Source organism: Chitinophaga pinensis (genome assembly GCF_007896845.1).
GTDB lineage: Bacteria > Bacteroidota > Bacteroidia > Chitinophagales > Chitinophagaceae > Chitinophaga > Chitinophaga pinensis_C.
Genome location: NZ_VOHS01000006.1, coordinates 230,686 through 288,356, shown reverse-complemented (window position 1 = coordinate 288,356; position 57,671 = coordinate 230,686). Strand labels below are relative to the sequence as shown.

General features: G+C 45.0%; 49 protein-coding genes and 1 other RNA gene (1 of these 50 running past the window's edge). 25 read left to right on the top strand and 25 right to left on the bottom strand.

The genetic code is table 11. The annotated features are described in order from the left end of the window. Positions 1–296 precede the first annotated feature (296 nt). The 4 genes from ssrA to FEF09_RS08980 all read right to left on the bottom strand — a co-directional run bounded on the left by ssrA (position 297) and on the right by FEF09_RS08980 (position 5,053). Positions 297–670: a transfer-messenger RNA gene (gene ssrA, locus FEF09_RS08995) on the bottom strand. Between the two features lie 182 nt (positions 671–852). Then, positions 853–2,187, bottom strand: a complete 1,335-nt coding sequence (rseP, locus tag FEF09_RS08990) for an RIP metalloprotease RseP (protein ID WP_146304790.1) — start codon at positions 2,185–2,187, stop codon at positions 853–855. Positions 2,188–2,282: 95 nt separating this feature from the next. Then, the gene (locus FEF09_RS08985; RefSeq protein ID WP_146304789.1) at positions 2,283–3,449 is read right to left on the bottom strand and encodes a 1-deoxy-D-xylulose-5-phosphate reductoisomerase; all 1,167 of its coding nucleotides are present in this window, start codon (positions 3,447–3,449) and stop codon (positions 2,283–2,285) included. A gap of 110 nt (positions 3,450–3,559) precedes the next feature. Beyond that, on the bottom strand, positions 3,560–5,053 hold the full coding sequence (locus FEF09_RS08980) for a GH3 auxin-responsive promoter family protein (protein ID WP_146304788.1): 1,494 nt from the start codon (positions 5,051–5,053) through the stop codon (positions 3,560–3,562). Between the two features lie 312 nt (positions 5,054–5,365). Between FEF09_RS08980 and rplU the strand changes: the two genes are divergently transcribed. From rplU to FEF09_RS08950, 6 genes are all read left to right on the top strand, one after another. Then, a complete protein-coding gene (rplU, locus tag FEF09_RS08975; protein WP_012789718.1) occupies positions 5,366–5,668 on the top strand; it encodes a 50S ribosomal protein L21 in 303 nt (100 codons plus the stop codon). Between the two features lie 37 nt (positions 5,669–5,705). Continuing rightward, positions 5,706–5,978, top strand: a complete 273-nt coding sequence (rpmA, locus tag FEF09_RS08970) for a 50S ribosomal protein L27 (RefSeq protein ID WP_146304787.1) — start codon at positions 5,706–5,708, stop codon at positions 5,976–5,978. Between the two features lie 73 nt (positions 5,979–6,051). Beyond that, entirely contained in the window at positions 6,052–6,510 is a 459-nt protein-coding gene (locus tag FEF09_RS08965) for a histone H1-like repetitive region-containing protein (RefSeq protein WP_146304786.1), read from the top strand. Positions 6,511–6,614: 104 nt separating this feature from the next. Then, the gene (locus FEF09_RS08960) at positions 6,615–8,288 is read left to right on the top strand and encodes a DNA polymerase/3'-5' exonuclease PolX (RefSeq protein WP_146304785.1); all 1,674 of its coding nucleotides are present in this window, start codon (positions 6,615–6,617) and stop codon (positions 8,286–8,288) included. Between the two features lie 35 nt (positions 8,289–8,323). After that, a complete protein-coding gene (locus FEF09_RS08955; protein WP_146304784.1) occupies positions 8,324–8,950 on the top strand; it encodes a DsbA family protein in 627 nt (208 codons plus the stop codon). Between the two features lie 10 nt (positions 8,951–8,960). Continuing rightward, complete coding sequence (locus FEF09_RS08950; RefSeq protein WP_146304783.1) at positions 8,961–9,455, top strand: GNAT family N-acetyltransferase; 495 nt, start codon at positions 8,961–8,963, stop codon at positions 9,453–9,455. Positions 9,456–9,749: 294 nt separating this feature from the next. Here the strand turns inward: FEF09_RS08950 and FEF09_RS08945 are convergent, their stop codons facing one another. Beyond that, positions 9,750–10,661 (bottom strand): type IX secretion system membrane protein PorP/SprF, encoded by a 912-nt coding sequence (locus FEF09_RS08945; RefSeq protein WP_146304782.1) that lies wholly within the window; start codon positions 10,659–10,661, stop codon positions 9,750–9,752. Between the two features lie 2 nt (positions 10,662–10,663). Continuing rightward, a complete protein-coding gene (locus tag FEF09_RS08940) occupies positions 10,664–16,732 on the bottom strand; it encodes a gliding motility-associated C-terminal domain-containing protein (protein ID WP_146304781.1) in 6,069 nt (2,022 codons plus the stop codon). Between the two features lie 492 nt (positions 16,733–17,224). Between FEF09_RS08940 and ahcY the strand changes: the two genes are divergently transcribed. Then, complete coding sequence (gene ahcY / locus FEF09_RS08935; protein WP_146304780.1) at positions 17,225–18,553, top strand: adenosylhomocysteinase; 1,329 nt, start codon at positions 17,225–17,227, stop codon at positions 18,551–18,553. Between the two features lie 122 nt (positions 18,554–18,675). Further along, complete coding sequence (locus FEF09_RS08930; RefSeq protein ID WP_146304779.1) at positions 18,676–19,413, top strand: pyridoxine 5'-phosphate synthase; 738 nt, start codon at positions 18,676–18,678, stop codon at positions 19,411–19,413. 67 nt (positions 19,414–19,480) lie between these two features. On the opposite strand, the gene porQ is transcribed toward FEF09_RS08930, so the two are convergent. The 5 genes from porQ to FEF09_RS08905 all read right to left on the bottom strand — a co-directional run bounded on the left by porQ (position 19,481) and on the right by FEF09_RS08905 (position 26,397). Further along, complete coding sequence (porQ, locus tag FEF09_RS08925; protein WP_186774248.1) at positions 19,481–20,533, bottom strand: type IX secretion system protein PorQ; 1,053 nt, start codon at positions 20,531–20,533, stop codon at positions 19,481–19,483. A gap of 134 nt (positions 20,534–20,667) precedes the next feature. Next, positions 20,668–23,070: an endopeptidase La gene (lon, locus tag FEF09_RS08920; protein ID WP_146304777.1), complete on the bottom strand. Its 2,403-nt coding sequence runs from the start codon at positions 23,068–23,070 to the stop codon at positions 20,668–20,670. A 174-nt stretch (positions 23,071–23,244) separates the two neighbouring features. Next, on the bottom strand, positions 23,245–23,862 hold the full coding sequence (locus FEF09_RS08915) for a porin family protein (RefSeq protein WP_146304776.1): 618 nt from the start codon (positions 23,860–23,862) through the stop codon (positions 23,245–23,247). A 191-nt stretch (positions 23,863–24,053) separates the two neighbouring features. Then, on the bottom strand, positions 24,054–24,941 hold the full coding sequence (locus FEF09_RS08910) for a hypothetical protein (protein ID WP_146304775.1): 888 nt from the start codon (positions 24,939–24,941) through the stop codon (positions 24,054–24,056). Positions 24,942–25,134: 193 nt separating this feature from the next. Further along, the gene (locus FEF09_RS08905) at positions 25,135–26,397 is read right to left on the bottom strand and encodes a metallophosphoesterase (RefSeq protein ID WP_146304774.1); all 1,263 of its coding nucleotides are present in this window, start codon (positions 26,395–26,397) and stop codon (positions 25,135–25,137) included. A gap of 293 nt (positions 26,398–26,690) precedes the next feature. Between FEF09_RS08905 and FEF09_RS08900 the strand changes: the two genes are divergently transcribed. The 9 genes from FEF09_RS08900 (at position 26,691) to FEF09_RS08860 (ending at position 34,551) form a co-directional block, all read left to right on the top strand. Next, positions 26,691–27,371, top strand: a complete 681-nt coding sequence (locus FEF09_RS08900; RefSeq protein WP_146304773.1) for a metal-dependent hydrolase — start codon at positions 26,691–26,693, stop codon at positions 27,369–27,371. Positions 27,372–27,470: 99 nt separating this feature from the next. Then, entirely contained in the window at positions 27,471–28,292 is an 822-nt protein-coding gene (locus FEF09_RS08895) for a ParA family protein (protein ID WP_089808678.1), read from the top strand. Next, positions 28,276–29,211 carry a ParB/RepB/Spo0J family partition protein gene (locus FEF09_RS08890; protein ID WP_146304772.1) on the top strand — a complete coding sequence of 312 codons (936 nt, stop codon included), beginning with the start codon at positions 28,276–28,278 and terminating at the stop codon, positions 29,209–29,211. Before FEF09_RS08895 ends, FEF09_RS08890 begins: the two co-directional genes overlap by 17 nt. After that, on the top strand, positions 29,204–29,902 hold the full coding sequence (locus FEF09_RS08885) for a DUF5683 domain-containing protein (RefSeq protein ID WP_146304771.1): 699 nt from the start codon (positions 29,204–29,206) through the stop codon (positions 29,900–29,902). Before FEF09_RS08890 ends, FEF09_RS08885 begins: the two co-directional genes overlap by 8 nt. Before the next feature lie 28 nt (positions 29,903–29,930). Then, entirely contained in the window at positions 29,931–30,647 is a 717-nt protein-coding gene (gene dapB / locus FEF09_RS08880; protein ID WP_146304770.1) for a 4-hydroxy-tetrahydrodipicolinate reductase, read from the top strand. A gap of 57 nt (positions 30,648–30,704) precedes the next feature. Continuing rightward, positions 30,705–31,133, top strand: a complete 429-nt coding sequence (locus FEF09_RS08875) for an RrF2 family transcriptional regulator (protein WP_012789698.1) — start codon at positions 30,705–30,707, stop codon at positions 31,131–31,133. 418 nt (positions 31,134–31,551) lie between these two features. Continuing rightward, positions 31,552–32,235 (top strand): phosphoadenylyl-sulfate reductase, encoded by a 684-nt coding sequence (locus FEF09_RS08870; RefSeq protein ID WP_146304769.1) that lies wholly within the window; start codon positions 31,552–31,554, stop codon positions 32,233–32,235. A gap of 75 nt (positions 32,236–32,310) precedes the next feature. Then, positions 32,311–33,219 carry a sulfate adenylyltransferase subunit CysD gene (gene cysD / locus FEF09_RS08865; RefSeq protein WP_146304768.1) on the top strand — a complete coding sequence of 303 codons (909 nt, stop codon included), beginning with the start codon at positions 32,311–32,313 and terminating at the stop codon, positions 33,217–33,219. An 84-nt stretch (positions 33,220–33,303) separates the two neighbouring features. Further along, a complete protein-coding gene (locus tag FEF09_RS08860; protein WP_146304767.1) occupies positions 33,304–34,551 on the top strand; it encodes a sulfate adenylyltransferase subunit 1 in 1,248 nt (415 codons plus the stop codon). A gap of 67 nt (positions 34,552–34,618) precedes the next feature. Here the strand turns inward: FEF09_RS08860 and FEF09_RS08855 are convergent, their stop codons facing one another. The 3 genes from FEF09_RS08855 to FEF09_RS08845 all read right to left on the bottom strand — a co-directional run bounded on the left by FEF09_RS08855 (position 34,619) and on the right by FEF09_RS08845 (position 37,548). Further along, positions 34,619–35,629 carry a S41 family peptidase gene (locus FEF09_RS08855; protein ID WP_146304766.1) on the bottom strand — a complete coding sequence of 337 codons (1,011 nt, stop codon included), beginning with the start codon at positions 35,627–35,629 and terminating at the stop codon, positions 34,619–34,621. Between the two features lie 77 nt (positions 35,630–35,706). After that, entirely contained in the window at positions 35,707–36,555 is an 849-nt protein-coding gene (locus FEF09_RS08850) for a helix-turn-helix transcriptional regulator (RefSeq protein WP_146304765.1), read from the bottom strand. A 48-nt stretch (positions 36,556–36,603) separates the two neighbouring features. Then, a complete protein-coding gene (locus FEF09_RS08845) occupies positions 36,604–37,548 on the bottom strand; it encodes an NAD-dependent epimerase/dehydratase family protein (protein WP_146304764.1) in 945 nt (314 codons plus the stop codon). 254 nt (positions 37,549–37,802) lie between these two features. Between FEF09_RS08845 and kdsA the strand changes: the two genes are divergently transcribed. Then, positions 37,803–38,627 (top strand): 3-deoxy-8-phosphooctulonate synthase, encoded by an 825-nt coding sequence (kdsA, locus tag FEF09_RS08840; protein ID WP_089808694.1) that lies wholly within the window; start codon positions 37,803–37,805, stop codon positions 38,625–38,627. Between the two features lie 181 nt (positions 38,628–38,808). Next, on the top strand, positions 38,809–39,213 hold the full coding sequence (locus tag FEF09_RS08835; protein ID WP_146304763.1) for a hypothetical protein: 405 nt from the start codon (positions 38,809–38,811) through the stop codon (positions 39,211–39,213). Positions 39,214–39,295: 82 nt separating this feature from the next. Here FEF09_RS08835 and FEF09_RS08830 read toward each other — a convergent pair whose 3' ends face one another. Both FEF09_RS08830 and FEF09_RS08825 read right to left on the bottom strand, forming a co-directional pair. Beyond that, positions 39,296–40,099 (bottom strand): DUF4382 domain-containing protein, encoded by an 804-nt coding sequence (locus FEF09_RS08830; protein ID WP_261387392.1) that lies wholly within the window; start codon positions 40,097–40,099, stop codon positions 39,296–39,298. A gap of 622 nt (positions 40,100–40,721) precedes the next feature. After that, the gene (locus FEF09_RS08825) at positions 40,722–40,943 is read right to left on the bottom strand and encodes a PspC domain-containing protein (RefSeq protein WP_012789688.1); all 222 of its coding nucleotides are present in this window, start codon (positions 40,941–40,943) and stop codon (positions 40,722–40,724) included. A gap of 228 nt (positions 40,944–41,171) precedes the next feature. Between FEF09_RS08825 and FEF09_RS08820 the strand changes: the two genes are divergently transcribed. Both FEF09_RS08820 and FEF09_RS08815 read left to right on the top strand, forming a co-directional pair. Next, the gene (locus FEF09_RS08820; RefSeq protein WP_146304762.1) at positions 41,172–43,445 is read left to right on the top strand and encodes an aconitate hydratase; all 2,274 of its coding nucleotides are present in this window, start codon (positions 41,172–41,174) and stop codon (positions 43,443–43,445) included. Positions 43,446–43,516: 71 nt separating this feature from the next. Then, complete coding sequence (locus FEF09_RS08815; RefSeq protein ID WP_146304761.1) at positions 43,517–44,146, top strand: hypothetical protein; 630 nt, start codon at positions 43,517–43,519, stop codon at positions 44,144–44,146. 6 nt (positions 44,147–44,152) lie between these two features. Here FEF09_RS08815 and FEF09_RS08810 read toward each other — a convergent pair whose 3' ends face one another. Both FEF09_RS08810 and FEF09_RS08805 read right to left on the bottom strand, forming a co-directional pair. Next, the gene (locus FEF09_RS08810; RefSeq protein WP_186774247.1) at positions 44,153–45,259 is read right to left on the bottom strand and encodes a DUF4421 domain-containing protein; all 1,107 of its coding nucleotides are present in this window, start codon (positions 45,257–45,259) and stop codon (positions 44,153–44,155) included. 39 nt (positions 45,260–45,298) lie between these two features. Beyond that, on the bottom strand, positions 45,299–45,790 hold the full coding sequence (locus tag FEF09_RS08805; protein WP_146304759.1) for a metallophosphoesterase family protein: 492 nt from the start codon (positions 45,788–45,790) through the stop codon (positions 45,299–45,301). 67 nt (positions 45,791–45,857) lie between these two features. Between FEF09_RS08805 and purU the strand changes: the two genes are divergently transcribed. Then, positions 45,858–46,721 (top strand): formyltetrahydrofolate deformylase, encoded by an 864-nt coding sequence (purU, locus tag FEF09_RS08800; protein ID WP_146304758.1) that lies wholly within the window; start codon positions 45,858–45,860, stop codon positions 46,719–46,721. A gap of 109 nt (positions 46,722–46,830) precedes the next feature. On the opposite strand, the gene FEF09_RS08795 is transcribed toward purU, so the two are convergent. Together FEF09_RS08795 and hutG are read right to left on the bottom strand one after the other, a co-directional pair. Further along, positions 46,831–47,430 carry a hypothetical protein gene (locus FEF09_RS08795; protein WP_146304757.1) on the bottom strand — a complete coding sequence of 200 codons (600 nt, stop codon included), beginning with the start codon at positions 47,428–47,430 and terminating at the stop codon, positions 46,831–46,833. A 137-nt stretch (positions 47,431–47,567) separates the two neighbouring features. Next, entirely contained in the window at positions 47,568–48,569 is a 1,002-nt protein-coding gene (gene hutG / locus FEF09_RS08790; protein ID WP_146304756.1) for a formimidoylglutamase, read from the bottom strand. Between the two features lie 202 nt (positions 48,570–48,771). Here hutG and FEF09_RS08785 point away from each other — a divergent pair, with 202 nt between their 5' ends. Next, on the top strand, positions 48,772–51,018 hold the full coding sequence (locus tag FEF09_RS08785; protein ID WP_146304755.1) for a cellulase family glycosylhydrolase: 2,247 nt from the start codon (positions 48,772–48,774) through the stop codon (positions 51,016–51,018). A 125-nt stretch (positions 51,019–51,143) separates the two neighbouring features. On the opposite strand, the gene hutI is transcribed toward FEF09_RS08785, so the two are convergent. From hutI to FEF09_RS08760, 5 genes are all read right to left on the bottom strand, one after another. Continuing rightward, entirely contained in the window at positions 51,144–52,382 is a 1,239-nt protein-coding gene (gene hutI / locus FEF09_RS08780) for an imidazolonepropionase (RefSeq protein ID WP_146304754.1), read from the bottom strand. Positions 52,383–52,385: 3 nt separating this feature from the next. Then, positions 52,386–54,050, bottom strand: coding sequence for a urocanate hydratase (gene hutU / locus FEF09_RS08775; protein WP_146304753.1), 1,665 nt, complete (start codon positions 54,048–54,050; stop codon positions 52,386–52,388). Next, positions 54,028–55,596 carry a histidine ammonia-lyase gene (hutH, locus tag FEF09_RS08770; RefSeq protein ID WP_146304752.1) on the bottom strand — a complete coding sequence of 523 codons (1,569 nt, stop codon included), beginning with the start codon at positions 55,594–55,596 and terminating at the stop codon, positions 54,028–54,030. The genes hutU and hutH overlap by 23 nt, the downstream gene beginning before the upstream one ends. A gap of 22 nt (positions 55,597–55,618) precedes the next feature. Further along, a complete protein-coding gene (locus tag FEF09_RS08765) occupies positions 55,619–56,104 on the bottom strand; it encodes a MarR family winged helix-turn-helix transcriptional regulator (protein ID WP_146304751.1) in 486 nt (161 codons plus the stop codon). 101 nt (positions 56,105–56,205) lie between these two features. Next, a complete protein-coding gene (locus tag FEF09_RS08760) occupies positions 56,206–56,595 on the bottom strand; it encodes an SET domain-containing protein (RefSeq protein ID WP_089808724.1) in 390 nt (129 codons plus the stop codon). 97 nt (positions 56,596–56,692) lie between these two features. On the opposite strand from FEF09_RS08760, the gene FEF09_RS08755 reads away from it, so the two are divergent. Both FEF09_RS08755 and mgtE read left to right on the top strand, forming a co-directional pair. After that, positions 56,693–57,562: a bestrophin family protein gene (locus tag FEF09_RS08755; protein ID WP_146304750.1), complete on the top strand. Its 870-nt coding sequence runs from the start codon at positions 56,693–56,695 to the stop codon at positions 57,560–57,562. A 49-nt stretch (positions 57,563–57,611) separates the two neighbouring features. Further along, positions 57,612–57,671 carry the beginning of a magnesium transporter gene (mgtE, locus tag FEF09_RS08750; RefSeq protein WP_146304749.1) on the top strand. It continues 1,317 nt past the right edge of the window, so only the first 60 of its 1,377 coding nucleotides appear in the window; the start codon lies at positions 57,612–57,614; its stop codon lies off the right edge, out of view.

Below are 57,671 nucleotides of genomic sequence, written 5' to 3'. Positions count from 1 at the left end.
TTCATGTATCTAACTAAAACAAAATAAAGTATATACAAATTACAGATTTAAATATTAATGTTCGACTCCCACCATCTTCCGCTAAAAATCCATAAAATCTGGCCCTTATTAAAGGAAAAATGTTAGGAAAGCCGATCAATTTTTGGCCTACTAGCAGTTTAGGTCTTTTATTAAAAATGAGCGTCTCAGACTTATTTAATCTGAAAATCAGTCAATTATGGACATAAAAAAAGACAACTTTTAAAAAGTTGTCTTTTTTTATTTTTTTCCCAGTTCTTCGACATGGGAAATCTGGCCAGTGGAGTCGGCGGGAATCGAACCCGCGTCCAAACATATCCGCCGAAAGCTTTCTACATGCTTATTTACGCATTAGTTTGTCGGGACCTTGCCAGGGGCGCAACTAACCAGCCTGGTCCGTATCCGTTTAGTTTCAGTACTCACTCACAGAAACCATGAGTACCTATTCCGCTAAAGTTTTGATTAGGCGGCGGCAGTTCTAGCAGACAGCAACTGCGGCGGCCAAAATGGGTGCGCTAATCGCTGATTAGGCAGCCATGGCGTAGTTAGATTCGCCAATTAAAGGTTGTATATTCAGATTTACGTGCTAATTATACAACGCACGACATGCTTACACTTTCAAAGATCTATGCTGTCAAAACCAGGCGACCCCAGTTTGCTTTCGCAGCTTACAAAGATATGACTATTTTATGAAATTTCAATAACATACTTATACTATACTCATCTTACGCTAATGCTACGTTCAAAACGTAGCATTAGCGTAAGATGAGTATAGTATAAGTACTAAAAAAGAGGCCATAAAGGCCTCTTTGATATAATCAAATGATTATCAGCTTATTTAAAAACACTTCGCCAGATATCCAGTCCGTTTGCATATAACAGCAGCCCGAACAGGATGATCATACCAACGATCTGTGCGTATTCAAGGAATTTCTCGCTTGGTTTACGGCCGGTAATGATCTCATACAGGAGGAACAGTACATGACCGCCATCCAGTGCCGGAATCGGCAGGATATTCATGAATGCCAGGATAATAGACAACAGTGCGGTCATTTCCCAGAAAGCGATCCAGTCCCAATGAGCAGGGAACAGGTTACCAATACTGATGAAACCACCCAGTGATTCATTGGCTTTTACTTCTTTGGAAACGAAGATCAGGCGCAGTTGCTGTACATATTTCACCAATGTATTGATACACTTGGAGAAACCTGCAGGAATGGCCTGTAATAAAGTATATTCTCTGGTAGCAAATTTGAAATCTTTCTCCGGATTTGCGGGAGCCATACCCACGGTACCATTTTCGGTCACATGTGGAAATAACTTAAGCGTATCGCCATTACGTAAAACCTCTACAGGAACGGTTTTATTCTTGTAATCCTGTAATACCTTTCTGAATTCGTGGAAATAGCTGGCAGGTACTCCATTCACAGCTAAGGTTTTATCACCTTTTCTGAAACCGGCTTTTTCCGCTGCAGATTTCGGTAATACCGTATCTACTACAAAAGGAATACGTACATCCATCAGGATGCCTTTTCTTTTGATCATTTCACGGATAAAACCAGCAGGGATCTTGATGTCAACAGGTTTACCATCACGCTCTACCTGAATGCTGGTCGCTTCGCGAAGGATGATCTCAGCAGGAATAGAACGGAAGACTTCAACCGGTTGGTTGTTCACAGATAATACCATGTCTCCGTCTTTCAGTCCAATGCTGCCAGCCAGAGAATCAACCGCGATACCATAAGTCAGGTTTTTGGTTGGCAGATAGCTTTCGCCCCAATGCCACAGCATCATCGCGTAGATCAAAAATCCGAGTATCAGGTTCACTGTCACACCGCCGATCATGATGATCAGGCGCTGCCAGGCTGGTTTGGAACGGAATTCCCATGGCTGTGGCGGTTTTGCCATCTGCTCACGGTCCATGCTCTCATCCACCATACCGGATATTTTTACATATCCGCCCAGTGGTAACCAGCCGATACCATATTCAGTATCTCCTTTTTTCTTTTTAAACAACGAAAACCAGGGGTCAAAGAACAGATAAAATTTTTCAACCCTTGCTTTAAAAAGCTTGGCGGGGATAAAGTGCCCAAGCTCGTGTAAAACGACCAGTATGGATAGTGACAGTATCAACTGCCCGGCCTTTACCAATATTTCTTGTGTGGTCATGTAGATGAATCTGACAGTAAATATATAATGTTATTAATCTATAGATAGTCCGGCAAATATAGGCGGTTCAACTGCAGTACAGCGTTAATGTAATATTAAATCACAATAGCATTGATCATGGAATTCGCGTATTCCCTGGCAGCCTGATCACTTTCGTAATAGTCGTGCAATGTAGGTTTTTCCACAAATGCCACCTTCGCCATTGTCTCTTCTATCACCTCTGTCATCTGCAGGAAACCGATTCTGTTCTTCAGGAAAGCGTGTACCACTTCTTCGTTCGCAGCGTTCATTACACAGGCAGCATTTCCTCCCTTATGCATTGCCTCAATAGCAATAGCGAGGTTGCGGAAAGTCTTGGTATCAGGCTGTTCGAATGTCAGTGTAGGATTATTCTTGAAAGAGAATTTCGGAAAATCGTTGGCTAATCTTTCCGGAAATCCTAATGCCAGTTGAATGGGTAATTTCATATCAGGTACGCCCAGCTGTGCTTTCAGCGAACCGTCTACAAATTCAACCATAGAGTGAATGATAGACTGCGGATGGATCACCACCTCGATCTTCTCAGGAGGCAGATTGAATAACCAGCGGGCTTCGATCATCTCCAGACCTTTATTCATCAGTGTTGCACAATCAATGGTGATCTTCGCCCCCATTCTCCAGTTAGGATGCTGCAACGCATGATCTTTTTTCACATTGATCAGAAAATTAGGTTTTTTACCGAGGAAAGGACCACCGGAAGCAGTCAGGATCACTTTATCCACTTTCCGCAGGTCTTCACCTAACAGACACTGAAAAATAGCTGAGTGTTCAGAATCTACTGGTACAACAGGTACGTTTCTCTTGTTGGCTGCTGCCATCACGATATCACCTGCAACCACGAGTGTTTCTTTATTGGCCAGGGCAATCGGGGTACCCTGTTCAATGGCAGCCAGTGTCGGCGCCAGACCGGCGAAGCCCATTACGGCCGCCAGCATCATATCAATCGTATTCCAGGCAGCTACTTCCACCATGGCTTTCGCACCCGCAAATACCTTAATACCTTTATCGAATAATGCGTCCTTTACCTTCTCGTACTGTGTTTCATCGGCTATTACCACCGCATTCGGACGAAATTTTAAAGCCTGTTCTATCAAAAGGTTGGCATTCTGCCCCCCTGTCAACACTTCCACGCTGAACTTGTCAGGATGTGCTTCAATCACCTCCAATGCCTGGATGCCAATAGATCCTGTGGAGCCAAAGATGGCTATGTTCTTCTTACTCATTGCTGCAATAATAAGGGAAATAAGACAATTAGGAATTAAGAATTAAGGATTAAGAATTATTCTCAGATATCACTGCAAATAATTCTTAACACCCAATTTTTATGTCCTAATTATAAAAGAAACTTACTCAGTTCATCTGCCAGTGTCCGGTCATTACTCAGACGCGGCACTTTGTTTTGTCCGCCGAGTTTACCAACCGACTTCATATAATCAATGAACCCATTCTTGCGTACCGGTCTGATTTTCAATGGCTGCAGGATAGCTCCGGTCAGCAGGTCATTATAATAAATGTTCTTCTCCTGCATATAAGCGTCTACCTTTTTCGCAAAGGCACTCAGATCGGCCGGCTGTTGTTCAAACTCTACAAACCACTCGTGGAAAGGCAATTCTCCATCCGGAGCAACCATCGGCGCCACAGTAAATTCAGTGATCTGCAGGTTTTCTTCTTTCGCCGCGCGCATCAGACTGTACTCCACTTCCTCTCCGATCACATGTTCTCCAAATGCGGAAATGAAATGTTTGATACGTCCGGTTACAAGCAGACGATATGGGTTAGTGGAAACAAATTTTACAGTATCTCCAATGTTGTAAGACCACAAACCGGCATTGGTGCTCACCACCAGTGCATAATTGACACCTACCTGCACATCACGCAGTGACAAACGGGTAGGGTTCGCGTCAAATATTTCATTGGCAGGAATGAATTCATAGAAAATGCCGGAATTGGTATTCAGCAGCAACCCTTTGTGCTCCTGCGTATCCTGAAAAGCAAAGAAACCTTCTGATGCAGGGAATGTTTCAATGGTGTTGATCGGACGACCAACAGCCGCCATCAGCTTCGCACGGTAAGGTTCAAAGTTTACACCACCATATACCAGTACATCCAGGTTTTTGAACAGCTCTCCGACAGATTTTCCACTTCTTTCAATCAGTCTGTCAAAATACATCTGCATCCATGGTGGAATACCACTGATCAGACGCATATCTTCATTGATAGTTTCATCAACGATCTTGTCCAGCTTGGTTTCCCAGTCTTCTATACAGTTTGTTTCATACGTTGGTAACTGATTCGTACGCAGATAACGGGGTACGTGGTGATTCACGATACCACTAAGACGACCATATGGAATACCACCTACCCTTTCCAGAATAGGAGAACCGGATAAGAATATGAGTTTACCATCTGCAAACTCCGTTCTGCCTGTTTCTGCCATATAGTTCAGCAGTGCATTACGGGCAGTATCTATATGATTGGAAATCGAGTCCTTTGTAATAGGAATATATTTCACACCACTGGTGGTGCCTGAAGTTTTGGCCAGGTAAATCGGCTGTCCTTTCCACAATACATTCTGTTTGCCATCCTTTATCTTATTGATATAGGGCTTGAACTGTTCATAATCCCTCACAGGCACCGCCTGCTTGTAATCATTGTAGTTATTGATATTTCCGAAATGATGATCGTTTCCGAACTCAGTTTTCCTGCCTGTTTTAATCAACTCCTCCAGGATGGCCTCCTGGTCTTCTACCGCCCGTTGCATTTCCTTCCTGATCTTGTTGGCAACAATGGAAGCAAATGGTTTGGCAAGCAGTGATTTAAGCTTCATGCCCTTTTATTTTAGGATAAGAGAAAGGACAAATGTATAAAATAAAAATTGTTATAATAGTTGATATTACAAGGGTTCAGCAAGGATTGAGTATTAAGCGGAACATCAATACTGACACGGATTACAGCGAAATCAGCCGTGTGCGCAAAGATTGTAATTATCTATATTAAAATAAAGTATGTATCTTTGAAAATATAAATTGTATTTCTCAGTGGAATCAGCCTGTTTTCAGGTCTGATGGCAAAAAGCTGAGAAAACTTTGTCAATTAGAAAACAATTCCTAATTTTGCAGGAAATTATTTTTGGATAACTATGTTTGCAGTTGTAAAAATCGCAGGTCAGCAATTCAAAGTACAAAAAGACCAGGAAATCTTTGTACAACAGTTGCAGGGAAATATTGGAGATAAAGTGCAGTTCTCTGAAGTGTTGTTAGTAGATAATGGTGGTAAGCCGACCGTAGGTACTGATGTAAAATCAGTGGTAAAAGCAGAGATCCTGAGCCATGTTCAGGGTGATAAGGTAATTGCTTTCAAAATGAAACGCAGAAAAGGTTTCAGAAAGAAAGTTGGTCACCGTACACACTTTACAAAGATCCGGATCAACGAGATTGCTTAATTTTTATTTGATAAAGTTCTAAAATCGTACATAAGAAATGGCACATAAAAAAGGTGAAGGTAGCGTTAAGAACGGCCGTGATTCCCAAAGCAAAAGGCTGGGAGTAAAAATTTTTGGTGGTCAGGCAGCCGTATCTGGTAACATCATTGTTCGCCAGCGTGGTACCGTTTATCACCCAGGAGCTAACGTAGGAATTGGTAGAGATTTTACCATTTTCGCAGTTGCTGATGGTGTAGTTGAGTTCAGAAAAGGACGTGAAAACAAAACCATCGTTTCCGTAAAGTCAATTGACACCACTGCTCAGGCGTAAGTCTGGAACAGTGTTTGCCATAAAGTTTTTTCTAATACCCAATTTTAATTACTAACCCAAAATTCAAAAAACAATGGCAACAATTAAAAAAGCGGCTAAGAAAGCTGCTCCTAAAAAGGCTGCTGCTAAGAAAGCCGCTCCTAAAAAAGCTGCTGCTAAGAAAGCCGCTCCTAAAAAAGCTGCTGCTAAGAAAGCTGCTCCTAAAAAAGCTGCTGCTAAGAAAGCCGCTCCTAAAAAAGCTGCTGCTAAGAAAGCTGCTCCTAAAAAGGCTGCTGCTAAGAAAGCTGCTCCTAAAAAGGCTGCTGCTAAGAAAGCTGCTCCTAAAAAGGCTGCTGCTAAGAAAGCTGCTCCTAAAAAAGCCGCTGCTAAGAAAGCTGCTCCTAAGAAAGCTGCTGCTAAGAAAGCCGCTCCTAAAAAAGCTGCTGCTAAGAAAGCTGCTCCTAAGAAGAAAGCTGCTGCAAGGAAAAAAGCTACTAAACCAGCTGAAAATCCAAACTCAACTCCAGCGACAACCATCGCTCCAGAGTTGTAAGCTCGACTTTACAAACTGTAAAATAAAAGGTCCTGGCTACCGCCAGGATCTTTTTTTATTTATATATACCCCACCCTCAGTAAATTCGCATTTCAATTCTACTTATGCTCGATAATTACACTATTGCCGATAATTTCTCCCTGATCTCCAAACTAATGGACATACAGGGTGATAATAGTTTTAAAGCCAAGTCTTTCGCCAGCGCCGCATTTACCGTGGAGAAACTCCCCATGCAATTGCAGGTAACACCGCCGGAAGAAATTGCTAAGATCAAAGGCATTGGTGACTCCATCAGCAAAGCGATTCAGGAAATGCTACAGACAGGCAAATTTGCCGCCCTCGAAACATATCTCCTGAAAACACCTCCAGGCATTCTGGAGATGATGAAAATAAAAGGACTCGGACCCAAAAAAATAGCCACCATCTGGAAAGAACTGGAAGTAGAAAGTCTCGGTGAACTATTATACGCCTGTAATGAAAACCGACTGACCTTACTAAAAGGCTTCGGACAAAAAACGCAGGACGCTGTTAAACAAAGCATCGAATTCTATTTCAGCAATCAGGGCCGCTATCTCTATGCACAAGCAGAGGCATTGGCACTCTCCCTCGAAAAAGAATTCAGTCAGCTGCTGGCACCTTCCGCCGTTTCATTGACCGGACAGTTCCGTCGCAACGAAAATATTATCGATGAGATAGAATTTGTAGCAGCACTCCCCACTCCTTCCATACAGGAAAAATTGTCCATACTGCCGGCATTAACTGCTGTTACTTCCAGTGAAGAAGCACTCGTTTGGCAACACGAACAACACATAAAAATCAAAGTCTATCCTGCCACAACAGAAGACTTCAATAAGACATTATTCACCACGACTGCTTCTGCTTCATTTCTGGAGCATTTCAAGGCATCACTTGACCTGAATAGCATTCCTGCCAATGCTACAGAAGAAGCGATCTTTACACAGGCAGGAATGGATTATATTGAGCCTTGTCTGCGTAACGGCGGATTAGCTATTGATCTCGCAAAAAAGAAACAACTGCCGGTACTGATCACACACAAAGACATCAAAGGCATCATTCATAGTCATAGCACCTGGAGCGATGGAGAACATACTCTGCAACAAATGGCTACAACAGCCAAAGAACAAGGCTTTGAATATCTGGTAATCAGTGATCACTCACGCTCTGCCTTCTATGCAAATGGACTCAGCATCGAGCGCATACAAGCGCAACATGCAGAGATCGATGAGCTGAACAAACAACTCGCACCATTCCGTATTTTCAAAAGCGTAGAAGCTGATATACTCAACGATGGTAGCCTCGACTACCCGGATGAAATACTCGCCTCATTCGATCTCGTTATTGCATCTGTACACTCCAATCTTAAAATGAGTGAAGAAAAAGCAATGGCGCGACTCCTGAAAGCAATAGAAAATCCTTACACCACTATACTCGGTCATATGACCGGACGTCTTCTACTCAGCCGCAACGGCTATCCTGTCAATCATCAGGAGATCATTGATGCATGCGCTACACACAATGTGGTTATTGAGATCAATGCACACCCACGTCGTCTTGATATCGACTGGGAATGGATTCCATACGCACTGGAAAAAAATGTATTGTTATCCATCGATCCGGATGCACACAGCACTGACGGCTTCCATGATATTTATTACGGTACACTCGCTGCACGTAAAGGCGGACTCACCGCTGCACATAACCTGAGCAGTTTCACCGCCGCCGAACTGGAAACATTCATCAGCAAAAAGAAAAAATAGCGCAGAACAGCCAACTAAAAACAAGAGAGCACATCATGAAACTGATCTATATATATGACGCATTATGCGGCTGGTGTTATGGATTTACACCTGTTATCGAGCAACTACTACAACAACTCGGACCTGAAACAGCAATAGAAGTACTCTCCGGAGGAATGCTGCTCAGCTCCAATCACAGACCCGCTTCTGCCATGTATAACTACATCAAAGAAGCACACAAACAAGTAGAAGCTACTACAGGCATACAATTCGGACAGGCATTCCTCGAACAATACCTGCGCACCGATGATATTATGGACTCAGAAAAGCCAAGTATTGCCCTCACTGTTTTCAAACAATATCTGCCACAGAAAGCATTGTCTTTTGCACACGATATGCAAATTGCACTGAACTATGAAGGCAAAAGTCTGAATGAAGAAGCCACCTACCGTGATCTGATTGCAAAATATCAGTTGCCGGTAGCCGAATTTTTGGAAAGAATGAAAGATGATGCCAACAGATATGATACGATACAGGAATTCAACCAGGTTGAACAATGGGGCATCACAGGGTTTCCTGCAGCAATCTTCGACGATGGGACGCAATATTATCTTATCGCAAAAGGATACACTCCGCTGGAGAGCCTGCTGGAAGTGATTGAAAAAATTAAACGCGGAAATTAAGGAACTGAACATGTATAAAATAACGTTAGCAAACGTAAACGACATACCCGTTATCCAACAACTCAGAGATGAAATCTGGCGTCCTACATATAAGGACCTGCTGACGCCTGAACAGATAGATTATATGTTGGAAATGATGTACAGCACCGCTGCATTGACCAGCCAGATAACAGAGAAAGCACACACGTTTCTGTTGTTATATGACGACCAGCGTCCTATCGGATTTGCATCTTATAGCACCACTGATGAAACAGGTGTTTTTAAATTGCAGAAAATATATCTGCACAGCGATTATCAGGGAAAGGGTGTAGGAAAACTATTGCTGGATAATGTAGTGGAAAGAGTACAGGCGGAGAATGGCAGCATTCTGGAACTGGATGTAAAAAGAGATAATAAAGCCAGATTCTTTTATGAAAAACAGGGTTTCACCATTTTTAAAGAGAAAGACACCGATATCGGTAATGGCTATTGGATGCTTGATTATGTAATGAGAAGACCGCTATAAAATAATCCAGCCTGGTAAAAATACCAGGCTGTTTCCCAAGTTAACCATTAAAAGACACAACTTTTCTAATTAAAATTCTTTAGGTGTATCCGGAAAAGAGTTTTCCTTCTTCACCTGTCTATAAATACTTACGATAAATGTTTAAACACGGATTTTAAGATTTTCTTTTTTTGAAAAAAAAACGATCTTGTTTTTCGTTCATTATCAACAAGATATACCGAGAAAAAAAATCCCGCATAGAAAATGCGGGAAATTGATAAATCAGTATGTGTTTTCGGTAATATTAACTTATCACTAGAATACGCGTGGGATGATCTCATGATCAACACTCCATCCGAAACGAAAGTTCAACATCAGCTCATGAGATACTGATTGTGCACCTTTCAGATTTGATGACATTGGCGTATCGTATGAATAACCTATCTGAAACTTCTCTCCCAGCCTCGCCTGCACTAATCCGGTCACTGTCTTTTCTGAACGCCAGGAAACACCCAACCAGATCACCTCTTTTAATAATACACTGGTATTGATATCGTATTGCAGACCACTTCCCTGAGCCTGTCTCAACAATATGGAAGGCTTCACAAGGAAATCATCATTTACTCTTGCAGCATATGCAGCCTGTAAATACATGTGTGAAATTGCCTTTACTTTATTTACACTGTTGCCAATATCAAAGCTTTTGAAAGCCGGTGCAGACAAACCGAGGTAAAAGTTTTCGGAGAATAATGCAAAACCGAAACCAACCTGTGTTTTCCAGTAGGCCAGATTCGTTGCAAAAGATGGATCTGTGGTTGTCAGCTGGCTGTTATTCTCCTTATACTGTGACATACCAGCCTGTAATCCCAATGCCAGCTTCACCGTTTCACTCAGGTTTACACTCTGTGCTGCCAGTACATTATAATCAGTACGTGATTGTACAGTGATTGATTCCTTCATGGCAGAGAAACCCAGATGAGTTCCTCTTTCATTCAGTGGTGAGTAGAAACTCATGGTTGCAGTTTTTGGTGCGCCATCCACTCCTACCCATTGGTTACGTCCCACTACGCTCAGACTCGCTGATTCGTCTGTACCTGCATATGCCGGATTGATCACAATTCCGTTTAACATGTACTGTGAGTAGATAGGGCTCTGCTGTGCCTTTACCGGTACATAACAGGCGGCAGCCATCAGCAAACCCAAAAGGAATTTCTTGTTAGCAATCATCACTATCGTTTTATTACAATGAATCCTGTGTAACGATCTTTGTTACCACTTGCATCTTTCGTATGAATAATAAAGAAGTAAGAACCATCCGGAACATCCTGGCCTTTGGTCGCACCTACGTTTCCTTTACCATTAAAGTTGTTCGTCTGGTTATGATAGTTCTTCGTTGTAAACACAGTACCACCCCAGCGGTTGAATATTGTTACTTCGTTATCAGGATACTTGTCAATGTTTTCAATCTCCAGTGTTTCGTTACCCAGTCCGTCATTGTTAGGAGACATAGCCGGATGTACGCGTAAGCCACCATTGTTGTTATCTCTCCATCTGCCATCTGTGATGAAACGCTCTACATAGTCAGGTACACCGTCGCCATCCACATCACAGTCCATACAGATCTTAATCAGACCAGTCGCTGTCATGATAGAATCAAGTGCCGGTACGTTCTGATTAGATGATACAGTCGCTCTCAACAAACGCATACCGAAGATCTTGTCTTTCTCCACACTATTCACTGGTACTGGTATATCGATCATTGTCTGACCCGGCAGCAATAATATAGGGAAGATAGTCGGATCGTAATCTTTCGGTGCAGCCGCCAGCAATGTATTCGCCGGGATTTCCGTTGGTGCCGGTGTATAGAATTCATAATACACAGTTACTATACGGGAACTTGCACGGTTGAATCGAACTGTAAATGGTAATGGTTGTCCGATCGTATCAAAAGCTACTTTCACTGCATATTGGCTTTCGGTAAAGGTCAGTTTCATGGAATCATTATCACTCACCGTATTTGATACCTCACTTGCCAGACCTGTATAGTAAGCAGGGTTACCGCTATTCAGATCGAAATCCCTTACCGCTGCTTTCACCCAACCATCATCATCATTCAGCTCATTCTCATTTACTTTCACTTTAAAGCTCTGCTCTTTGGATCCTTTTGGTACTATTACAGTTACCGCTTTACCGTTGACAATACCACCTGAAAGCGTCAGTGTGCGATAGATGTCGTTTGTAATGTCTATGGTGATCGGAATGTCTACTGTGATAGCACGGCTCAATCTTACAAAGAATTCAGCCTCATCTCCTTCTCTCAGCTGACTGGTTGCTGCAAACAGGTTCACAGTCGGCGTATCAATATTGTGGTTATAGATGATCAGTGTCGCAACAGGATTATCTACAAAGCTCCAGTTCACATTTGGCAACGCAGCAGATGCGTCCATCAGTGTAGCCTGTACTGTTAAATCTGGTCCTGCATAAGTAATACCAGCCGGATTCACATTCACCATTACTTCGCTCTCTCCTTTAGGGATGATCGCGTAGCCGGGCAGAATCACATAGTCAGTACCGGCAGTCGCTGTACCCGCCAGACTATATACCACTTTCACATTGTCAAAAGCAGTCAGTGCAGGATCCTGGAAACGGATCTTAAATGAACCCGCTGTAGCTGGTTGTGTAGCGTCAGCAATACGCTCGATCAACAGTTTACGTGCATCTGCTTTAGGACCGGTAGTAGCATTTTCATCATCAACTACAAGGATCTCAGCAGGTCCGATGTCTACTGTCAGATTAAGCGGATTACCACCGTTTTCAGCCACCGCACTGGTCAATGTTACTTTTAATGTTTCATCACCCTGTAGTATCAGGTCATCTTTGATACGTACAGGTACCGTGATCTCCTTCGAACCTGCAGGTATGATAACTGCGGAAGGAAGCGGTTCAATATTGGTACCGTTATAATCTACCCTGAAGCTTACTGTTACATCTGAAGTCGAAGCAACCGGCATCTTAATAATAAAGGCGCCATCTTTTGCAGGTTCAGCTGCATCGCTTACTTTCTCTACTGACAATGCCTGACCAGCGATTTCCAGAATCTGTAATGGCGGCACCGGCAGCACAGTATAACCAGCTGCACTTGCAGCAAACTGTAATGTCTTGTTACCTTCCACCACATGATTATCTGGTACGCTCAGGAAGAACGTTACTTTATTACTGTCCTTCGGTAAGTTTACTACCGTAGGCAGACCTACGTAATTAGTGATGTCAGCAGTAGAAGAAGGATCTGGTGTAATATTAATTGTGATTGGCAGTTCTGAAGTCACCAGTGGATCTGCAAAACCAACCGTTACTCTGGTAAACCCTAAACCTTTGTGTATACCGCTGGAGTCAAATGTGATCTTCAGCGCTGCAATAGAAGGATCAGATGCAGTCGCATCATCTATATACAGGTCGAAACTATCCACAACGATCATTGGCAGTAAGGTTACAGCACCGCTGAATCTTACCAGCTCAGGATTTTCAATCACTTTATCAGTCAGTGCAACGATATCGAAATCAGCATGATTCACACCCGGATTCATGGTGAAGGTCGTTGGCAGACCGGTATAATCAGCGCCCGTAGCTACGGATGCTGGTGTAGCAGCCACCTGTACGAACAATGATTTCGCCGCAGTTACTCCCGGAGGGAAACTTGCACGGACAGTGAATGTATTACCTTCTTTCACACGGTTACCCTGACTTACAGGTTCTGGTGTGAAGTGAATTTTAGTATTTGCCGGATCATTGATAGTCACATCAATGATGTTGAAGGTAATTGAGTCTGCAGGGTAGCCCTCTGTTTCTACTACCACTACCAGTTGATCATCATCAGCCAGTATGTTATCAGAACTTGCAGCTACAGGTACCGGAATGGTGACAGAGTTGCCACTCAATGTTATTGTCTGTGGTACGCCGGTGAAACCTGAAGTAGCCGGAGAGCTCAATCCTCTTGTTATTTTCACCGTCAGCGGTGTGGATGGAACAGCACCCAAAGGCATGGTTACAGTGATGAAAGCACCAGCACCACCCTCTATCAGGTCCGTTCTGTCAACAGTCACCTTTGGAGCGGACATCTGCGTTTTATCTTTTATGATCACTGACGCTGGTACGACCTGCACACCACTCAATGCTGTAGCAGCGGTACCACCCATTACCATAATCTCATCGCCTTCTATAACCAGATCTGAATTGATCGTAACACCAGTTGATACCGTACTACCACCATTATCGATGGTCAGCTGTGTGCTGTCCAGCAGATAGTCATCCGCAATGGTAGTTGAACCTGTCATCAGTGCCGGCGTAATGATAATTGGTATTTCAGTTGTATAACCTGCAGGCAGACTATACGTAAAGCTATACCCTGAACCACCTTCATCCATTTCCGGATGACTGGCAGTAACTGTAATCTTTTTATTATTTGGATCATCACCGGTTGCATCCAGTACTGTACCATTGAAACCTGTTACTGTGAGTCCGGCGATAGTAGTAGCAACACCTGTCACTTTCACTGCTTCGTCTGATTCGAGGATCTTATCAGCAGTCGCAGCGAATGCATCATCTACGGTATAGGTATTCAATCCTGCTGGTAATGTGATGGTTGCAGGAATGGAATAATCTGTTGTTGCAGCTGCGGAAGTAGCATCATGTGACAATGTGATAGAGATTGGCTCCTCAGCAGTCAGTGTGCTGTTTACGAAACTGATTTTGATACCGGTTGTATTACCTTCTTTCAGATCTGGTGTTACCATTTCGATCTTCATGTCTTTGTTACCCGGTATTTCACCTGTTACATCCTGAATTGTGATCAGGGATGAATCCACAGTAAATCCATTTGGAGTGGTAACAATCCAGAGACTTTCATCTGATTCCAGTACGTTATCTGTTTTCGCTTTCACATTGGCAGGGAATGTCACGGAGTTCTTACCTGCTTTAATGACTAAGTTGGTTGGTAACGGACTTTCCAGATCGAGATCAGTTGCTTTGGAACTGAGACCTCTTGAAATGGTTACCGGCACATCATATAAAGAAACGATATCGTCAGGGAAGGCAACAGTAACCGCGGCACCGGCATCTCCTTCTTTGATTGTATTTGGAGTGGCCGTTACTATCAGTTTCATACTGCTGTCGGCATCCACATCTTTGATAGTGATAGCAGGTCCTACATAATTATATACACGACCAGCACCCACATCATCAATAACAAGCATCAGCAGATCAAACTTTTCCGGTACCGGACCTTCCATCACTTTGTCTGGAAATACGTAGAAAGGAATTCTTGTTTCCGTCGTACCCGGTGTGATCTTGAATTCAAGACCGGAATAATAGTTCAGGTCAAAATCCACCTGATCTTCTGCTGTTGCATTATCCCAATCCACATACACATCCAGCATATTGATCGTTACCTCTGAGGTAACACCTGGCGGCAGGTGCAGGGAGAGATACCCGTTATATCCTTCAGGTACCGGCCTTGGTGCATCCGGAGATACGCAATCGGCCATGATCTGTGAATAATTGGGATTGAGGAAGGTACTATCCTTGATCTGAATATCTTTTTGGCTGGCAACACCGATACCGAGAATTGTACCCTGAAAGCGCAGGGACAGGTTTTCAGTGTTTTCCAGTACTTTATCTGCTTTTGCGCTGAAGTTAAAGATCGCTGTACCTGTCTGGTTAGCAGGGATCACGATATTGGGCGGCACTACGTAGTCAGTATCACCGGCAGTAGAAGTAGCTACACGGGAGAAGCTGATTACGATATCTTCCGGACAGGTAATACCAATTGGCAGTGTTATTCTGGCTTTGGAAGAATTACCTTCATACAGGGAAGTGCTGTCAATGTTCATAGTGAGCGTTCTCGGCTCATCATCAACGATGGTATAATCCACCTCTGAAGTACCGGAAATACTCAACAGGGAAGTACAGGTACTTACGAGTTTCAGACGTAAGGTACGGCTATACTGGAGCTGATCGTTTCCGACAACATGCAGGTTAGGGATGGTAACCGTCTTAGGAGTGGTATAGTCACCGGCAGGCACGAGGAATGCTTCCTGTGTGAGTGTAAAGTCAGTACCCGGAACGGCAGGATGTGCATAATTGGATGCATATGCTGCATCATATCTTACCAGTACATAGGCAGGAGCGTTCAGCTTACCACCAGATACAGTCAGAGTCAGCCCCTGTGCAGGCAGTTCACCGTCTACCGTATTTCCTTCATTACCAGATAATGTACCGTTGGAGAATTTGATGTTTACAGCAGCAAATCCCGGAACAGGGATTGTATCGATCATCGCCTTTACGGTATCGAACTCCGTCATGGTGGTACCATAACCGGAGAGGAGACGGTAAGTTTTGAAGTTCATCGGATCGGGATCCAGTGATCCATCACGGAAGATAGCGCCCAGAGATTTCATGATACCCATGGAACGCCCGTTACCATCGATACCGTCGGCAACAGTATTATAAGGGAAAGAACCCGCATCATTAATATAGAAACGGTGACCAGGCACAGAAACCTCCCATGAATCGAATTTACGCAGAGCACGGTATACGTGGCTACGTGGCGCCTCAGGAGTGGTGGCACAGCTGGCATCACGATATACGCCGACGGTTGTTCCGGCAGCGTTCATAAATCCATATGCACAAGGACTGGCCGCATCAGGATCATCTCCGGCAGCAGCACCCATCACAACCTGTTCTGACTGATATAGCATGGCTTTAGTGAAACCACTGACCTGCGGCATGTGCAGTACATAGTCCATGAAGAAGTAGTTGGTATTCTTCACGTAAGAGACGATGATGGTAACCGTACCGGTTTGTCCGGTAGGATAGTTTTTATACCTGTCTACGATAGTACCTACGATGTGTACTTTATAAGGATCCCAGTATTCACCGGTTCCGGATACGGGAGAGATATAGCAGACAGTCGGACTTTTCAGATTAGCACTGGCCAGATAGCCGCTATTCTTAAAATCTAAAAAAGCCCTCATACCCTGAGAGCTGTCTGTTCTGATATAACTTTCGAGTAAACCTTTGCGTGTGACCTTAATACCACCATCACTGAGCACTTCTATCTTCAGGTCATTGAATGCAGGTGTACCTCCGGTGGGATTTATCACAGCTTTAACAGTCTGTGCATTCACCTCACTGCAGATAAACAGTAATAATAATAATGGCAGCACTATCCTGCAAAGGGCATTCTGCGCTTTACTTAACGCAGCTGCAATGCTACGTCGCATAGGATCGGGAAGCTTCAACATAGTACGTGTTCAGTTGTATAATCCATCAAATACTTAATAGGTCATTGTTCAATAAAGATGGCTATCCTGGACACAGGTGATGGCGCCAGATTTTTTTGGCAGTTCATCAAACAATTTCACAATCAGGTCCTCCCCCAGGAACCACCTCGTATTATCTGATAAAATAAAAGACAATACATATATATTAAATACAAACATATTTGTTTTTTGATACTTACACAAACTTATTTATGTGTTTTGTGAATATATCGGGGTTCGAAATGTGGATAAGCCATCCTATGTATTAGTGCTCAGCTTTTTGCAAATCCACATTTTAGGTGGAAAAACCATTATTTTTTTGTTTAATAAGAGTGGTAACATGTAATTAAAGACCGGGAATGTCAAAAAAGAGGGGGCTAAAAGTACAGGTGTTCTGTTCGCAGAAAGAAAAAAAGAACAAATGCATAGTTTAAACCCATAAAATAACACTAGATTTGCAAAAAACAAGAATAAATGTCTACAGTAGCAAACTCTAACATCGACTTTAACCTTGCCTACAAGGTAAAAGATATGTCTCTGGCTGAATGGGGACGTAAGGAAATTGAACTTGCAGAAGCCGAGATGCCCGGTCTGATGTCTTTGAGAGAAGAATACGGTAACACCAAGCCTTTACAGGGGGCGCGTATTGCCGGTTGTCTGCACATGACTATCCAGACAGCTGTACTGATCGAAACCCTGGTACACCTCGGTGCTGAAGTACGCTGGAGCTCCTGCAATATCTTCTCCACTCAGGATCACGCTGCTGCTGCTGTTGCTGCTGCAGGTGTACCTGTATTCGCATGGAAAGGTCTGAACGAGCAGGATTTTGACTGGTGTATCGAGCAGACACTGTTCTTCGGTAGCCCTGATCGTCCACTGAACATGATTCTGGACGATGGTGGTGACCTGACCAACATGGTATTCGACAAATACACTGAGCTGATCCAGCACATAAAAGGTCTGAGTGAAGAAACCACTACTGGTGTTCACCGCCTGTACGAACGTATGGAGAAAGGTACCCTGCCTATCCCTGCGATCAATATCAACGACTCTGTTACCAAATCTAAATTTGATAACAAATACGGTTGCCGTGAATCCTGTGTAGATGCGATCCGTCGTGCTACTGACGTGATGATTGCCGGTAAAGTTGCTGTAGTTGCCGGTTTCGGTGACGTAGGTAAAGGTTCTGCTGAATCTCTGAGAGGTGCAGGTGCCCGTGTAATCGTTACTGAAATTGACCCAATCTGCGCACTGCAGGCTGCAATGGAAGGTTACGAAGTGAAAAAGATGAACGACGCTGTTAAAGAAGCTGACATCATCGTTACCACTACCGGTTGTCGCGACATCATCACTGGTGAGCACTTCAAACTGATGAAAGATAAATGTATCGTATCTAATATCGGTCACTTTGATATCGAGATCGACGTTGCATGGCTGAACAAAAACTACGGTAATACCAAAGTTGAAATCAAACCTCAGGTAGATAAATACACTATCGATGGTAAAGATATCATCCTGCTGGCTGAAGGCCGTCTGGTTAACCTGGGTTGTGCTACCGGTCACCCATCTTTCGTGATGAGTAACTCCTTCACCAATCAGGTACTGGCTCAACTGGAACTGTGGCTGCATGCAAACAACTACGAAAACAAAGTATACGTTCTGCCTAAGCACCTGGATGAGAAAGTTGCCCGTCTGCACCTGAAGAAAATCGGTGTAGAACTGGATATCCTGACTCCAACACAGTCTTCTTACCTGAACATCCCTGTTGAAGGTCCGTTCAAACCAGATTACTACAGATACTAATCTGATTAATCATTATATTAGCAATAGCCCGTAGCTGAACAGTTATGGGCTATTGCTTTTTAGTTGTATAACCCATTATCTGTCACTATGGAGTATCCACGTAATTCCACTAATTTTGCACTATGACCAAGCTAAGCGTAAACATCAACAAATTTGCTACTCTCCGCAATGCGCGGGGTGGCAATATGCCGGATATTCTGAAAGTGGCGCAGGATTGTGAGCGTTTCGGCGCAGACGGTATCACCGTACATCCAAGACCGGATGAAAGACATATCCGCTATCAGGATGTGATTGACCTGAAACCATTAGTAACTACAGAATTCAATATCGAAGGTTACCCTTCCAAAGAATTCATGGATCTCGTACTGTCCGTGAAACCACATCAGGCTACCCTTGTGCCGGATCCACCAGACGCCATTACTTCCAATACCGGTTGGGATACCATTCAACACCAGTCCTTCCTCCGTGAAGTGATCGGTACACTGAAAGCTGCCGGTATCCGCGTATCTATCTTCCTCAACGCAGAAGTCGATAAAGTAGAAGCAGCAAAAACTGCCGGTGCCGACCGTATCGAACTCTATACCGGCCCATATGCGGAAGAGTATGAACGTGCCCGTACCCAGCCACAGAACCTGCAGTTATTCAATGCCTATAAAGACACTGCCCGCGCAGCCACCGCTATCGGACTGGACCTGAATGCCGGACATGACCTGAATCTTGATAACCTGCGCTTCTTTAAACTGCATATTCCGCAGTTAAAAGAAGTTTCTATCGGACATGCACTGGTTTGTGACGCGCTTTACCTCGGTCTGGAAAATACCATCCAGCTGTACAAGAGACAACTCACAGAAATAGAATAGTCATTGATAATAATGATCTTATAAAAAATGGGATGACGTTACTGTCATCCCATTTTTCTTTTATGCTCTAGTATCGCCATTCTTTTAAGGGTAGATTGATACCCAGCTGATTGAGTGCCTCACTCCGCTGATACCACGAACGCGCATATCTTAACTGTAACCTTCTGGTTATAATCCCTACTCCTCCGGAAAAACCACTCATCCCTTTCTGCTGCGGCATCCCCAGCTCCTGCCGGCGAAGATGATTATATGCTGCTGTCAGCTCAATATACCGTCCTATCTCCCATTGCGCAGCCAGTACAAAATGCCGGAATATCTTATCAGCGGTTCCTCCCGTACTCGCCGTATCGCCATCGGAAATAACAGTTCCCTCCTGAAAGTCAGGATCTGCATAACGCACATCAAACTGATGCACATGGTGGATAGTCGCTGAAAACTGTAAAGGCGCGCTTTCCAGCTTCTTTGAAACACCTACCTGCAGATCAAATGGTAATGGCTCCTGATTTCCCTTGGTATAGGTCTTCAATTGTACTCCCATATTGCGGAACACCAGACCTGCCTGCCAGTGATGTGTTGTATCCTGATAATTCAATCCCACATGAAATGCCAGTCCGGAAGCCTTGTATTGCTGATAAGCAGAATGTACATACTGCATGGTAATACCATAATACCAACGTTCCAGATAACGGCGGGAGGCTGTTACCTGAATCGCCATATCCCGGGGCCAGAAAGTACCCTGTGCAGTGCCGGTAGCGTCTGTTTCCGTGATTCTTCCGTAATTGATATATTGTATACCACCCGCAAAAGTCGTCTGGTATTTCTCTGCATGGTAACCAAAAAGAGCATGAGCACACTGTACGCCCCCGAAATAGTTGGTATAGTTCACCTGCAGGTGCTGATCCATAGATGGACGGAGTAAAGCCGGATTGAGCGCCGATAAGGCAATATCGTTGTTCTGCAGACTCACATTCGCACTACCCAAAGCAGCAACGTGTGGCGCTACCGGAAGATCAAGGAATGAAAAGACATTTTTCCCGCCCAGCACCTGGGCTTTGGCAGATGATATCAGACAACATAGGTATGGTAATGCGAGCAATAGCGCAACAATGTTCTTCCTCATAGGAAGCATAAAGCTAAAAAAAATACCGAAGCCATTCCCGTCATCTGGAGAATGGCTTCGGTTTAAACCCTTAAAACAATCAACATTAGTATCCATTGCCGGTCACAACTGTTAAAAAGACCGACAGTGAAATGTTACTTCTTTAATAACGCTATATCGACAACTTGGTTCATTTCTTTTACAAAATGAAATTTCAGGCCTTTGATATAGTCGGGATTGATTTCTTTAATATCCTTTTCATTCTGCCAGCACAGGATGATTTCCTTGATACCCGCCCTTTTGGCAGCCAGGATCTTTTCCTTGATACCTCCAACCGGCAGTACCTGTCCACGCAGGGTGATTTCGCCCGTCATTGCCAGATAAGACTTCACCTTTCTACCAGTGAAAGCAGACGTCAAGGCCGTCAGCATGGTAATACCTGCACTCGGACCATCCTTTGGTACCGCACCTTCCGGTACGTGTACGTGAATAGTACGCTGTCCGAATAACTTCGGATCGATCTTGAATTCAGCCGCATGTGCCTGCAGATAGCTCAAAGCCGTACTTACAGACTCCTTCATCACATTACCCAGATTACCGGTCAGTTTCAGTTCACCTTTTCCTTCACTCAGACTGGTCTCGATAAACAGGATATCCCCACCTACATATGTCCATGCCAATCCTACGGCTACGCCGGGAGGATTACCTACTTTATAGATCTCATTGGAATAACGGCCTTTGCCCAGTATGCGTTCTACATGCTCTTCTGTCAGACTATCCGGAATCTCTTCTTCCAGCGCTACATCTTTGGCGATAGCACGCATGATAGAAGCCAGCTGTCTGTCCAGCTCACGCACCCCGCTTTCACGGGTATAATCCTGTACGATCCTTTCCAGCATACCATTGCTGATACGCATTTTCAGGGATTTCAGACCATGCGCTTCCTTCTGTTTAGGAACGAGGTGACGTTTTGCGATCTCCACTTTTTCTTCAATGGAGTAACCGCTCAGGTCTATGATTTCCAGCCTGTCCCGTAAAGCAGGGCTGATTGCATTGATATTATTCGCGGTAGCGATAAACAACACCTTGCTCAGGTCATATTCCAGCTCGAGGTAGTTGTCGTAGAAGGTACCATTCTGTTCAGGATCCAGTACTTCCAGCATGGCTGAACTTGGATCTCCACGGTGATCATTACCTATTTTGTCGATCTCATCCAGTATCATTACCGGATTGGATGTTTTCACCTTACGGATCGACTGTAACAGACGGCCCGGCATAGCACCGATATAAGTCTTACGGTGACCTCTGATCTCGCTTTCGTCATGCAGACCACCAAGGCTGAGTCTTACATATTTACGACCAATAGCGCTGGCTATGGAACGACCCAATGAGGTCTTACCAATACCCGGAGGACCTACGAAACACAGGATCGGCGACTTCATGTCTCCTTTCAACTTCAGTACAGCCAGATATTCAAGGATACGTTCCTTGATCTTATCCATACCATAATGGTCGTTATCCAGTATTTTTTTTGCTTTTTTCAGGTCGTAACTGTCTTCTGTATAGTGCTTCCATGGCAGATCCAGCATCAGATCAAGGTGATTATACACCACTGAGTAATCTGGTGTGCTGGGATGCATACGCTCCAGTTTCTCGATACCCTTACGGAACAGTTCAGCGGCAGCTTCTGTCCATTGCTTGGTCTCCGCCTTGCGCTGCAATTCCTTCACTTCACGGTCGTTGGAATCGCCACCCAGTTCTTCCTTGATGGATTTCAGCTGTTGCTGCAGGAAGTATTCACGTTGTTGTTTATCGAGATCTGCCTTGGTTTTGTTTGTGATCTTGTTTTTCAGCTCTGCTAATTGCAGTTCCACCTGTAACAGTTTCAATAATAACTCTGCACGGGTGCGCAGGTTATTGATTTCCAGCAGTTGCTGTTTATCTTTCAGATCACAGTTCAGGTTGGACGATACGAAGTGCACCAGAAAAGATTCATTTTCAATGTTCTTCAGGATGATGCTGGCTTCGGACGGCAGATTAGGTGACAACTGAATGATCTGACCTGCCAGATCTTTGATGGAAGAGATATATGCGTCAAATTCCGGATCATCTGTCACTATTTCGTCCTGCAGCAATTCGATGCGGGCTTTGAAATAAGGATCTTCCGATACTACTTCACTGATTTTGAAACGCTTACGGCCCTGAATAATGATGGTTGTGCCACCATCCGGCATTTTTATCAGTTTGACAATGCGGGCTACGGTGCCTACATTGGAAAGATCTACAAGGTTGGGATCCTCAACGGTACTATCCTTTTGTGCAACCACGCCGATCAGCTTATCTGCCTTATAGGCATCATTCACTGCCTTTATGGATTTATCTCTGCCAACCGTAATTGGCAACACTACGCCAGGAAAGAGTACTGTATTTCTAAGTGGCAATAACGCCAGTTCATCAGGTATTTTATCATCTTCCAGCCCATCAGTCTCCTCGTTCAGAGGGATAATCGGCATGAACTCCATCTCTTCTTCCGAGTTTGCAAAATAGAATTTATTCATCTGCGTAATTTAAATAGAAAAGCGGCCAATTTGTCAGCCTGCGACCCCTTTTCCTTTCTTTTTTATAAGCATAGGTATATTGTCAAGATTAATGCCACGAACAGAAAAAGCTAAAATTAAAAAAGTCACCCCGCTTTTTGACGAGGTGACTTGCAATATGAGCTGACCAATATCTTATAAAGTCACACCTACACCCAGCTGGATGCTCTGGTTTTTCCAGTTACCTCTGTCTGTTACAGTATTTACACCTTTAACGTCAGTGAAACCAACGATATAACGGGCACTGATGTTAATGATAGGCAGTTGCAACCACAGACCTGCTACGCCGGATACATCTCCACCTTTGAAGGCTTCGTCTGCACCTTTGATCACATTCTTGTCGCTAACCAATGCGCTGAACTGAGGACCAACCTGCAGTTTCACACGAGGGCTACCCAAAGAAATGTTCGCCAGCAATGGGATGCTCAGATAGTTCAGTTTAATTTTTTTGTCGTTGTTGGAAGGATCATTCAGGTTGTCTGGATTGATTACTTCGTTGAAATTGTCTGTAGTTTTTACAGTAGAAGAAGAGAAGATCAACTCACCCTGTACACCGAATCCTTTGGAAAGATTTACCTGTGCAAAACCACCCAGGTGATAACCGAGCTTGAAGCCATCTTTGTAACCCTGACCGTCCAGTTTACCCAGGTTTGCACCACCTTTAAGACCGAATCTTAAGAATTTTGTCTGAGCATTTACAGTAGAAACGGCAGTCACGCTGAGTACTGCGATCGCGAGAAACAGTTTTTTCATATAGTTGTTTTTTTTCGAAGAGGATGAAAATTGTATTGTTATTAAAGGTTTTTCCAGATCTGATTATATATAACGTTCCTCACAAAGCATACCCCTAAATAACACGTAGCAAATTACGTGCTATTTTTATTAACACGTGGCAACGTGTGGATAATAAAATAGGAAATTTAATAACGTGAGAAGTACAGGTATTATTTGAAGGTCAGTCCTAATCTAGCGGTAAAATACCCGATCAGGCTTTTATCCTCTCCCTGAAATGGCTTGAAAACGGTATAGGCCGGGGATATCGTTACTTTTCCGATAACATAGGATGCATTGAGGGTCAAGTCAACAGCCCTCATTTCAAAACCTGTTTTAGTAGAAGAACTCAGGAAACTCCTGACTGCATCGGCAGATGGTGGTCTGTCGCCTCCCGGTGGATTTCTGTTCCACTCAGAATGAAGTTTAGGCGAACGGGATATATATTGGAAAGCTTTGAGGTTACTGTAATAATTGGCGGTTCCTGCGGTTACACCGATCGATGGCGTCAGCAGCACTGCATCATCATGCTTCAATACATCGAGGAAAATGAAAGGGTGACGTACGGCACCTACGATATTAAAGTCTGTTCCAGACAGCGCTCTGCTTAAACGGCCACCGGCGAAAGTTTCTTCGGCACTGCCCCATCCGAGATCCAGACTGATACCCGGCTGTAACCACCAGTCGCGATAATAGAAATAAGCGAACAACTCATTGTTGATCGGTGTAACCGGAATATCAGAAGAGTCAGTGAAAATATAGCGGGTATAAGAAATACCAGTGAGGAATTTCTTGTTTTTTGAATAATCATACCCCACAGAAAGGTCCCATTCAAACCATGGTTTACCTATTGCCTCAAAAAGGTAATAAGAGCTGGCGCTTGCAAAGAGTCCTGATTTATGATAATAGGAAAGTGTGGGTGACAAAAATGGCTTCATGATGACAGGCGTCTCATAGGTCGTCGTTTTCTTGCCGTACGCCGGACTGTTTCCATAGCCAATCCCCACGATCAACTCACTTTTCTCCCGTTTTCTCAACAGGGAGTCCAGTTGTTTTTCCAACTCGGCTAGGGACTGACACATAGCGGCCTGACTACATAACAGAAATAAGATGATAAAGCAGCAGCGCATGCATGGAGCATTTTATACGCCTGCAAGATAACGCAAATAGTCGATAGCCCCTAGCTGATAGTCGATGGAAACCGGCTACCTGTCGGTGATTATGGTGTCCGGAGCGACCGGACACCATAATTAATTAAGCCAATTCGATAACAGTGATCTCCGGGAGGATACCCACGCGGCCGGGGTAACCAAGGAATCCAAAACCTCTGTTGACATACAGGCGCTGATTACCTTCTGTATACAGACCAGCCCATTCCTTATAGATAAAACGGGCGGGGCTCCATTTAAAACCGGGTATTTCCACACCGAACTGCATACCATGGGTATGACCCGCCAGCATCAGGTCAATATCAGGGTATTCTGTCCTGACCTGTGCATCCCAATGGGTCGGATCGTGTGACATCAATATTTTAAAGGGCAGATGTGAAGCGCCGGCATATGCTTTTTTCATGTCGCCGTATTTCGGAAAACGGCTCATAGCACTCCAGTTCTCAATCCCCAGTAAAGCAATTTCCTGTCCGCCACGCTCCAAAGTCACATGTTCATTCATCAGCAGCCGCCAGCCCAATTCACCATGCACCTGTTTCAGTCTTTCCAGATTCTGAGTACGTAATACGCTGTAACCATTGGCATCTTTATCCGGCCACGCGTAATAATCTCCATAGTCATGGTTACCCAGCGTAGAATAAACACCCATAGGAGCTTTCACCTGACTGAATACTTCCATGAGGCTATCCATCTCGGAGGCACGGTCATTTACCAGATCACCGGTAAAGAGTATGATGTCCCCTTTCTGGGCATTGATCATCTCCACCCCTTTGATCACGGCTTCCTTGTCGGTCAGACTACCAGAATGGATATCAGATATTTGTACAATCCGGAGCCCTTTGAAAGCGGGGGGCAGATTTTTAAACGAAAGTTTCAGTTTATGTACCCGGTAATTGTATTTGTTGGAGAGTCCGTAGATCAGGGTAGCAAACATACCTCCGCCCAGCAGCAGGGCTGCCTGAGAAAAGAAGCGGGAACGGGAGATACCACCCGGCAGGGAAGTTGCACGCTCGGATCTTTTGGTAAAATAACTGACAATCCATTGAATACCACGACGCAGATCGTCCAGCAGCATAAATACGGCTGCCAGTACTTTGGCAAAAACGATCCCGAAGAGGACGGTCAGGATATAGGACCGGGTATTGGCCGGCCAGTCCTGCCAGTTCAGGTAAGGTAAAAGAGCGATTGTAATGATAACCAGTGCGGAAATCGTCCAGTAGGCACCAAATGCAATATTGCGGACGCTTTTGGCAGAGCTCTTAAAAATGGCCCTGATGGCCATGAAAACATAAAGATCCAGTAATAAAAGTATGAATATCAGTACTATCGAATTCCATCCGGTGCGCATATGATTGATTTGTCCTTGCAAAAATAATCCCTTCGGTACAGCTTACATTTTTTTTGGTACCGAAGGCAGTATCCTGTTATGACGTATGGGCATTATGGATATTGTACGGAAACGCAGAATTTGGATTTACTTTAACAAATTTTATTAAGTGTTTCATTTTTAAGTAATTAACAAGTTATTTATATAAGTGCTGTGAATAAATAAATAGCGGCTTAGACCTTATTATAGGCTATTCGTTGTACTTTTGTACACTTGGTTAGTTATATACTATTGTTCATATAGATACCTGCAGGATGAAGTTTACCTATTACGGCCATTCGAGTTTCGGGATAGAGATTAAAGGAAAGAAGATTGTTTTTGACCCGTTCATTACACATAACGAGTTGGCAAAAACAGTGGATATCAATAAGATAGAAGCAGATTACATCTTTTGCTCTCATGGGCATGACGATCATGTAGCTGATCTGGTAGTGTTGGCAAAACGTACAAATGCAACTGTTGTTGGTGCGTTTGAACTGACAAGCTGGGCAGGCAGACAGGGTCTTGAGCGGGTACATCCGATGAACACCGGTGGCAAGTGGCAGTTTGACTTTGGAACAGTGAAATGTGTGGTTGCCCATCACTCCAGTGGTATGCCGGATGGTTCTTATGGAGGTAATCCGATGGGATTCGTATTTACAACTGACGAAGGAAATTTTTATTTTGCAGGAGATACGGCGCTGACTTTAGATATGCAACTCATACCAAAGTTTGCTAAACTGGATTTTGCAGTTTTACCAATAGGCGATAATTTCACAATGGGAGCTGACGATGCAATTGTGGCGGCAGGGTTTGTTGAGTGCAAACGTATTATCGGGGTTCATTATGACACCTTTGGGTACATCAAGATAAATAAGGAGAAAACGCAGCAACAATTTGCGGCCGCAGGCCTGGAACTGTTACTGCCGGCAATAGGAAGTAGCATTGATCTTTAGCAAAAGCATATTCTTTCACATGGTGAACGGGTCTTCGGGACATCCTCAGCCATGCCTATTTATTGTCCTATAGAAAACCTAAGAAATACCTAATCAACAATGGCAAGAGTAATTGCAATCGCTAATCAGAAAGGTGGGGTAGGAAAAACTACCAGTGCTATCAACCTGGCAAGCAGCCTGGCTGTACTGGAGTATAAAACATTGCTGGTAGATGCGGATCCGCAGGCTAACAGTACCACCGGTTTAGGTTTTGACCTGCGTAATATACAGCAGAGTTTATATGACTGTATGGTGAATGACGGGCAGGCCAAAGATGTGATCCTGGAATCGGATACACCGAACCTGAAAGTGCTGCCTTCCCATATTGATCTGGTAGGTGCAGAACTGGAGCTTATCAACCACCCGAACAGGGAACAGGTGATGAAGCAGGTGATCGATGCTGTAAAAGAGGACTATGATTTCGTAATAGTAGACTGCTCCCCTTCTCTGGGTCTGATCACTGTAAACGCACTCGTGGCGTCTGACTCCGTGATCATCCCCGTACAGTGTGAGTTCTTCGCACTGGAAGGTCTGGGTAAGTTGTTAAATACCATTAAGATCGTCCAGAGCCGTCTGAATACCAATCTGGCTATTGAGGGCATCCTGATGACCATGTACGATGGCCGTCTGCGTCTCAGCAATCAGGTAGTAGACGAAGTAAAACAACACTTCGAAGAAAGCGTATTCAACACGATCATTCACCGTAATACCAAACTGGGTGAAGCACCAAGCTTTGGTAAATCCGTTATCATGTATGATGCGGCCAGTACCGGTGCGATCAACTATCTCAACCTGGCAAAGGAAATTCTGCAAAAGAATAACTTTACACGTATTAACCTGGAAGATAAAATCTTAGCAATTAACAATGAGCAATCAGAGTAAGGGCAATCCTAATAAGAAAGAGGCGTTGGGTAAAGGTATCCGCTCGCTGCTGCAAAACATTGATACTGACCTGAAACAGACCACCAGTGCACTGGGCGAACAGGTCGTGGCACAGGCTACCGGTATGGAGCGCATCCCGCTCGATCAGGTAGAGATCAATCCGAAACAGCCGCGTAGGGATTTCGATGAGAAAGCTTTACAGGAGTTAAGTATGTCCATCTCGCTGCACGATGTAATACAACCTATTACCGTGTCCCGGATCGGGCCTAAGAAGTATCAGCTGATAGCAGGTGAAAGACGTTTGCGTGCGAGCAAAATGGCGGGTCTGAAAGACATCCCGGCATATATCCGTCAGGCAAATGATCAGGAACTGCTGGAACTGGCCCTGCTGGAAAACTTACAGCGCGAAAATCTGAACGCGATAGAAATCGGCCTTAGCTACAAACGTCTCATGGAAGAGTGTGTACTCACCCAGGAACAGGTAGCTGACCGTATGGGAAAAGAAAGAAGTACCGTTACCAACTATATACGCCTGCTGAAACTGCCACCTGATATTCAGGTTGCCGTACGCAATGGCCAGATCAGTATGGGTCACGCCAGAGCGCTGATCGCTGTGGAAAATGTAGAAAAACAACTCTTCGTTTTCAATGAGATCATGCGGGACGGACTGTCTGTACGCCAGACAGAAGAACTGGTACGTAAAGCTGCCAGTCTGGACAAAAACAATATTAAAAAGGCTGCCGGCAAAATCACTTTACCGCCTGCTTATCAGAAAATAGAAGACAATCTCGCGACCCATTTTGCAACAAAAGTGAAGCTGGACAGAAGTAAGAATGGAAAAGGCAGCGTGACCATCGAGTTCTACTCCGACGAAGAACTCGACAGCATCTTAGAAAAAATAGACTTATACGGTGGCTAGAACGTCCGGGAATATTTTCTCCTTTCATTTATCACGCATCTGTTTACTGGTAATTCCGGTTGTTATTATCTGTATGCCCATTTCCCTGTTCGCTCAGGACAGTCTGAAAGCCGCATACCTGCGTAAACAACAACCCGATAGCCGTGTGGATTCAACTGAACTGTACGTTAAAAGAGACTCAGTTCCACCAGCACCGGTACGCAGTCCGCACAATCCGCGAAAAGCAGCCTTTTACTCCGCTGTATTGCCAGGTCTGGGACAGATCTACAACCGCCAGTACTGGAAACTGCCGCTGGTATATGCTGCATTAGGTATCACTACCGGTACCTTCATTTTCAACATGGATAAATACCGTACCTACCGCGATGCTTACCGCATCCGTATGGACGGCAATGACGATACCAAAGACCAGTTTGAGAATCTGTACCGTAATCCCAATTCCCTCAAATCACTGAGGGACGCTTACCGGGAATACGTCGATTACTCCGTACTCGTATTCGTACTGGCCTACGGCCTCAATATCATAGATGCCACCGTATTCGCCCATCTGAGAGACTTCAATATGTCAGATGACCTCAGTATGAAGATCGTTCCCACTGTTATCAACAACCAGGCACTGGGACTCAGTCTGCGTGTGAATATCGGCAAGAAAAAAACTTACAGCCGGGGTTTAGCCCTTGGCGCAAGATGATCATCTCCCCTTCGACTAATAGAATATCATGAAAATAGCGCTTATCGGTTACGGAAAAATGGGAAAGGCAATTGAGGCAATCGCCGTTGCCAAAGGACATGAAATTGTTCATCGTATTGACCTGAGTAATCTGCACCTGCTCGAAAAGGAAGAACTGAGCAAGGCAGATGTGGCCATCGAATTTACCGGTCCGGAAACTGCCTATAGCAATATCCTGAAATGTTTTGCCGCTAATGTACCTGTCGTTTGTGGCAGTACCGGCTGGCTGGAACATCTCGCAACAGTTAAATCTTTATGTCTGGAACAACATCAGGCATTCCTATATGCCAGCAATTTCAGCGTAGGTGTGAATATCTTCTTTGAGATCAACAAACGCCTCGCAGAACTGATGGCTAACCAACCTCAATACGGTGTGAAAATGGAAGAGATCCATCACACACAGAAAAGAGATGCACCAAGCGGTACCGCTATCACACTGGCTGAACAGGTAATGGACAAGGTACATCGCAAAAAAGAATGGGTAAATACAGAAGAGGCACAGCCTGAACAACTGTCTATCGTCTCTAAACGTATCGACCCGGCTCCAGGTACACACAGCATTACCTATACGTCCACCATAGACGATATCAGTATCACACATACCGCTCATTCCCGTGAAGGTTTTGCCTCCGGCGCTGTTGTGGCTGCGGAATGGATACTGGGAAAACACGGTGTATTCGGTATGAAAGACGTACTGAGCCTGTAAGAGAGAAAAAGCTGTTATCTTTGCAGTATTATTCTTAGATCATCTGGGAGAATCGATATGTTGTCTAAAAAAACGCAATACGCTTTTCACGCGCTCATACACCTGGCAGAGAATGCAGATAAAGGACCTATTCTGATATCTGAAATAGCACAGGAAAAGAGCATTTCCATCAAATTCCTTGAGAATATCCTGCTGGAGCTGAAAAATGCCGGAATTCTCGGTAGTAAAAAAGGTAAAGGCGGTGGCTATTACCTGCTGAAAACACCAAAGGAAATTCCCCTCGCGAAGATCATCCGCCTGTTGGATGGTGCAATTGCGCTACTCCCCTGTGTAAGTCTCAACTATTATGAAAAATGTGAGAATTGCCGGGATGAAGCAGTGTGCGGCCTGAACGACGTAATGGGGAAAGTAAGAGATGCAACGCTGAAAATCCTTGAGACCAAAACACTGAAGGATATATTGACCAGAAATGTCTCAATATTATAGCTGAAAGGCCGGAGTTCACGCTCCGGCTTTTTTTATCCGCCTCCTATGCTTCCCATCCCCGCTAATCCTCTCACCAGTTCCCGATATACCTGCACATCTGTGATTTTCTGCCCCCCTCAGGAGGCTTTAAAACAAACCCGGCCTGTTAATTGTCTGCCTCCGCTAAAGTGCTTTCAATACCCTCGTGGCTTTTTTGATCTCCCTCCTCTCTACAGTGTCTTAAAAATATAAGTAAATAATAATCAACTCTTAACACACACTCCTTTATTGCCATAAATTGCATTTAAAAAAAGCCTATCTTTTTTATAGAGTTTATGTATTTTTGTATACAACACCAGTTGTCAATTATAATTAAAGGAAGTATCACTGGCATTCGCAGGCAACTACGGATGAATGTCAGTTTATTGAGATAGATCACATGGAGAATATCAGTACAGCACTGGAAGGGCTAGATCCAATTGCTGCCATGCAGTATCTGGCAGCAGAATTTCCCGGAGCGGTGGCCTTTTCCACCTCATTTGGACAGGAAGATCAGGTGATTGCAGACATGATTTGGCGTGCTAACCTGCCTGTCAGGGTCTTTACACTGGACACCGGCCGTTTGTTTCAGGAAACCTATGACCTGATGGACCTCACCCGCGCCCGCTACAAAAAGACATTTGAAGTTTATTTCCCGGAAACTGCTTCAGTAGAGAAATTACTGCAGGAAAAAGGTCCGAACAGTTTCTATGAATCTGTTGAAAACCGTAAAGAATGCTGTAATATCCGTAAAGTCGTGCCGCTGAACCGTGCACTCCAGGGCGTAAAAGTCTGGATCACCGGACTCCGTGCAGAACAGTCTGAAAACCGTCAGGCACTCCATGCGCTGGAATGGGACGAACAACGCCAGCTGTACAAATACAATCCACTGATCAACTGGAGCTATGACGAAATGATCGGCTACCTGAAAGAGAAGAATGTGCCCTATAACACGCTTCACGATAAAGGCTTCATTTCTATCGGGTGCGCTCCCTGTACCCGTGCCATCGAACCGGGCGAACATCCCCGTGCCGGCAGATGGTGGTGGGAATTGTCAAAAAAAGAATGCGGCTTACATGGCTGATCTGACATTCCCTTTATAACTTGTAACTGAATTTGATTCATCTGGTCCCCGAGGGACATTTAAATAAAAAGACTTATGACCAATAAAATACAGTGGGAGTTTCCGCAGGCACTGGAAGACGAGGCCATCTATATTTTACGTGAAACAGCTGCACAGTTCGAACGCCCTGCTATCCTGTTCTCAGGTGGTAAGGATTCTATCACCATCGTGCGCCTGGCACAAAAGGCATTTTATCCCGGTAAAGTTCCTTTTCCATTGTTACACGTAGATACCGGCCACAACTTCCCCGAAACTATTCAGTTCCGTGACTGGCTGGTGGAATCACTGGGTCTTGATCTTAGAGTAAGATATGTGCAGGATAGCATCAATCAGGGAAAAGTACAGGAAGAAACTGGTAAATACGCCAGCAGAAACGCCCTCCAGACTGTCACCCTCCTTGACGCTATCGAAGAACTGAAATTCGATGCCTGCATCGGCGGTGCCCGTCGTGATGAAGAAAAAGCACGTGCGAAAGAAAGAATATTCTCCGTAAGAGACGAATTCGGTCAGTGGAATGCTAAAATGCAACGCCCTGAACTGTTCGATATGCTCAACGGTAAAATAGGAATGGGTGAAAACGTACGCGTATTCCCTATCTCCAACTGGACAGAACTCGACGTCTGGAACTATATCCGCAGAGAAAAGCTGGAAATCCCATCCATCTACTTCTCCCACGAAAGAGATATCATCGAAAGAGATGGCATGTACTGGCCACACTCTCCATTCCTCAATACAACAGAAGAAGAAACACCTTTCCGGCAGAAAGTACGCTTCCGCACAGTAGGCGACATGACCTGTACCGCTGCTGTTATTTCTGAGGCAGATAAACTGGAAGATATCATCTCCGAAATACTCGAAGCCAAGATATCTGAAAGAGGCGCCCGTATTGACGATAAACGCTCTGAAGCTGCAATGGAAAAGAGAAAACAGGCGGGATACTTCTAGTCCTTCCGGCCCGACACGCACTTATTAACTTGTATAAAAATTATGGTAGTGCACCACCCTGCACTATCAGTCAAAAAATATAACATGGAGGTTTTACGTATAACCACTTCCGGCAGTGTAGATGATGGTAAAAGCACCCTGATAGGCAGACTGCTCTACGATACTAATTCTATCCCGCAGGATAAAATGGAAGCTTTACATGCTGCCAGCAAACGCAAAGGACTTGATTTTACCGACCTGTCATTGCTGACAGACGGCCTCGTGGCTGAACGTGAACAAGGTATCACCATTGACGTGGCACATATCTACTTCTCCACTCCTACCCGTAAATACATCATCGCCGATACGCCAGGCCACATCGAATATACCCGTAACATGGTAACCGGTGCCTCCAACGCACAGGTATCACTGATACTGATCGATGCACGTAAAGGTATCGTCGAACAAACCTACCGCCACTTCTTCATCGCCTGCCTGCTGCGTATTCCGTATCTGGTAGTATGTGTGAATAAAATGGATCTGGTAGAATATAGCGAAGCACGCTTTAATCAGATCGTGGAAGACTTCCAGCAACTGATCGCTAAAGCGCCTTTCAAAGCGCCTTCTATCAAATACATCCCGATCTCCTCCATCTACGGAGAAAATCTGGCTACTCGTTCAGAAAAGATCAGCTGGTACTCCGAAGAGTCCCTGCTGGAATATCTGGAACAGATCACTTTTGATCATGCAGACAGCAGTCACCCTGCCCGCTTCAAAGTGCAATCAGTGATCCGTCCGAAAACAGATGCCTATCACGATTTCCGCGGTTTCGCCGGTAAAGTGGTAAGCGGTCATTTCAACGTAGGTGATGAAATCATCTCCCTGCCCTCCCTGCAGAAAAGCCGTATCAAAACCATCGAACAGTTCGAAACAAAACTCACTACTGCGGAAGCACGTCAGAGCGTTGTTATCACACTGGAAGATGAAATTGATACCAGCCGTGGCAGCATGCTGTCCAGACCAGAAAATGCACCTTCCCTGCTGAAAGAAATTGACGCACAGGTGTGCTGGATGGATCAGACAAGACTGGTGCCCGGTAAAACTTATCTGCTGCAACATGGCGTAAACCGTGTGAAAGCGAAAGTACAGCAGATCCAGCATGTGATCGACGTCACCTCCAATACCATTCTGGAAGACAAAAAAGAACTGGGATTAAATGATATTGGAAAGATTACACTGAAAACTGCACAGCCGATATTTGCAGACAGCTATGATGCCAATCCTGCAAATGGTGCATTCATCCTGATCGATGAAATGAGTAATTCAACGGTTGCCGTTGGATTCGTAGCATAAAAATCTCAACTACTCAAAATAGAAAAGACGAATGCAAATTGCATTCGTCTTTTTTTATGTGGCTGTTTTAATGAACAGGTCTGAACTGTGGTCGCCCGATCTTCGCATGAATACATGCATCTATCTCTGCTTCCGTCTTAGCTGCACAATCAGGTTGTACGCCCCGCTGCTCCCAGCTGTCTGTCGTATCATGCCAGACCGGCGCCATTTCCGAGACAGAAATAAAAATGTCCTTATTCACCGGTAACCAGACATTCATATTCGCAGCACCGGCAGACGCTTCTCCGATCACAGTCGCTCTTTTCATTTTCTGCAATGCAAACGTAAATGCCTCTGCAGCGGATGCTGTCTTATGATTGATCAGTATAAAAACAGGATGCTCATAATGCGGCTCTTTTAGCCACGCCACCGTGCTATCTGAGGTATGTTCACCTGTACGGCTGGTAAAGGTCAGCAAAGGCGTTTTTGGTGGCAGAAAATAGCTTTCAAATACGGCTCCGGTATCACTTCCTCCTCCACCGTTATTCCGCAGGTCAATCACCAATGCCCTTGTATTTGCGACAAATGCCATGGCTGCATATAATGTAGCAAGACTCTTACGGGATATGTTGATCTCTGTCAGGTGCAGATAACCCACATTATCTCCGGATATACTTACACGCTCAAAACCGTAGTTATGATCCGCGGCCACCGGACTATAAAAGAAAGGATCTTCTCCGGGTATATCCCCAGCTGCGGAAGGCAATGTTGTTTTATCCACTGCTAATAACTCCTGACATCTCATCGGGTCATTTCTTACATACAGATGTCCGTCATGACTAAAGTGCTGCAGACTTTGCGTCGTCAATTCCGCAAACTCTTTCCAGCTTTTTGCAGCAGCAAATCTACCTGCCTTCCAATCGGCCTGTAACTGAGTGGCAATCGCTGATCCTTTCTCTGCTGAAACATATCGTTCTTTCAGCAGAACAGCCATTTTATCCACCGCATCGGCCATCTCCCTTTTAGCAGGAGTCTGTGCACCGGCGACGATACAAAAAACACTATAAATAACTGTTAACCAGATACCCCGGAAATACATATGCTTTCTTTTTCTGTAAAGTTCAATGATCCGGTGCGCTTAAAATTGGATGAATTTAGCGGGTCAGGGGAAGCTGACTATAATTTCCTGAATGCTTTGGGAAGAAAACCCGTCTGTGCTTTAAAAGCGCGTATAAAATGACTCTGATCAAAGAATCCACACTGATACGCTATTGCTGTTAATGATAATGCAGGCTGTCTGACCAGTAAAAGGGATTTTTCCACCCTGATCCTGCGCATGTATTCACCCAGTGAACAATCAAAATAAGCGGTAAAATGCCGGGATACAGTAACCGGGTGTAAGGCTGTGGCTATACTGAGATCCTGCAAAGAAATGTTTTCATTCCAGCGGTCATGCAGCAATTCGATGACTTTATCCACACGTCCGCCGAATAATTGTTTTGTTGTTTTTTCACTCGTTCCGGCTACCTGCAACAGCGATAACAGCTGTTGATGAACAGACAGTGTACTATGTTGATCTGGCGACTGACAATCATGATAAATGCGGAGTGCAGTAAGTTTTGCCCGGGTCTGGAAGGGCGTATTATGTATGGGAAAGAAGGACTGCTGCAGGTCCTGCATGGCCTTAAAAGCATTATGAGACCCGACAGTAAAGCAGGCCTCATAATGTTGTAAAAAATGATCTTCTATTTCAAGATTAATATTCTGCGAAGGATGTTGTGTATGGCTGTTGCGATGCCATTCACCAGCAGGATAAAACACCATATTACCGGGAAGCAGCACATGATCTGTCTGTTTGCGGTATTCACGGTTGCCTCCTTCGAGGATAAATGAAAGATGGTTGTTCTGATGAAAATGCCATCCTTCAAATACCTTTTCATGATAGGTGGTCTTATTGATGATAAGTCCGCCGGCATGAAAAGTACGGCTGTTTTTACCCAGATATTCCCCGTTCTCCAGCTTCATACGCGAAAATTTGAAGGTTTGCGTTGAGCCAAATGTAGGAATAAGCGCTTACTTTTTAAGGTTCTTCAGCATATCCACCGTCATATTCTCCAGATTGTATTCTGGTTTCCATCCCCAGTCCTGACGGGCCAGGTTATCGTCCATGCTCTGTGGCCAGCCATCAGCGATCTGCTGGCGGTAATCCGGTTCATAGCTGATCGTGAATTCAGGGATATGTTTTTTAATTTCAGCAGCGATCTCTTTCGGAGAGAAACTCATACCGCCGAGGTTATAGGAAGAACGTATTTTGACTTTATCTTTATCAGCTTCCATCAGTTCGATGGTAGCACGGATAGCATCCGGCATGTACATCATTGGCAGGTAGGTGCCTTCTGACAGGAAGCAGGTATATTTCTTTTCTTCGAGAGCTTCATGGAAGATCTCAATAGCGTAGTCGGTAGTACCACCACCCGGTGCTGATTTATAGCTGATCAGACCCGGATAACGCAGACTACGGACGTCTACATTATAACGGTGGCTGTAGTATTCGCACCAACGCTCACCGGCAAATTTGCTGATACCATAAATGGTCGTCGGCTCGATGATCGTGTGCTGAGGTGTATCCTGTTTTGGAGAATTAGGACCGAATACCGCAATGGAACTTGGCCAGTATACTTTATCGATATTTTCTTCTTTCGCAATATCCAGTACATTCAGCAGGCTCGCCATGTTGATGTGCCATGCCAGCAGCGGGTTCTTTTCACCGGTAGCAGAAAGGATCGCAGCCAGCAGATAGATCTGCGTGATATTATGACGGATAACCAGTACGTGGAGCATCTCCTTGTTCATGACATCGAGGGATACATAAGGTCCCGTACCCTTCAGCAGGTCGTGTTCTTCGCGAAGATCAGATGCGATCACGTTTGCATCTCCGTACATCTTCCTTAATGCGAGTGTAAGTTCAACACCAATCTGCCCGCAGGCACCGATTACCAGTATTTTATCTTTCTTCATGCTATCTCGAATGAATGGCTTTTTTAATTAAGACGTAATATTAACAGCTTCCGTAGTAATTCAGAGCAGCAGCCCTCAGCGCATGACAATGCGGTAACAATCCGGAAAATTACTTTGTAAGAGAAGCGCGCCCAGCGAACATTCCACTGTTTTACATTACAATATTATGACAATTACATAAAATGGCCTGCATACTTCAACTGAAAAGTAATCCCTTAGAATAGCGTAACTTTGCGATCTCAAATACAAAAATCATGTCAGCAACAACACATCTGAAATCCCTTTTTAAGGATCAATACAATCCTGACAACTTTTTTCTGATAGCCGGTCCTTGTGTAGTAGAGGATGAAGCGCTGCTGATGCATGTAGCTGAAAAAGTTTCAGGAATCTGCAAAAGACTGAACATCCCATATATTTTCAAAGCGTCTTATCGTAAAGCGAACCGTACAAGCATCAACTCCTTCGCGGGTGTTGGTGATGTGGAAGGACTGGACCTGCTGCAAAAGACCAAAGAAACATTTGATCTGCCTGTTACAACAGATATTCACTCTGCTGCGGAAGCGGCGATGGCTGCTGCGTATGTGGATATACTGCAGATCCCGGCATTCCTTTGCCGTCAGACTGATATTCTGATCGCAGCTGCGGAAACCGGCAAAGTGGTGAATGTGAAAAAAGGCCAGTTTGTAAGTGGCGAAGCCATGAAATTTGCTGTTGAAAAAGTAAAACAGGCAGGGAATGATAAAGTTTGGTTAACTGAGCGTGGTACCACCTTCGGTTATCAGGATCTGGTGGTAGACTACCGCAATATTCCGATCATGCGTGAACATGGTGTACCTGTTATCATGGATTGTACACACTCCCTGCAACAGCCTAACCAGACCAGCGGCGTTACCGGTGGTAATCCGAAACTGATCAGCACTATCGCCAAAGCAGCTATTGCTACCGGTGCAGATGGTCTGTTCATCGAAACACATCCTGATCCATCCAAAGCGAAATCAGACGGCGCCAATATGCTGCACCTTGATTTACTGGAAGGATTGCTGGAAGATCTGGTAAGAATCCGTGAAGTAGTAAGATAAGGGACCGTTCCCGGTATTATAGCTGATAGTCCATAGATGATAGCTGGCCTGTCTTTTGTATAAAAACAAGACAGGAAAAAAGCTATAGTCTATGGACTATTTCTTATCTTAGGATAAGACTACGACCAACTCTTTTTCAGACTATAACTATAATACTAAACACCCAAAAATTTTACTCACCATGATCAATTTACATGACGTAAAAGCAGGAGATACAGTTTTAGTGGAGTATGAAGGCAAAACGGTGGAAGGTCAGGTATTGGAAGTTAACCGCGAAGACAAACAGGTTTGTGTATTAACCGGAGAACAGGAATTCTGGTATGACCTGCAGGACCTCTATTCAATTCCACTAAATGAAGAACAGTTACTGAAACTTAAGTTCAAAAAGGACGAATCTCTCTCAGTGAACGGCGGCGGCGAAATTTATGTACGCGGGCCATTCTCCGTAAAACTGCACACCCTTGATGACGGTCATCCGGCTACCAGATTGGATTACCGGGATGAACACAGAGAAATTAAAGGTGCAATCACTGTGAATCAGTTGCAGAACCACTATCACGCAATGACAAATTTCCATCTGGATTAAGATAAACACGCAACAAAAAATCCATCCGCCAAAGCAGATGGATTTTTTGTTTATGCTTGTCTGTAACAGATATCCACTACTATTACCGAATTAACGTCAGTGTATCTATTTTCGTTATTTTACCTGTTTCTACGACAACACTTTGTCTGATGGCCGGTTGCAGCGTTGAATCAACAGAAATATAATGCAGTGAATAACTGCCTGCAGCGATTCCCTTGAGGAAATAAGCACCGCCAATACCGGAGTAAGTACTTGCTATCGTATCCTGTCCATTCAGGACCAATACTGCTGAAGGTAACACTGCCGGTAATACTACGCCCTGAATACTTCCACCTTGTGCTTCGAGTACAGTTCTGATAACAGGTTTCAGGATATATTTCCCTGAATTGCCCGCTTCGTGTATAGATTTTGCCACATCGAAATCTAATAACAATTTGTAAAGAATACCACCTGATACCGGCATATTGATCTTCAGTTTTATACCGGATGACTGTCCGCTGGGCGTCTGCAACTTAACAGAATCACCATTGTTGGTCACTACCCAGTTATTATCCCCCAATACCAGTCTGATTTCCTTGATAGTACCGGAAGTGATTTCCGCATCCGCCAATACAGTATCCTTATCATTGACAAGGGTCAGGAGGTTATACCGTCCTTTTTTCATGCCGGGTAAAGCCTGCCATCCATTATCATCACTGTCATTGTAGTTGACGTTCACTTCCTGCACATCGATGTAAACAGCTTTAAAATCTCCGGGATCATCGGTCAGTGCGACCTGAATACGGGCTTTGCCCTGATTGTCGTCTTTCGAACAGGCAGACATTAATAACGCGGTACTTAAAAGCAGCATACCACTTGCCACATGTTTCAGTGAAGGCATTTTCATCTTTATCGTGTATTTGGTTAAAATTTTATGGCAATTATAAAGGCAAGGTATACCCGGATTCTAAAGACATATTGAATTTAAAGAAGTCTCTGAGGCCTGAAGATTATAATCAATTGAAAATAAATAAGAAAAAATATAAAAAATCTCCTCTTTTAACGTTTTTTGTGTGTACAGCAGCTATTCACATGCACAAAGGGTATCATATAGTGTATAATAAGTTAACACCGTGGACATTATATACCTGCTACGTTCAAAACACCCTTAAATAATTAGTTTATAGTCGGTTACAACAAATCTCTCCGTATTACAATGAAGGTATACCGCGACTACGCCATTATCTATCCGTTCATAAACGAATAAATGACGGTGTAATAGCGGTGTAGTCAGCTTGTACTTCGAAACAACAGATAATAACAGCTATGGGCTGGATATCCTCCCTTGATTCCCTGCATGTATGAAAAAGGGATGGCCGTTTCCGGTGGAATGCGTGCAGCAACGCGCAACAGACATAACAATATATTGTACATATTATCGCATAAGATGCCAATAACATGTCCCTGAGCGGGATGCATCTGTCAATTATTTAAATTGCCCGAGGTTAACTGATAAGCCTAGATGGAAACTATAAGTACCTAAGGGGGTTTCTGCGGGCATTCAGGATATAATTTTTCATATTCACCCAGAAAGCCATGATCATATAGACGATAAGCGGAGAGCCCATCGTAACGAATGAGGTATAGATAAAAAACAAACGGATACGTGAGGTAGCTATCCCAAGCTTATTGCCGATAGCTGTACAGACTCCAAAGGCCTGCCATTCCACGAAATCTTTAAATCGGTTCATATATCAAATTTATTACAATCCCGGGTCAAAAACAAGTCCAGGTTTTGCCGCCGGAGTTGACTGATAGTGCGTTGGCAGTGAATTAGTGGCATTTACTTTGTGAACCGGTAGGGTAACCGGTTGTCTATGAGCTCAACTTGCAGACAGTCGCCTACATGTCTTTTATAAACTGGCTTAATTTAATTAATTTTGCGATGCATTTTCTAATAGGTCATAAATTTTTTTTCCATGGTGTTTGATATCGAAATGATTAAAAAAGTGTATGCGGCACTGCCGGGTAAGGTGGAAGCTACCCGTAAAATGCTAGGACGCCCGCTCACACTGTCTGAGAAGATTTTATATGCTCACTTATATGCTCCGACCACTACAGCGTTTGAGCGTGGAAAGTCTTATGTGGAGTTTGCACCCGATCGCGTAGCGATGCAGGATGCTACTGCACAGATGGCCCTGTTACAATTCATGACCTGTGGTCGTGATAAAGTAGCAGTCCCTTCTACTGTACACTGTGATCACCTCATTCAGGCAAAGACAGGCGCTGCAGAAGACCTGGCGACTGCTGTGGACACGAATAAGGAGGTATATGACTTTCTGGCTTCTATTTCAAACAAATATGGCATTGGTTTCTGGAAACCGGGTGCTGGTATCATTCACCAGGTTGTACTGGAAAATTATGCTTTCCCGGGCGGTCTGATGATCGGAACAGACTCACATACACCCAATGCAGGTGGTTTGGGTATGCTCGCTATCGGTGTGGGTGGTGCTGACGCAGTAGACGTGATGGCAGGCTTACCATGGGAGCTGAAAATGCCAAAACTGATCGGTGTTAAATTAACTGGTAAACTGAGCGGCTGGACGTCTCCAAAAGACGTTATCCTGAAAGTTGCAGGTGTACTGACCGTAAAAGGTGGTACAGGCTGCATCGTTGAATACTTCGGTGAAGGTGCTGATAGCCTGAGCGCTACCGGTAAAGGCACCATCTGTAACATGGGTGCTGAAATCGGTGCAACCTGCTCCGTATTCGCTTATGATACCAAAATTGCTGCATACCTGAATGCTACTGAGCGTCAGGAAATCGCTGCACTGGCTGATGGTGTAAAAGAACACCTGCGTCCTGATACAGAAGTATACGCAGATCCTTCCAAATATTACGATCAGGTTATTGAGATCAACCTCGACGAACTGGAGCCACATGTAAACGGTCCGTTCACGCCGGACTTAGCATGGCCTATCTCCAAATTCGCACAGGCTGTAAAGGAAAACAACTGGCCGGAAAAACTGGAAGTTGCCCTGATCGGATCCTGCACCAACTCTTCTTACGAAGATATCTCCCGTGCTGCTTCCCTCGCGAAACAGGCGGTTGATAAAAACCTCGACGTTAAAGCGGAATATACTATCACACCGGGTTCTGAACTGGTACGTTATACCATCGAAAGAGACGGTCTGTTAAATACATTCGACCAGATCGGCGGTATTGTACTGGCTAATGCCTGCGGTCCTTGTATCGGTCAGTGGGCTCGTCACATCGATGATCCTAACCGTAAGAACTCTATCATCACTTCCTTCAACCGTAACTTCGCGAAGAGAAATGATGGTCTGGCCGCAACACATGCTTTCGTTGCTTCTCCGGAAATCGTTACAGCTTTCGCCATCGCTGGTGACCTTACGTTCAACCCGCTGACGGATAAACTGAAAGCCAAAGATGGTCAGGAAGTAATGCTGGACGAACCTACCGGTTTCGAACTGCCCGCAAGAGGCTTCTCAGTAGATGATCCGGGTTATCAGGCACCTGCTGTTGATGGTAGCGGTGTACAGGTAATCGTATCCCCAACCAGCGATCGTCTGCAACTGCTGGCGCCATTCGCTGCATGGGAAGGTACTGATCTGAAAGGATTGAAACTGCTGATCAAAGCAAAAGGTAAATGTACTACTGACCACATCTCTATGGCCGGTCCGTGGTTAAAATACCGTGGTCACCTCGACAACATCTCTAACAACATGCTGATCGGTGCGGTGAACGCATACAACGATAAAACTGATACCGTTAAAAACCAGCTGACAGGCGAATACGCAGGCGTACCTGTTGTACAGCGTGCTTACAAAGCGGCGAACATCGGTTCAGTAGTAGTAGGTGATGAAAACTATGGTGAAGGATCCAGCCGCGAACACGCTGCTATGGAACCACGTCATCTGGGCGTTCGTGCTATTCTGGTGAAATCTTTCGCCCGTATCCACGAAACAAACCTGAAAAAACAGGGTATGCTGGGATTGACCTTCGCCAACAAAGAAGACTACGATAAGATCCTCGAAGATGATACCTTTGATATCAATGGTCTGACCACTTTCGCTCCCGGCAAACAGCTGACTGTCGTGGCTAACCACAAAGACGGCAGCAAAGACGAAATACTGGTAAACCACACCTACAATGAACAACAGATCGAGTGGTTCAAAGCGGGTGGTGCACTGAACGTAATCCGCGCACAGTTTGCTAAAAAAGCACAGTAGCCTACGGCTATAAATGATAAAGAATCCCGTCTGCTTCTGCAGGCGGGATTTTTATTTTTACCTTTACCCCTATGCAGATAGATACTTTAAACAACGTCTGGAATCAATTGCTGGAACCATATACCAAAAGCCAGGCACTGATAGATCAGGGCTTCGAACTGATTATCAGGCACTATTCAGCCACAGACCGTCATTATCATAACTTACACCATCTCTATGCCCTGTTGCAGTTACAACTGGAGCATAGCGACCTCATTGCAGACAATGAAAATTTTCTGCTGGCCATCTTCTTTCATGATCTCATTTATGATGTAAAACGGGCGGATAACGAGGAACAAAGCGCCATGGCTGCTGCTGAATACCTATGGCAGACCAGCTATCCTGCGGCTGATATCGAAGGTGTGATGCACTTCATCCGTGCCACCAAAACGCATGTCAACGCAAACGCTCATCCGGATCTGGACTATTTCCTCGATTTCGACCTTTCTATACTGGGCACAACAGCAGATGTATATGCAGGTTATGCAAAGCAGATACGTGAAGAGTATCATATCTATACTGATGATGTGTATAATGCAGGCAGAAAGAAAGTATTACAGCATTTTCTGGATCAGCCTTCCATCTATAAAACCGAAGGCTTCCGCGAACAACGCGAAACAATTGCCCGTCAGAACCTGCTGACAGAGCTACAATCGCTGTAATCGGTTTTAGAACAGCTGTTTCTTCAGTGTAAATCTTCTGGCAAGGCTGATACGGAAGTTGCCCGCCCCCATCGTCTGATAAGTATCAGGCACGGGCGACTGACTCCGTGTGGTCAGGTATACGTAATGAATACCTGCAAAGTAACGGCTGGAATTATATCCAAGGGAAACACGGATATTGTTGTTGAACTGGATACCTGCTTTTTTCAGATCAACCTGATTGATCCGGTTCATCACCGTATAATTCACCCCCAGACTGCCACTGAAAGACAGGGTGGTGAACCAGTGCTGTTTATATACAAAAGTATGTGCATAACCCGCATTGGCTGCGCCGCTGAAGATACGGGTCCTGTAGAAGTTCTCTCCGTTGAAGAAACCGGTTTTCTGAATATAGGAAGGAATCAGGCCTGAATCACCTTTCATTCTCACGCCGAAAACCTCTCCACCCACGAGGAAGGAACCGGCACTCTTTTTCTGGTAATCGTTTTGCAGATAAGCAGCACGGTAGGAAAAGCGTTTCGCATTAAAGACATACTGCACGTTCAGTCCGAGATTCACGTTTTTTGCATCCGGGCGGATCATTTCCACGTTGTTGGATCCGGCATTGGATCCGAAGCTATTGATCAGCCTTCGGGTATTGGCGATGTAGTACCCTTCATATATCTGACCATAAAAATCAACTACCAGTTTACGGGTGTAGATATGCGTCTGGAGGTCCAGCATTTTGGTCTTGCCGTATTCACCTTTGTCTTTGTTGATGGCGGGCAGGTTAAAGGCAATATTCACCGCAATAAAGCGGTAGTTGACACCTACACCCACGTTAAAGGGGGTATTGGGGCGATATAAGACTTCTTTTGAGTTTTTAGAGTTAACGAGGCCATTATCCGTAATACTGCCGTCTACGATGCCGTTATCCACGATATCGTAGTTATTGTATTTACGGGAGCCGAAAACGCGAAATGTGATATCCTTTGTATGCTCTTCGATATAATTGGAATCATTTTCCGCTTCCAGCCACCGGGTGGCCTTTTTAAACAGCGAGGTTTTCTGTTGTGCAGAAACAGCTACACAAAAAAGCAGGCACACCGGCAATAAAGTTAGCCATCTCAGCATCATTTGACAGTTCTGAATAATATTACACATTGCATTCCGCTACTTAGGCAGCTCAATAACTTCGAGCTGACTGATATTTCCTTCTGATAAATCGAACCGCACCAGGGTTTTGACTTTATGCCATCCCTGTATACCGCAGGCTCCCGGATTGATATGCACCAGCTGCATAGCGGGGTCGGGCATTACTTTTAGTATATGAGAATGCCCGCAAATAAATAATTTGGGTGTATGCTCTTTCAACAGATCTTTGACCCCGGGCGCATATTTGCCCGGATATCCGCCAATATGTGTCATAAAAACTTTCACCTGTTCCACTTCAAAGGGCAGATGCAGCGGATAGCGGACACGTAAATCAGCGCCATCAATATTCCCATATACCGCACGGAAGGGCTTAAAAGCCTCCAGTTTATCCGCCAGTTCCACGTTACCAATGTCTCCGGCGTGCCAGATCTCGTCAACTTTTTCGAAATATCTGTATACGTCCGGATGGAGATAACTGTGCGTATCTGACATCAATCCTATCTTCTTCATGCGTCAAAATTGGGCCAAAAGTAAAATAACATTTAGTATTTTACTGAGAATATATATACCTATTTTTATGCAAACCGATATTACCGGCAGGTTGCTCATCTGCTGTCCTGACCGGCCCGGTATAGTTGCCGGGGTGTCACAGTTCCTTTTTACCTGCGGTGCAAACATCCTCGATGCAAGCCAGCACAGCACCGATCCGAAGGAAGGCCTCTTCTTTATGCGTATGGTTTTTCATCTGGAAAATACCCTCGTTACCATGGAAGAACTGGAAAAACAATTCCAGGACAAAGTAGCCGCTCCCCTGAAAATGGAATGGCGTATAGATTACACTTCTCACCGTAAGAAAATGGCAATTATGGTGTCCCGCTACGACCATTGCCTCATGGAATTGCTATGGCGCTGGCGCAGCGGGGAATTACCCGTAGACATCCCACTGGTCATCTCCAACCATGAAGACCTGAGAAAATTGACAGAGGATTTCGGTATTCCCTTCCATTATCTGCCCGTAGATGCCGGTAATAAGGCCATAAGGGAAAAGGAAGCCATTCAGCTGATACAGGACGCAAAAGCCGATTTTACCGTGCTTGCGCGTTATATGCAGATACTTTCTCCTTCATTCGTCAGCACATTCCCCGGAAAGATCATCAATATCCATCATTCCTTCCTCCCTGCTTTTGCTGGCGCCAATCCCTATAAGAATGCCTATACACGCGGCGTGAAGCTGATCGGTGCCACAGCGCATTATGTCACCGACGATCTGGATGAAGGGCCGATCATTGATCAGGATGTAGCGCGTGTGAGTCACCGCCATGCCGTCAATGACCTCGTGATGCTGGGACGTGATATTGAAAGACAAGTACTGACAAGGGCTGTAGTGGCCCACGTGGAAGACAGGGTGATTGTACACGGTAACAAGACGATCGTATTCTAAAATTAAAAAAGCCGCTATATTAGTAAGGGTGCCGTTATTCAAGTCTGAATAACGGCACCCTTACTAATATAATTTCAATCAATCAGAGAACTCAATGCTTAATTCTCTTCTACTTCCGCACATAACGACCAAAGGTCCTTCCTGCCATCGCATATGACTCCGTAATACGTGCACCGGTGTCAAAGTCCATTCCGAAGGCAATTCTGCCGGGTGCTTTATCCACAGATACCTTTGCTACCACTTTACTTTTATCAGCCGTTTCAACGATCCAGATCTCTCCGTTGATATAAGAGTTTTTGCGCATCACCCCTACATTGAAGCCGGGTTCAATAAAAGTGGTCTTAAAGATCAGGGTATACTTCGCAGCAGGAAAATTACCTGCTTTGATACCATTGGAACCTTCAGTGAACATTTCATTAAATCTGGGAGCAAAACGGGACTCTCTGTCCGCTTTCCACGCAGTAGCCCATGTATCTCCCTTCCCAGCTTCTTTTTTGTTGTAATCGTCTTTTTTCTTCTGGATATAATCATCCTCATTATCGAACTCGCCCACTTTTACATTGTCATAAGTGAATTCGGTGTTAACCTCAGTCTGTTCTTTTAATACGGTGACATCGCCTTCCTGTACTTTAATTTTCTGGGCATCTGCCAACAGTGTGGAACATAACATGACCGCCGCTATCGCAGCTGTTTTGGGGATCAATTTCATGGCAATTTTGTTTTAATGTTCCAAATATAAAAAAGCCATGTAAGAAAAGACAATCCCCCGGAAAGAATTGCGGGAAATACGCAGCACTTTACGGGGGAAAACGACAAGATATTGCAGACAGCAATTATATGTTACTATTAGTGGTAATGCAGATTGCTGATCATTTCAAATAAGAAGGCAGCGCCCAGTTTTGCAGTACGGTTATCCACATCAAGAGAAGGGTTCAGTTCTGCGATATCAATACCTGCCAGTTTACCACTCTGAAGAATATTACGATAACATTCCAGAAACAAACCATCAGGTCTGATACCATTATAGGCAGTGGCACTCACCCCGGGGGCAAAAGCAGCCGAAAAAACGTCCAGATCTATTGTCAGGTATACATGGTCCACATCTCTCAGAAACTGACCGATAGCGGCATGTAAAAGCGCTTTATCCTGCAGATGAAAAGCGTCTGCATCCACATACTGTGCATCAAGGTCACCTGCGATACGAAACAGCTGCTGTGTATTACTGTTTGCCTGAATACCCAGTGCCAGATAATGAAATGGTACGCCTTCCAGATTACAGTCCTGTGCCAGTTGCCAGAAACCTGTACCGGAAGTACTTCCCTCCTCTCCTTTCATACGCAGATCAAAATGCGCATCGAAATTCAGCAGCCCTAATTTCTCTCCACGTTTACGCAGACGCAGGTGTTCATAAATACCATGTGCATGTCCATAAGTGATCTCATGGCCACCACCCAGTAATACCGGCAGATAACCGGCCTTGCGTATAGTCAGTACAGTATCTGATAATGTCTGTTGTGCTTCTTCCAGCAGCTGATTCTTACATATCACATCTCCTACATCTGCCAGTACCAGCTCACTGTCAAAATGAACAGGAAAATTGCTGGCTGCCTTTCTCAGTGCCGCCGGACCTTCAGCTGCGCCTACACGGCCCTTATTACGGCGTACACCCTCATCGCTTGCAAATCCAAGAAATGCAATACCCTGCTGATGCGCCTTTAATGATGGCAATGATCCTGTCAACAGGTTCACTGGTGTGATACGCTGGTGCCAACGCAGTAATTCTTCGTCTGTACCATCTATCCGTCCTGTCCATGCTACAGGCTGTCTGTAAAATTCTGGATTCATCATAGAATACAAAGTTACTAATTCCTTCCATGATCCATATTTTTTACTATATTGCGCAAACGATTGCATAAAGACCTGTAGCGACTGAACAGCCTATAACCTGTAGTAAAGACCTATGTAGTAACCATATCAATATCCACAGTATGTAACCATTACAATATCAACATAGTTTTTATTTTTTATCACCCTCAAAACAACTATCCAAATGAAAAAGAACGGATCTACCCATTCTTTCCGGCTGGCTGCATTATTACTATGCCTGCTGGGTTTCAGTTCACAAACACACGCACAGACGCCCGTTCAGAAAAACGGTCAGTTGCAGGTGATCGGCACCAAATTATGTAATCAGTATGGTAACCCGATCCAGCTCAGAGGCATGAGCACACACGGTATCCAATGGTATGGCTGGGGAAGCTGTCTGACAGCCGCTTCACTCGACGCGCTGGCATACGATTGGGGTGCTGACATCCTGCGTATTTCACTCTATGTACAGGAGGGTGGTTATGAAACCGATCCTACCGGCTTTACCAATCAGGTGAATCGCCTGATAGAAGAAGCTACCACACGTGGTATGTATGCACTCGTTGACTGGCATCAGCTCACTCCCGGCGATCCTAACTACAACCTGGCAAGGGCAAAGACCTTTTTCTCTGCTATCGCCAACACACACAAGAACAAAAACAACATCATCTACGACATCTGTAATGAACCTAACTCAGGCGCTACCTGGGCAAAGATCAAAACCTATGCTGATCAGATGATCCCATTCATACGCGCCATTGACAATGACGCTGTCATACTGGTCGGTACACACGGATGGTCTACGATGGGACTCTCCGGTGATGGTTCCCTGCAGGACATTTTCAACAATCCACTGACGCAGGGCAACGTGATGTACACCTTCCATTTCTATGCAAAAGATCACCGCACCGCTTATCTTAATCAGCTGAACACTGCTTCTGACAGACTCCCTGTTTTCGTGACAGAATTCGGTACACAGGAAGCCAGCGGAGACGGTGCCAATGACTTCACTATGGCGCAACAATACATCGATCTGATGGCGCGTAAGAAGATCAGCTGGACCAACTGGAACTACTCTGATGACTTCCGTTCGGGCGCTGTATGGATAACAGGTACCTGCTCCAACGGTCCGTGGACAACCGCCAGACTCAAACCTGCCGGTGCATGGATCCGTGAACGTATCCTGAATCCTGCGGATGATTTCCCGGGTGGTAATGTATGTGTACCTGTTTCTGCCAGTGCAAACGATGGTAACATACCGGCCAATGTACAGGACAATGATTATAATACCCGCTGGTCAGCAGAAGGTGATGGTCAATGGATACAATTCTGTCTGGACAATACCACTACTGTAAGCGGTGTCAATATTGCCTTCTACAGCGGTACAGTAAGACGTACTTTCTTCGACATCCTGACCAGCACAGATGGCAGCAACTGGACATCTGCAGCCAGTGGACTGCAAAGCAGCGGTACGTCCAATGCCCTCGAATCTTTCACATTCACACCACGCAGCGCAAAACATGTGCGGATCGTGGGTCATGGTAACAGCGCAAGTGCATGGAATAGTCTGACGGAAGTACGTATCATCACCTCTTCATCCACACAGCAATCCACACTTGCACCTTTACAGGATGCCTATGTAAGAAACGGCGACTACGCAGCTATTACACATGGTACTACTGATGCGTCAGTACTGGCGTCTAAAGTGAATGCCACTGCTACCGCAGGTTACGACAGACAAAGCTTCCTGCGTTTTGACCTTAGTGGTGTTAATAATATTTCTTCTGCCGTATTGAAAGTATATGGTAAAATCGAAGATACCCGTGTTACTAATCTGCCGATAGGTGTATACGCTGTAGCCAACACCAGCTGGACAGAATCTGCTATTACATGGAACAACAAACCGGCAACCGGTACAACAGCACTTCAGACAGCAGTTGTAACAGATTCTGTGGGCAGATACTATTCATGGGATATCACCAATTATGTGCAGACAGAAAAAGCAGCAGGACGTAATGGTATCTCATTGGCTTTATTAAGCAGCACCGGTGCAGATCCACGTGTCATCTGGAGATCTAAGGAAGCAGGGCTGACAGCACCTCAGCTGGTCATCTCATCTACCACAACTGCCGCTAAACTGGCAGCTAGTACACCAGAAAAAGCACCTGTAAAACTGGCTACCTCACTGACCAGTTATCCAAACCCGTTTGACGATAACAGTACAGTAAGTTTCTTCCTTGAAAAACCGGCAGATGTATTACTCGCAGTATATGACATCAATGGTAAACAGGTAGCCATACTGAAACGCGGTCGTCTGGATGCAGGTCAATACAATACCAGTCTTGCAGCCAGTCATCTGCCAAAAGGTATCTATACACTGAAGCTTACTTATGGAGAAAAAGCGATTACAAGAAAGGTAGTTAAGCAATAGGATTCATTAAGAATTGATGATAAGTGCCCTTCTATTATCTTAATTTACTTTCTTAATAAAAAACGAAATCGCCTGATCTGATTTTAGATCAGGCGATTTCATTTATTGTCAGCTGTAACAAACAGCTAATTCGTAATTCTATTGACCACCTCTCCTTCTTTCCAGACTTTGATCGGTTTCATCTTACCCTGATAGTATAAAATATCCCGGTAGTCTGCAGTCGGATATGCCTGCATATCTGCAATAAAACCAGCCGCCAGTTGCCCTACATTATTTAATTGCAAAGCTTTGGCCGCGCGGCTTGTCATTGCTGCGAATACTTCTGCTGCGGACAGTTTTTCTGCTGCACTTAATACAGCTGCCTGCATCAACAGATCTCCCATTGGAGCAGAACCCGGATTCCAGTCACTCGCAATAGCCAGTGAAGCGCCCGCATTCAGCAAACGTCTTGCAGGTGCATAATGCATGCCCAATCCTAAAGAAGCTCCGGGTAATACTACTGCTACAATATCTGCGGCAGCCAGTAAGGCAATCGCAGCATCATCACTTGCTTCCAGATGATCAGCAGACAAGGCGCCGGCAGCAACAGCGACAGCAGCACCGCCGGTTGAAAACTGGTCAGCATGTACCGTAGCTGCAAAACCCATTTCAGCAGCTTGCTGCAGGAAATGTTTTGATGCAGTTGTTGAAAACGCAGTTTCTTCTATGAAGATATCCACACGTTGCGCCAGTTGTTCTGATTGAATGATGGGCAGCAGGGAGTGTAATACCCATTCAAGGTAGGCTTCTTCTGTACCTTCGAAATCTTTCGGCCGCATATGTGCTGCCAGACAGGTAGGAACGAGTGTCGCTTTGGTATGACCTGCAGCAGATTGAATCGCACGCAGCATATTAAGTTCACCATCCATATTCAGTCCGTAGCCACTTTTCACTTCAATGGTTGTTACGCCCTCGTGCAGGTGTCTGTTGGCACGTGCGGCTGTATTCATCACCAATGTCTCATGATCTGCCATTCTTGTTTTGGTAACGGAATCCCATATACCACCACCTGCACGTGCAATATCGAGGTATGATTTTCCGGCTATACGCATGGCATAATCACGGTTGCGGGTACCATCAAAACAGATATGTGTATGGCAGTCAATGAAACCCGGCATCAATACAGCAGGGACAGTAATATGGGTTACATCACAGTCAGGATATTGATGCTGCAATGCTTTGAAATCGCCTGTTGCGATGATCTTGCCACTATCGATGACAACACCACCATGTGCTATAATGGTCAGTTGTTCATCCTGCAAAGCGCCTTTTAAAGGTAATGCAGTCAGCGGTAATATCTGTGAAAAAGGGCCTATCAGTTCCATAGATCAGATATTGAATTTTCTGGCAGTTGCTTTTGCTTCTTCATAACCTGCATCCGCATGACGGAAGATGCCCAATGCAGGATCATTGAATAATACTCTTTTCAGACAGGCTTCTGCACGTTCAGAACCATCCGCCAGCACAACCATGCCTGCGTGTTGTGAATAACCCATCCCTACACCACCACCATGATGGAAAGATACCCAGGTAGCACCGCCACCAGTATTGGCCATCAGGTTTAACAGGGTCCAGTCAGATACTGCGTCTGATCCGTCTTTCATCGCTTCTGTTTCTCTGTTGGGAGATGCGACAGAACCACAATCGAGGTGATCACGACCGATGACTATAGGTGCTTTCACCTTACCTGTTCTGACCAGTTCATTAAAAATAAGACCGGCTTTTTCTCTTTCACCCAGTCCCAGCCAGCAGATACGCGCCGGTAATCCCTGAAAGGCTACTTGTGCCTGCGCCTTTTTCAACCAGTTGATCAGGGCTGTATTCTCCGGAAAAGCTTCCATCAATGCCTTGTCGGTTGTATAAATATCTTCAGGATCGCCGGATAAGGCTACCCATCTGAAAGGGCCTTTTCCTTCGCAGAATAAAGGACGGATATAAGCAGGTGTAAATCCCGGGAAGTTAAATGCATCCGGTTCTCCGCCTTCACGTGCAAACTCGCGGAGGTTATTACCATAGTCAAAGGTAATTGCGCCTTTTTCCTGTAAAGCCAGCATAAAAGCGACGTGACGCGCCATGCTCTTCAAAGAGCGGACTTTATAATCTGCCGGATCCTTTTTACGTAATGCAGCAGCTTCTTCCAGAGAAAGACCATTCGGCACATATCCATTGATAGGATCATGTGCGGAGGTCTGATCTGTCAGTATATCAGGAATAATATTGTCTTTCAGTAAACGTTCCAGCATATCTCCCGCGTCACTTACCAGACCGATAGACAATGCTTCACCTTTGGCCTTAGCGTCCATAGCCCATGCAATTGCCTCTTCATAGGAGTGTGTAATACGATCGATATAACGGGTAGCGAGGCGTTTGCGGATACGTGATTCATCCACATCTGCGCCGAGGAATACGGCGCCTGCCATGGTTGCTGCCAGTGGCTGAGCACCACCCATACCGCCGATACCGGCAGTAACGAGTAGTTTTCCTTTCAGATCGCCATTGAAATGTTGACGACCACAGGCTACAAAGGTCTCATAGGTACCCTGCAGGATACCTTGTGTGCCGATATAGATCCAGCTGCCTGCTGTCATCTGACCGTACATCATGAGTCCTTTTGCACGCAGTTCATTGAAATGCTCCCATGTAGCCCATTTCGGCACCAGATTACTATTGGCCAGCATGACGCGGGGCGCCTGCGGGTGGGTACGTACGACACCTACCGGTTTACCTGATTGTACGAGTAAAGAATGATCTTCATCCAGTTCCAGCAGTATTTCGATGATTTTCTGCAATGCTTCTTTGTTACGGGCAGCCTGTCCGATACCACCATATACCACCAGTTCATCAGGATTCTCCGCTACTTCCGCATCCAGGTTATTCAACAGCATACGTAAAGGCGCTTCTGTCTGCCAGGATCGGGCATGCAGCTGATTGCCACGAGGTGCTTTATAATGCGGGTGTGCCGCATACGTCTTAATAAAGTCCGAACTGTTCATGATAAATACCGTTTAGAGAAAGGTGATTGTCAAGTGCGGCATTGTTTGCCACGTTCACTAAAGATTGATTGGTGATCAGCTGATGCAGCTGTTTGATATCATAAGCAAAGATCCTGTCTTTGGCTGCGAATGGAACGGTTTCGCGTACAAAGGAATGTACGGCTTCCAGAATAGGACCTGATTGTAAAGGTCGTCTGAAATCAACCGCCTGCGCAGCATACAGTAGTTCTACTGCCAGTATATATTCAAGATTGTCAATAACCTGATGCAGTTTACGACCACTGATGGAGCCCATGGATACATGATCTTCCTGTCCGAGAGAAGTAGGCACACTGTCAGCGCTGGCCGGGAAACAAAGGGTCTTATTCTCAGTTACCAGAGCAGCCGTTGTGTATTGCGGTATCATAAAACCGGAATTAAGTCCGGCGTCTTCGATCAGGAGTTTAGGCAATCCATAGCGGCCTTCAATCATCATATAACAACGACGATCGGAGATATTCCCCAGTTCAGCTGCGGCTACGGTTGCATAGTCCAGTGGCATTGCCAGCGGCTGACCATGGAAGTTGCCTCCGCTGATGGTATCTTCTGCGCTGAAGATGATCGGATTGTCTGTCACTGCGTTCAGCTCAATCACAGTTAGTTCCCGCAGGTGATGCCATGCTGTCCGGGAAGCGCCATGTACCTGTGGCATACAACGCAGGGAGTAAGGATCCTGTACACGGCCACAATCAACGTGGGCGGCCATGATACCGGAGTTTTCCAGCATCGTCTTTAATCTGTGTGCTACCAGCTGATTGCCCGGGAAGGGTCTGATCGCATGTAAGCGCGGATCGAAAGGACGGGCAGTACCCATGAGTCCTTCGAGCGAGAGCGCACCGATAATATCAGCGGCCTCCAGCGCATTGTGCATACGTTGCAGGGCTGTCACTGCAAAGGAAAGAATGAACTGTGTACCGTTAATAAGCGCCAATCCTTCTTTTGGACCTAATATTACCGGTTCCAGTTTTTCTGCCTGTAAAACAGCAGCTGATGGCTGGCGTTGTCCTTTGTAGTATACTTCTCCCAGACCGATAAGCGGCAGAAAGAGATGCGATAAAGGTGCGAGGTCGCCGGAGGCGCCAACAGAACCTTTTTCGGGTACTACCGGTGTTACGGAGTGTTCGATATGCCAGATGATGCGTTCAAGCGTAGCCAGTGCTACCCCTGAATATCCCTGAGCCAGTGCCTGTACTTTGGTGACCAGCATAACGCGGGCTACCAGTTCGGGGATAGGGTTGCCTACCCCTACGCTATGGCTTTGGAGAATATTGTATTGCAGGGCGCGGGTATCTTCTTCGGATATTTTGGTATCACAAAGCGGCCCGAAGCCTGTATTGATACCATATACGGTGCTGTGAGCGGCGACAATAGTCTGCACGTGGGCGGCACTGGCTTTGATGCGTTCAGTCACTTCCGGTACCAATATACCGGAGAGCTTTCCTGCCGCAATATCCAGCGCCTTTGCCACGGTGAGCTGATCAATACCGTACTTGAATTGGTGTATCATTGTTGATTGGATTGAGTCGTGATCAGTTTTTCATAGACGCCTGTATCCTTTCGGACAGGGACGTACCCTGTACAGCGCTTTCCACCTGTCTGATGGCTTCCAGCAGCTGTTTGCTTTGTTTGTTCTCTTCTGTCAGTTCCTGCATGGCCGTAGTAATGGCTTCCCATATGGGCTGTACCTGTTGTAACAGTTCTTCTCCTTTGGGCGTAAGCATCACCAGCTGCCGGCGTCCATCATCAGGACAGGGAGCGGTGTTAACGAGTCCTTTCTTTTTCAGGTTGGTTATCAGCTGACTGATAGCCGAGTGAGAGACTTCCAGCTGTCCGGCAATGTCAATCAGCGGGATGTTCTGCTGACGGGAAAGGATATAGAAAAGCGGGAACCAGCTGGCGTCAAAGGCAATACCAGCTTGTTCATAGACCTTATTCACCTCCATGAGGAAGTATTCACTCAGCCGTCTGAGGCGGCTGCCAAAAACCAGATATCCCAGTGAAGCGTAGAAACTCATCGTAAAATTATATAAGTGCTTATATATTTTGATACAATAATAAGGAATTTCTCAATTCCTTATTTATTTCTTCGGGAAAGGCGATGGGGCCTTATTCCCGGCTATTTCTTTCTTACATCGAACCATACAGGCGATGAATCAGTCACATCACCGTTATAGTTGATACAGAGTTCCTCTCCCTTTTTAATCTCTCTGCGGGTGATGATACTCATGGTTTCTTCTTCGAAGTCCATTTCGTACACACAGTTTGGATCGTAAGAGTGGTTGTAGATGGAACAGAGACCAAGCGCAATGCAGGAACGGGTTTCACGAACACCCCATAAGAAGATGTAATTGTGCAGTTTCGTTTTATCGACAATCTCGGTATCGTCATAGGACAAAACAAGTACAGGCGAGGTTTCTATACGGGTGCCAGCTGGTATTCTTTCTTTTGTAAACACTCCGCGGCCCTTGCCTTTTGTCTTATCGACGTATAAATATGGCTTGATCATAATATAATGTAAGGAAGCGTAAAATAAAGGTAAAGCAGGAAGTTATCAAAATCATGTGTAAAATTTTTAGGTTTGCGAAAATGTATACACTAATAATATGATTGATTACAACCCAAAAGCCTGGTTCACTTTTATCTTCCGCTTCCACAAGGCAGACACTGTCCGGAAGCTGTTTCCTATGTTTATAGCCCTGTCTGCCTATTCTGCACTGATCGCATTTCTGGAACTGGAACTACTGCATCTGTCCCCCAACAGTGACCTGAAACAGATCACGCTCATTCATTCGTTGCTGGGTTTTGTCATCTCCCTTTTGCTTGTATTCCGCACTAATACGGCCTATGACCGCTGGTGGGAAGGACGTAAGCTGTGGGGAGCTCTGGTAAACAACAGCCGTAACCTGGCGCTTAAACTGAACGCCATGCTGCCGGCTTCGAATACTGCTTCCCGTGAGTTCTTCAGGGTAATGATCCCTAATTACGCTTTTGGTCTGAAGAACCATCTGCGTAACCTGTATCAACCCGAAGAGTTTCAGCAGTCAGACAGCATGCAATTAAAGCAGGATAAACATGTACCTAATCAGATAGCCGCACAGATCATGGCGCATGTACACGAACTGTACCGTCAGGGACAGATCAGCGGGGAGCAGTTGCTCAGCCTCAACCCTGAGCTGCTTTCCTTTACGGATATCTGCGGCGCCTGTGAGCGGATCAGGAATACCCCTATTCCTTTTTCCTACAGTGTCTTCATTAAAAAGTTTATCTTTTTCTTTGTAATGACTCTGCCTCTGGGCTACGTATTTACCCTGCACTATCTTATTATACCTGTGGTGGTATTCATTTTCTACGTACTGGCCAGCCTTGAGCTGATCGCTGAAGAGATAGAAGACCCCTTTGGATTTGACGCGAATGACCTGCCTACAGACACGATTTCTGCCAATATCCGCAAACATGTAGGAGAGATATTGTAATCTGGACCTCAACTTTCTTTAATTTCGCCTCACTGACAGCATTTGGAATATGGAAAATGAAGTATTACTGGAAAAATTTGAGACGCTGGTCGCTGAGCAGAACTTACCG

Bases quoted from the DNA above. Each gene is read 5' to 3' on its own strand.
- rseP (WP_146304790.1), bottom strand. From the start codon at position 2,187: ATGACCACACAAGAAATATTGGTAAAGGCCGGGCAGTTGATACTGTCA.
- FEF09_RS08985 (WP_146304789.1), bottom strand. From the start codon at position 3,449: ATGAGTAAGAAGAACATAGCCATCTTTGGCTCCACAGGATCTATTGGC.
- FEF09_RS08980 (WP_146304788.1), bottom strand. From the start codon at position 5,053: ATGAAGCTTAAATCACTGCTTGCCAAACCATTTGCTTCCATTGTTGCC.
- rplU (WP_012789718.1), top strand. From the start codon at position 5,366: ATGTTTGCAGTTGTAAAAATCGCAGGTCAGCAATTCAAAGTACAAAAA.
- rpmA (WP_146304787.1), top strand. From the start codon at position 5,706: ATGGCACATAAAAAAGGTGAAGGTAGCGTTAAGAACGGCCGTGATTCC.
- FEF09_RS08965 (WP_146304786.1), top strand. From the start codon at position 6,052: ATGGCAACAATTAAAAAAGCGGCTAAGAAAGCTGCTCCTAAAAAGGCT.
- FEF09_RS08960 (WP_146304785.1), top strand. From the start codon at position 6,615: ATGCTCGATAATTACACTATTGCCGATAATTTCTCCCTGATCTCCAAA.
- FEF09_RS08955 (WP_146304784.1), top strand. From the start codon at position 8,324: ATGAAACTGATCTATATATATGACGCATTATGCGGCTGGTGTTATGGA.
- FEF09_RS08950 (WP_146304783.1), top strand. From the start codon at position 8,961: ATGTATAAAATAACGTTAGCAAACGTAAACGACATACCCGTTATCCAA.
- FEF09_RS08945 (WP_146304782.1), bottom strand. From the start codon at position 10,661: ATGATTGCTAACAAGAAATTCCTTTTGGGTTTGCTGATGGCTGCCGCC.
- FEF09_RS08940 (WP_146304781.1), bottom strand. From the start codon at position 16,732: ATGTTGAAGCTTCCCGATCCTATGCGACGTAGCATTGCAGCTGCGTTA.
- ahcY (WP_146304780.1), top strand. From the start codon at position 17,225: ATGTCTACAGTAGCAAACTCTAACATCGACTTTAACCTTGCCTACAAG.
- FEF09_RS08930 (WP_146304779.1), top strand. From the start codon at position 18,676: ATGACCAAGCTAAGCGTAAACATCAACAAATTTGCTACTCTCCGCAAT.
- porQ (WP_186774248.1), bottom strand. From the start codon at position 20,533: ATGAGGAAGAACATTGTTGCGCTATTGCTCGCATTACCATACCTATGT.
- lon (WP_146304777.1), bottom strand. From the start codon at position 23,070: ATGAATAAATTCTATTTTGCAAACTCGGAAGAAGAGATGGAGTTCATG.
- FEF09_RS08915 (WP_146304776.1), bottom strand. From the start codon at position 23,862: ATGAAAAAACTGTTTCTCGCGATCGCAGTACTCAGCGTGACTGCCGTT.
- FEF09_RS08905 (WP_146304774.1), bottom strand. From the start codon at position 26,397: ATGCGCACCGGATGGAATTCGATAGTACTGATATTCATACTTTTATTA.
- FEF09_RS08900 (WP_146304773.1), top strand. From the start codon at position 26,691: ATGAAGTTTACCTATTACGGCCATTCGAGTTTCGGGATAGAGATTAAA.
- FEF09_RS08895 (WP_089808678.1), top strand. From the start codon at position 27,471: ATGGCAAGAGTAATTGCAATCGCTAATCAGAAAGGTGGGGTAGGAAAA.
- FEF09_RS08890 (WP_146304772.1), top strand. From the start codon at position 28,276: ATGAGCAATCAGAGTAAGGGCAATCCTAATAAGAAAGAGGCGTTGGGT.
- dapB (WP_146304770.1), top strand. From the start codon at position 29,931: ATGAAAATAGCGCTTATCGGTTACGGAAAAATGGGAAAGGCAATTGAG.
- FEF09_RS08875 (WP_012789698.1), top strand. From the start codon at position 30,705: ATGTTGTCTAAAAAAACGCAATACGCTTTTCACGCGCTCATACACCTG.
- FEF09_RS08870 (WP_146304769.1), top strand. From the start codon at position 31,552: ATGGAGAATATCAGTACAGCACTGGAAGGGCTAGATCCAATTGCTGCC.
- cysD (WP_146304768.1), top strand. From the start codon at position 32,311: ATGACCAATAAAATACAGTGGGAGTTTCCGCAGGCACTGGAAGACGAG.
- FEF09_RS08860 (WP_146304767.1), top strand. From the start codon at position 33,304: ATGGAGGTTTTACGTATAACCACTTCCGGCAGTGTAGATGATGGTAAA.
- FEF09_RS08855 (WP_146304766.1), bottom strand. From the start codon at position 35,629: ATGTATTTCCGGGGTATCTGGTTAACAGTTATTTATAGTGTTTTTTGT.
- FEF09_RS08850 (WP_146304765.1), bottom strand. From the start codon at position 36,555: ATGAAGCTGGAGAACGGGGAATATCTGGGTAAAAACAGCCGTACTTTT.
- FEF09_RS08845 (WP_146304764.1), bottom strand. From the start codon at position 37,548: ATGAAGAAAGATAAAATACTGGTAATCGGTGCCTGCGGGCAGATTGGT.
- kdsA (WP_089808694.1), top strand. From the start codon at position 37,803: ATGTCAGCAACAACACATCTGAAATCCCTTTTTAAGGATCAATACAAT.
- FEF09_RS08835 (WP_146304763.1), top strand. From the start codon at position 38,809: ATGATCAATTTACATGACGTAAAAGCAGGAGATACAGTTTTAGTGGAG.
- FEF09_RS08830 (WP_261387392.1), bottom strand. From the start codon at position 40,099: ATGAAAATGCCTTCACTGAAACATGTGGCAAGTGGTATGCTGCTTTTA.
- FEF09_RS08825 (WP_012789688.1), bottom strand. From the start codon at position 40,943: ATGAACCGATTTAAAGATTTCGTGGAATGGCAGGCCTTTGGAGTCTGT.
- FEF09_RS08820 (WP_146304762.1), top strand. From the start codon at position 41,172: ATGGTGTTTGATATCGAAATGATTAAAAAAGTGTATGCGGCACTGCCG.
- FEF09_RS08815 (WP_146304761.1), top strand. From the start codon at position 43,517: ATGCAGATAGATACTTTAAACAACGTCTGGAATCAATTGCTGGAACCA.
- FEF09_RS08810 (WP_186774247.1), bottom strand. From the start codon at position 45,259: ATGCTGAGATGGCTAACTTTATTGCCGGTGTGCCTGCTTTTTTGTGTA.
- FEF09_RS08805 (WP_146304759.1), bottom strand. From the start codon at position 45,790: ATGAAGAAGATAGGATTGATGTCAGATACGCACAGTTATCTCCATCCG.
- purU (WP_146304758.1), top strand. From the start codon at position 45,858: ATGCAAACCGATATTACCGGCAGGTTGCTCATCTGCTGTCCTGACCGG.
- FEF09_RS08795 (WP_146304757.1), bottom strand. From the start codon at position 47,430: ATGAAATTGATCCCCAAAACAGCTGCGATAGCGGCGGTCATGTTATGT.
- hutG (WP_146304756.1), bottom strand. From the start codon at position 48,569: ATGATGAATCCAGAATTTTACAGACAGCCTGTAGCATGGACAGGACGG.
- FEF09_RS08785 (WP_146304755.1), top strand. From the start codon at position 48,772: ATGAAAAAGAACGGATCTACCCATTCTTTCCGGCTGGCTGCATTATTA.
- hutI (WP_146304754.1), bottom strand. From the start codon at position 52,382: ATGGAACTGATAGGCCCTTTTTCACAGATATTACCGCTGACTGCATTA.
- hutU (WP_146304753.1), bottom strand. From the start codon at position 54,050: ATGAACAGTTCGGACTTTATTAAGACGTATGCGGCACACCCGCATTAT.
- hutH (WP_146304752.1), bottom strand. From the start codon at position 55,596: ATGATACACCAATTCAAGTACGGTATTGATCAGCTCACCGTGGCAAAG.
- FEF09_RS08765 (WP_146304751.1), bottom strand. From the start codon at position 56,104: ATGAGTTTCTACGCTTCACTGGGATATCTGGTTTTTGGCAGCCGCCTC.
- FEF09_RS08760 (WP_089808724.1), bottom strand. From the start codon at position 56,595: ATGATCAAGCCATATTTATACGTCGATAAGACAAAAGGCAAGGGCCGC.
- FEF09_RS08755 (WP_146304750.1), top strand. From the start codon at position 56,693: ATGATTGATTACAACCCAAAAGCCTGGTTCACTTTTATCTTCCGCTTC.